The organism is Micrococcus sp. GbtcB5, from assembly GCF_019091605.1.
GTDB classification, from domain to species: Bacteria; Actinomycetota; Actinomycetes; order Actinomycetales; family Micrococcaceae; genus Micrococcus; species Micrococcus luteus.
On record NZ_JAGXJK010000012.1, the window covers coordinates 1 to 55,498 of the forward strand.

General features: G+C 74.5%; 52 protein-coding genes (1 of these 52 cut by a window edge). 28 read left to right on the top strand and 24 right to left on the bottom strand.

Translation table 11 applies throughout. The annotated features are described in order from the left end of the window. Positions 1-336 precede the first annotated feature (336 nt). The 5 genes from dnaK (at position 337) to KVS67_RS05900 (ending at position 5,675) form a co-directional block, all read left to right on the top strand. The gene (gene dnaK / locus KVS67_RS05880) at positions 337-2,196 is read left to right on the top strand and encodes a molecular chaperone DnaK (protein ID WP_036383683.1); all 1,860 of its coding nucleotides are present in this window, start codon (positions 337-339) and stop codon (positions 2,194-2,196) included. Positions 2,197-2,357: 161 nt separating this feature from the next. After that, positions 2,358-3,020, top strand: a complete 663-nt coding sequence (locus tag KVS67_RS05885) for a nucleotide exchange factor GrpE (protein ID WP_036383663.1) — start codon at positions 2,358-2,360, stop codon at positions 3,018-3,020. A 68-nt stretch (positions 3,021-3,088) separates the two neighbouring features. Then, complete coding sequence (locus KVS67_RS05890) at positions 3,089-4,081, top strand: DnaJ C-terminal domain-containing protein (protein WP_036383665.1); 993 nt, start codon at positions 3,089-3,091, stop codon at positions 4,079-4,081. Further along, positions 4,078-4,629, top strand: coding sequence for a heat shock protein transcriptional repressor HspR (locus KVS67_RS05895; RefSeq protein WP_036383669.1), 552 nt, complete (start codon positions 4,078-4,080; stop codon positions 4,627-4,629). Before KVS67_RS05890 ends, KVS67_RS05895 begins: the two co-directional genes overlap by 4 nt. Further along, positions 4,608-5,675, top strand: a complete 1,068-nt coding sequence (locus tag KVS67_RS05900) for an alpha/beta hydrolase (protein WP_235186512.1) — start codon at positions 4,608-4,610, stop codon at positions 5,673-5,675. Before KVS67_RS05895 ends, KVS67_RS05900 begins: the two co-directional genes overlap by 22 nt. Positions 5,676-5,697: 22 nt before the next feature. Here the strand turns inward: KVS67_RS05900 and trmB are convergent, their stop codons facing one another. The 6 genes from trmB to KVS67_RS05935 form a co-directional block, all read right to left on the bottom strand. Next, positions 5,698-6,693 carry a tRNA (guanosine(46)-N7)-methyltransferase TrmB gene (gene trmB, locus KVS67_RS05905; protein WP_135039862.1) on the bottom strand — a complete coding sequence of 332 codons (996 nt, stop codon included), beginning with the start codon at positions 6,691-6,693 and terminating at the stop codon, positions 5,698-5,700. 70 nt (positions 6,694-6,763) lie between these two features. Then, on the bottom strand, positions 6,764-8,107 hold the full coding sequence (locus KVS67_RS05910; protein ID WP_043280891.1) for a hypothetical protein: 1,344 nt from the start codon (positions 8,105-8,107) through the stop codon (positions 6,764-6,766). A 5-nt stretch (positions 8,108-8,112) separates the two neighbouring features. Next, entirely contained in the window at positions 8,113-8,859 is a 747-nt protein-coding gene (locus KVS67_RS05915; protein WP_036382290.1) for a DedA family protein, read from the bottom strand. An 883-nt stretch (positions 8,860-9,742) separates the two neighbouring features. Continuing rightward, positions 9,743-10,546 (bottom strand): amino acid ABC transporter ATP-binding protein, encoded by an 804-nt coding sequence (locus KVS67_RS05925; RefSeq protein WP_002853962.1) that lies wholly within the window; start codon positions 10,544-10,546, stop codon positions 9,743-9,745. Position 10,547: 1 nt separating this feature from the next. Continuing rightward, positions 10,548-11,378 (bottom strand): amino acid ABC transporter permease, encoded by an 831-nt coding sequence (locus tag KVS67_RS05930; RefSeq protein ID WP_020626482.1) that lies wholly within the window; start codon positions 11,376-11,378, stop codon positions 10,548-10,550. Continuing rightward, positions 11,375-12,196 carry an ABC transporter substrate-binding protein gene (locus KVS67_RS05935; protein WP_036314235.1) on the bottom strand — a complete coding sequence of 274 codons (822 nt, stop codon included), beginning with the start codon at positions 12,194-12,196 and terminating at the stop codon, positions 11,375-11,377. Before KVS67_RS05935 ends, KVS67_RS05930 begins: the two co-directional genes overlap by 4 nt. A 253-nt stretch (positions 12,197-12,449) precedes the next feature. Here KVS67_RS05935 and KVS67_RS05940 point away from each other — a divergent pair, with 253 nt between their 5' ends. Then, positions 12,450-13,199: a hypothetical protein gene (locus KVS67_RS05940; RefSeq protein WP_243733625.1), complete on the top strand. Its 750-nt coding sequence runs from the start codon at positions 12,450-12,452 to the stop codon at positions 13,197-13,199. Between the two features lie 4 nt (positions 13,200-13,203). On the opposite strand, the gene KVS67_RS05945 is transcribed toward KVS67_RS05940, so the two are convergent. Then, complete coding sequence (locus tag KVS67_RS05945) at positions 13,204-14,385, bottom strand: YihY/virulence factor BrkB family protein (RefSeq protein WP_036314237.1); 1,182 nt, start codon at positions 14,383-14,385, stop codon at positions 13,204-13,206. Between the two features lie 146 nt (positions 14,386-14,531). Between KVS67_RS05945 and clpB the strand changes: the two genes are divergently transcribed. Beyond that, positions 14,532-17,126: an ATP-dependent chaperone ClpB gene (gene clpB / locus KVS67_RS05950; protein WP_070709419.1), complete on the top strand. Its 2,595-nt coding sequence runs from the start codon at positions 14,532-14,534 to the stop codon at positions 17,124-17,126. Between the two features lie 128 nt (positions 17,127-17,254). On the opposite strand, the gene KVS67_RS05955 is transcribed toward clpB, so the two are convergent. Further along, positions 17,255-18,673: a M20/M25/M40 family metallo-hydrolase gene (locus tag KVS67_RS05955; protein ID WP_051995232.1), complete on the bottom strand. Its 1,419-nt coding sequence runs from the start codon at positions 18,671-18,673 to the stop codon at positions 17,255-17,257. A gap of 294 nt (positions 18,674-18,967) precedes the next feature. On the opposite strand from KVS67_RS05955, the gene KVS67_RS05960 reads away from it, so the two are divergent. The 3 genes from KVS67_RS05960 to KVS67_RS05970 all read left to right on the top strand — a co-directional run bounded on the left by KVS67_RS05960 (position 18,968) and on the right by KVS67_RS05970 (position 21,303). After that, entirely contained in the window at positions 18,968-19,174 is a 207-nt protein-coding gene (locus tag KVS67_RS05960; RefSeq protein WP_036314242.1) for a DUF3073 domain-containing protein, read from the top strand. Then, entirely contained in the window at positions 19,171-20,115 is a 945-nt protein-coding gene (locus tag KVS67_RS05965; protein ID WP_036314243.1) for a Sir2 family NAD-dependent protein deacetylase, read from the top strand. The genes KVS67_RS05960 and KVS67_RS05965 overlap by 4 nt, the downstream gene beginning before the upstream one ends. A 198-nt stretch (positions 20,116-20,313) precedes the next feature. Then, positions 20,314-21,303 (top strand): hypothetical protein, encoded by a 990-nt coding sequence (locus KVS67_RS05970; protein ID WP_073116715.1) that lies wholly within the window; start codon positions 20,314-20,316, stop codon positions 21,301-21,303. 67 nt (positions 21,304-21,370) lie between these two features. Here KVS67_RS05970 and purM read toward each other — a convergent pair whose 3' ends face one another. The 7 genes from purM to KVS67_RS06005 all read right to left on the bottom strand — a co-directional run bounded on the left by purM (position 21,371) and on the right by KVS67_RS06005 (position 28,408). After that, a complete protein-coding gene (purM, locus tag KVS67_RS05975) occupies positions 21,371-22,528 on the bottom strand; it encodes a phosphoribosylformylglycinamidine cyclo-ligase (RefSeq protein ID WP_036314247.1) in 1,158 nt (385 codons plus the stop codon). Beyond that, complete coding sequence (gene purF / locus KVS67_RS05980) at positions 22,525-24,138, bottom strand: amidophosphoribosyltransferase (protein ID WP_036339306.1); 1,614 nt, start codon at positions 24,136-24,138, stop codon at positions 22,525-22,527. Before purF ends, purM begins: the two co-directional genes overlap by 4 nt. Beyond that, entirely contained in the window at positions 24,135-24,542 is a 408-nt protein-coding gene (locus KVS67_RS05985) for a hypothetical protein (RefSeq protein WP_036314251.1), read from the bottom strand. Before KVS67_RS05985 ends, purF begins: the two co-directional genes overlap by 4 nt. A gap of 283 nt (positions 24,543-24,825) precedes the next feature. After that, positions 24,826-25,227, bottom strand: a complete 402-nt coding sequence (locus tag KVS67_RS05990) for a sterol carrier family protein (protein WP_036314253.1) — start codon at positions 25,225-25,227, stop codon at positions 24,826-24,828. Then, entirely contained in the window at positions 25,224-26,297 is a 1,074-nt protein-coding gene (locus KVS67_RS05995; RefSeq protein ID WP_036314255.1) for an asparaginase, read from the bottom strand. The genes KVS67_RS05990 and KVS67_RS05995 overlap by 4 nt, the downstream gene beginning before the upstream one ends. An 81-nt stretch (positions 26,298-26,378) precedes the next feature. Continuing rightward, a complete protein-coding gene (locus KVS67_RS06000) occupies positions 26,379-27,176 on the bottom strand; it encodes an ABC transporter ATP-binding protein (protein ID WP_041103971.1) in 798 nt (265 codons plus the stop codon). An 80-nt stretch (positions 27,177-27,256) separates the two neighbouring features. Beyond that, positions 27,257-28,408 carry an ABC transporter permease gene (locus KVS67_RS06005; protein ID WP_041103973.1) on the bottom strand — a complete coding sequence of 384 codons (1,152 nt, stop codon included), beginning with the start codon at positions 28,406-28,408 and terminating at the stop codon, positions 27,257-27,259. 187 nt (positions 28,409-28,595) lie between these two features. Here KVS67_RS06005 and KVS67_RS06010 point away from each other — a divergent pair, with 187 nt between their 5' ends. Together KVS67_RS06010 and KVS67_RS06015 are read left to right on the top strand one after the other, a co-directional pair. Then, positions 28,596-29,975, top strand: a complete 1,380-nt coding sequence (locus KVS67_RS06010; RefSeq protein WP_052520068.1) for a sensor histidine kinase — start codon at positions 28,596-28,598, stop codon at positions 29,973-29,975. Beyond that, on the top strand, positions 29,972-30,601 hold the full coding sequence (locus KVS67_RS06015; RefSeq protein ID WP_020624423.1) for a response regulator transcription factor: 630 nt from the start codon (positions 29,972-29,974) through the stop codon (positions 30,599-30,601). Before KVS67_RS06010 ends, KVS67_RS06015 begins: the two co-directional genes overlap by 4 nt. A gap of 42 nt (positions 30,602-30,643) precedes the next feature. On the opposite strand, the gene KVS67_RS06020 is transcribed toward KVS67_RS06015, so the two are convergent. Continuing rightward, positions 30,644-30,913 carry a hypothetical protein gene (locus tag KVS67_RS06020; RefSeq protein WP_036314260.1) on the bottom strand — a complete coding sequence of 90 codons (270 nt, stop codon included), beginning with the start codon at positions 30,911-30,913 and terminating at the stop codon, positions 30,644-30,646. Between the two features lie 62 nt (positions 30,914-30,975). On the opposite strand from KVS67_RS06020, the gene purD reads away from it, so the two are divergent. Both purD and KVS67_RS06030 read left to right on the top strand, forming a co-directional pair. Continuing rightward, positions 30,976-32,265 (top strand): phosphoribosylamine--glycine ligase, encoded by a 1,290-nt coding sequence (purD, locus tag KVS67_RS06025; protein WP_217565095.1) that lies wholly within the window; start codon positions 30,976-30,978, stop codon positions 32,263-32,265. After that, positions 32,262-33,209, top strand: a complete 948-nt coding sequence (locus KVS67_RS06030; protein WP_217565097.1) for a phosphoribosylaminoimidazolesuccinocarboxamide synthase — start codon at positions 32,262-32,264, stop codon at positions 33,207-33,209. Before purD ends, KVS67_RS06030 begins: the two co-directional genes overlap by 4 nt. A 65-nt stretch (positions 33,210-33,274) precedes the next feature. On the opposite strand, the gene KVS67_RS06035 is transcribed toward KVS67_RS06030, so the two are convergent. The 4 genes from KVS67_RS06035 to KVS67_RS06050 are packed head-to-tail and all read right to left on the bottom strand — an operon-like array spanning position 33,275 to position 40,174. Continuing rightward, positions 33,275-35,140, bottom strand: a complete 1,866-nt coding sequence (locus KVS67_RS06035) for an ABC transporter ATP-binding protein (RefSeq protein WP_158183955.1) — start codon at positions 35,138-35,140, stop codon at positions 33,275-33,277. After that, a complete protein-coding gene (locus tag KVS67_RS06040) occupies positions 35,137-36,975 on the bottom strand; it encodes an ABC transporter ATP-binding protein (protein WP_217565100.1) in 1,839 nt (612 codons plus the stop codon). The genes KVS67_RS06035 and KVS67_RS06040 overlap by 4 nt, the downstream gene beginning before the upstream one ends. A 41-nt stretch (positions 36,976-37,016) precedes the next feature. Next, positions 37,017-37,985 carry a metallophosphoesterase gene (locus KVS67_RS06045; protein ID WP_217565102.1) on the bottom strand — a complete coding sequence of 323 codons (969 nt, stop codon included), beginning with the start codon at positions 37,983-37,985 and terminating at the stop codon, positions 37,017-37,019. A gap of 5 nt (positions 37,986-37,990) precedes the next feature. Next, positions 37,991-40,174: a transglycosylase domain-containing protein gene (locus tag KVS67_RS06050; protein ID WP_217565104.1), complete on the bottom strand. Its 2,184-nt coding sequence runs from the start codon at positions 40,172-40,174 to the stop codon at positions 37,991-37,993. 68 nt (positions 40,175-40,242) lie between these two features. Between KVS67_RS06050 and KVS67_RS06055 the strand changes: the two genes are divergently transcribed. The 3 genes from KVS67_RS06055 to KVS67_RS06065 are packed head-to-tail and all read left to right on the top strand — an operon-like array spanning position 40,243 to position 41,799. Continuing rightward, positions 40,243-40,410, top strand: a complete 168-nt coding sequence (locus KVS67_RS06055; protein WP_010080276.1) for a DUF4177 domain-containing protein — start codon at positions 40,243-40,245, stop codon at positions 40,408-40,410. Continuing rightward, positions 40,407-40,907, top strand: coding sequence for a RidA family protein (locus tag KVS67_RS06060; protein ID WP_095694911.1), 501 nt, complete (start codon positions 40,407-40,409; stop codon positions 40,905-40,907). The genes KVS67_RS06055 and KVS67_RS06060 overlap by 4 nt, the downstream gene beginning before the upstream one ends. Continuing rightward, positions 40,897-41,799 (top strand): NUDIX hydrolase, encoded by a 903-nt coding sequence (locus tag KVS67_RS06065; protein WP_217565107.1) that lies wholly within the window; start codon positions 40,897-40,899, stop codon positions 41,797-41,799. Before KVS67_RS06060 ends, KVS67_RS06065 begins: the two co-directional genes overlap by 11 nt. 35 nt (positions 41,800-41,834) lie before the next feature. Here the strand turns inward: KVS67_RS06065 and KVS67_RS06070 are convergent, their stop codons facing one another. Beyond that, positions 41,835-42,512 (bottom strand): Crp/Fnr family transcriptional regulator, encoded by a 678-nt coding sequence (locus KVS67_RS06070; protein ID WP_002854021.1) that lies wholly within the window; start codon positions 42,510-42,512, stop codon positions 41,835-41,837. 174 nt (positions 42,513-42,686) lie between these two features. Here KVS67_RS06070 and KVS67_RS06075 point away from each other — a divergent pair, with 174 nt between their 5' ends. The 4 genes from KVS67_RS06075 (at position 42,687) to KVS67_RS06090 (ending at position 46,448) form a co-directional block, all read left to right on the top strand. Beyond that, on the top strand, positions 42,687-44,042 hold the full coding sequence (locus tag KVS67_RS06075; protein ID WP_206481392.1) for a MarP family serine protease: 1,356 nt from the start codon (positions 42,687-42,689) through the stop codon (positions 44,040-44,042). A gap of 119 nt (positions 44,043-44,161) precedes the next feature. Continuing rightward, positions 44,162-45,805: a sodium-dependent transporter gene (locus KVS67_RS06080; RefSeq protein ID WP_041103987.1), complete on the top strand. Its 1,644-nt coding sequence runs from the start codon at positions 44,162-44,164 to the stop codon at positions 45,803-45,805. Positions 45,806-45,808: 3 nt separating this feature from the next. After that, the gene (locus tag KVS67_RS06085) at positions 45,809-45,994 is read left to right on the top strand and encodes a methionine/alanine import family NSS transporter small subunit (protein ID WP_049144840.1); all 186 of its coding nucleotides are present in this window, start codon (positions 45,809-45,811) and stop codon (positions 45,992-45,994) included. Continuing rightward, the gene (locus KVS67_RS06090) at positions 45,966-46,448 is read left to right on the top strand and encodes a GntR family transcriptional regulator (RefSeq protein WP_049144842.1); all 483 of its coding nucleotides are present in this window, start codon (positions 45,966-45,968) and stop codon (positions 46,446-46,448) included. The genes KVS67_RS06085 and KVS67_RS06090 overlap by 29 nt, the downstream gene beginning before the upstream one ends. 75 nt (positions 46,449-46,523) lie before the next feature. Here KVS67_RS06090 and acs read toward each other — a convergent pair whose 3' ends face one another. Further along, positions 46,524-48,464, bottom strand: a complete 1,941-nt coding sequence (gene acs / locus KVS67_RS06095; RefSeq protein WP_061867654.1) for an acetate--CoA ligase — start codon at positions 48,462-48,464, stop codon at positions 46,524-46,526. Positions 48,465-48,698: 234 nt separating this feature from the next. Between acs and nth the strand changes: the two genes are divergently transcribed. Beyond that, a complete protein-coding gene (nth, locus tag KVS67_RS06100) occupies positions 48,699-49,505 on the top strand; it encodes an endonuclease III (protein WP_061867655.1) in 807 nt (268 codons plus the stop codon). Between the two features lie 21 nt (positions 49,506-49,526). Here the strand turns inward: nth and KVS67_RS06105 are convergent, their stop codons facing one another. Further along, positions 49,527-50,732 carry an NAD(P)-binding domain-containing protein gene (locus KVS67_RS06105; protein WP_061867656.1) on the bottom strand — a complete coding sequence of 402 codons (1,206 nt, stop codon included), beginning with the start codon at positions 50,730-50,732 and terminating at the stop codon, positions 49,527-49,529. Between the two features lie 36 nt (positions 50,733-50,768). Between KVS67_RS06105 and KVS67_RS06110 the strand changes: the two genes are divergently transcribed. The 6 genes from KVS67_RS06110 to KVS67_RS06135 all read left to right on the top strand — a co-directional run bounded on the left by KVS67_RS06110 (position 50,769) and on the right by KVS67_RS06135 (position 55,484). Continuing rightward, on the top strand, positions 50,769-51,578 hold the full coding sequence (locus tag KVS67_RS06110; RefSeq protein WP_217565109.1) for a CoA pyrophosphatase: 810 nt from the start codon (positions 50,769-50,771) through the stop codon (positions 51,576-51,578). A 161-nt stretch (positions 51,579-51,739) separates the two neighbouring features. Further along, positions 51,740-53,065: a CpaF family protein gene (locus tag KVS67_RS06115; protein ID WP_217565115.1), complete on the top strand. Its 1,326-nt coding sequence runs from the start codon at positions 51,740-51,742 to the stop codon at positions 53,063-53,065. 104 nt (positions 53,066-53,169) lie between these two features. Further along, positions 53,170-54,189, top strand: a complete 1,020-nt coding sequence (locus tag KVS67_RS06120; RefSeq protein WP_087114429.1) for a type II secretion system F family protein — start codon at positions 53,170-53,172, stop codon at positions 54,187-54,189. A gap of 176 nt (positions 54,190-54,365) precedes the next feature. After that, positions 54,366-54,599 carry a DUF4244 domain-containing protein gene (locus KVS67_RS06125; RefSeq protein ID WP_010080291.1) on the top strand — a complete coding sequence of 78 codons (234 nt, stop codon included), beginning with the start codon at positions 54,366-54,368 and terminating at the stop codon, positions 54,597-54,599. Then, a complete protein-coding gene (locus tag KVS67_RS06130; protein WP_217565116.1) occupies positions 54,592-55,044 on the top strand; it encodes a TadE family type IV pilus minor pilin in 453 nt (150 codons plus the stop codon). The genes KVS67_RS06125 and KVS67_RS06130 overlap by 8 nt, the downstream gene beginning before the upstream one ends. Continuing rightward, positions 55,041-55,484, top strand: a complete 444-nt coding sequence (locus KVS67_RS06135) for an Rv3654c family TadE-like protein (RefSeq protein ID WP_095694900.1) — start codon at positions 55,041-55,043, stop codon at positions 55,482-55,484. The genes KVS67_RS06130 and KVS67_RS06135 overlap by 4 nt, the downstream gene beginning before the upstream one ends. Here the strand turns inward: KVS67_RS06135 and KVS67_RS06140 are convergent. Continuing rightward, a protein-coding gene (locus KVS67_RS06140; protein WP_217565117.1) for a Zn-binding domain-containing protein crosses the window boundary here: on the bottom strand, positions 55,400-55,498 show its final stretch. It continues 2,502 nt past the right edge of the window; 99 of the gene's 2,601 nt are visible here — the last part of the coding sequence; its start codon lies off the right edge, out of view — the gene reads right to left on this strand; its stop codon occupies positions 55,400-55,402. The genes KVS67_RS06135 and KVS67_RS06140 overlap by 85 nt on opposite strands.

The following is a 55,498-nucleotide window of genomic DNA, read 5'->3' on the forward strand; positions in this document are numbered from 1 at the left end:
CTCGAGAGGATGAGCACATGTCACTCCTGGGTTGCGGGTCCGATTTCCAGAAGTCTAGTCAGCACCTGTGCGCCGGCACCGAGAGGGGCTCGGCAGGGCGCCCGCGAGATGCCTGAGAGGGGGATTCACGGAGGGTGTGACGAGGATCACCGACGGGCGGGAATGAAGCGCACGGGGGTGTGGTTGCACTGCACGACACCAGAACATGAGTCGAGGTGACTCAGGTTTCTTGACAGACCTTCCGCCCCGGTGGCAGGTTGAGTCCAGAACGCTCAAGGGCGGCCGGCACCGGTCGGCCGCGGTCACCTCGAGCAGCAGTCGACGAAAGGACACATGATGTCGCGAGCAGTGGGTATCGATCTTGGCACCACCAACTCCGTGGTTGCCGTCCTCGAGGGTGGCGACCCGGTCGTCATCGCGAACGCCGAGGGCGCCCGCACCACCCCGTCCGTCGTCGCGTTCTCCAAGGGCGGGGACGTCCTGGTCGGCGAGGTCGCTAAGCGCCAGGCCGTCAACAACCCCGAGCGCACCTTCGCGTCCGTCAAGCGCCACATGGGCACCGACTGGACCACCGAGGTGGACGGCAAGAAGTACACCCCGCAGGAGATCTCGGCCCGCACGCTGATGAAGCTCAAGCACGACGCCGAGGAGTACCTGGGTGAGAAGGTCACCGACGCGGTGATCACCGTGCCCGCCTACTTCAACGACGCCGAGCGCCAGGCCACCAAGGAGGCCGGCGAGATCGCGGGCCTGAACGTCACCCGTATCATCAACGAGCCCACCGCGGCCGCCCTGGCCTACGGCCTGGAGAAGGGCAAGGAGGACGAGCTCATCCTGGTCTTCGACCTGGGCGGCGGCACCTTCGACGTGTCCCTGCTCGAGGTCGCCAAGGACGAGGACGACTTCGCCACCATCCAGGTGCGCGCCACCGCCGGCGACAACCGCCTCGGCGGCGACGACTGGGACCAGCGGATCGTGGACTGGCTGCTCCAGCAGGCCAAGTCCAAGGGCGCGGACCTGTCCAAGGACAAGATCGCCCTGCAGCGCCTGAAGGAGGCAGCGGAGCAGGCCAAGAAGGAGCTCTCCTCGGCCACCTCCACCAGCATCTCGCTGCAGTACCTGTCCGTGACCCCCGAGGGCCCGGTGCATCTGGACGAGCACCTGTCCCGCGCCAAGTTCCAGGACCTCACCAAGGACCTGCTCGAGCGCACCCGCAAGCCGTTCGAGGACGTCATCAAGGAGGCCGGCGTCAAGGTCTCCGACATCGACCACGTGATCCTCGTCGGCGGCTCCACCCGCATGCCCGCCGTCTCCGAGCTCGTGAAGGAGCTGACCGGCGGCAAGGAGCCCAACAAGAGCGTGAACCCGGACGAGGTCGTCGCCATCGGCGCGGCGGTGCAGGCCGGCGTGCTCGCCGGTGAGCGCAAGGACGTGCTCCTGATCGACGTGACCCCGCTGTCGCTGGGCATCGAGACCAAGGGCGGCGTGATGGCCAAGCTCATCGAGCGCAACACGGCCATCCCGACCAAGCGCTCCGAGACGTTCACCACGGCCGAGGACAACCAGCCCTCCGTGTCCATCCAGGTCTTCCAGGGCGAGCGCGAGTTCACCCGGGACAACAAGGCGCTGGGGACCTTCGAGCTGACCGGCATCGCCCCGGCCCCGCGCGGCATGCCCCAGATCGAGGTCACGTTCGACATCGACGCGAACGGCATCGTGCACGTCTCCGCGAAGGACAAGGGCACCGGCACCGAGCAGTCGATGACCATCACGGGCGGCTCCTCGCTGTCCCAGGAGGACATCGACCGCATGGTCAAGGACGCCGAGGCCCACGCGGACGAGGACAAGAAGCGCCGCGAGGCCGCCGACCGCCGCAACCAGGCGGAGCAGTCCGCCTACTCCGTTGAGAGGCTCCTGCAGGACAACGGCGACAAGCTGCCCGAGGACGTCAAGACCGAGGTGCAGGCCGACGTCGACGCCCTGAAGGCCGCCCTGGAGAAGCAGGACAACGACGACGAGGTCGCCGCCGCGTTCGAGAAGCTCCAGGCCTCCCAGGTCAAGATCGGCGAGGCCCTCTACGCCCAGCAGGGCGCGGAGTCGGCCGACGCCGGCGCCGAGTCCGCCGCCCCGCAGGGCGACGATGAGGACATCGTCGACGCCGAGGTGGTCGACGAGGACGACGAGAAGAAGGCCTGACACCCCGGGGCCGGGGCGGGCGTCCACGCCCGCCCCGCCCGGAGGCCCACGACGCCGGCGGGCCGGCCCGGCAGCGCCCCTGCCGGGCCAGCCCGCCGGCCTTCCCGCACCACCCCCGCGCGGCGGACCCGCCGCGCCCACCCGCTTCGAAAGGACACACCATGAGCGCCGACCAGCAGCGTCCGCACGGCTCCTCCGACGCCGAGCGCGGCTCCGAGGAGGAGCCCATCGTGTTCAACGACCGTCGCCGCATCGACCCCGAGACCGGTGAGCCCCGCGTCTCCGCCGAGAGCGCGGCCGAGCAGGCCGAGGACGGCGACGCCCTCGCCCAGGCCGAGCGCATCCTCGACGAGGCCGGCGCGGAGGCCGGGACCGAGGCGCCGCAGCCCGCGGCCTCGGACCGCGAGGCCGAGCTCGAGACCGACCTGCGACGTCTGCAGGCCGAGTTCGTGAACTACAAGCGTCGCGTGGACCGCGACCGCGACCTGGCCAGGGACGCCGGCGTGCTCAAGGCCGTCACCGCGCTGCTGCCGGTGCTCGACGACATCGACGCCGCCCGCGCCGCCGGCGACCTGACGGACGGCCCGTTCGCCGCCATCGCGACCAAGCTCGACACCGTCCTGGCCGGCCTCGGCCTCGAGCGCCACGACCAGGCGGCGCTGGCCGGCGTCGAGTTCGACCCGGCCCTGCACGAGGCCGTGATGCGCCAGCCGCACGCGGAGGTGCCCGCGGACCACGTGGTCCAGGTCTTCCGCAACGGCTACGTCCGGGACGGCCGCGTGCTGCGCGCCGCCCAGGTGATGGTCTCCGCCGGAGACGAGTGACCCCGTCGGCCGGCGGCCCACCCCGCCGCCGGCCGACCCCCTGACCGATGCACACGAGAGGAGGCACCATGGCCTCGCAGGATTGGATGGACAAGGACTTCTACGCGACCCTGGGGGTGTCCAAGGACGCCTCCGATGCGGATGTGAAGAAGGCCTACCGCAAGCTCGCCCGCACCCACCACCCGGACCAGAACCCCGGGGACGAGGCGGCCGAGAAGAAGTTCAAGGAGATCTCGGAGGCGTACGCCGTCCTGAGCGACCCCCAGGAGCGCCAGGAGTACGACGCGATCCGCGCGATGGGCGGCGGCGCCCGGTTCTCCGCCCCGGGCGGTGCCGGCGGCGGCGGCTTCGAGGACGTCTTCGGCGGCATGTTCGGCGGCGGGGGCGGCCCCCGCACCACGCAGTCCGGGCCCGACCTGTCGGACCTGTTCAGCGGGATGTTCGGCGGCGCCGCCGGCCAGACCGGCGGCTTCGGCCCCGGCGGCTTCGGTGACGCCGGCTACGCGCGGCCGCGCCCCACGAAGGGCGCGGACCGCACCGCCACCACCACGATCTCCTTCCGCGGCTCGATCCAGGGCACCACGGTGTCCCTGCGCGGCCCGGACGGCGAGACGATCGAGGTGAAGATCCCGAAGGGCATCCGCGACGGCCAGAAGGTCCGTGCCCGCGGCAAGGGCTCGCCCGGCCCGGCCGGCCGCGGCGACCTGCTGGTCACCGTGCACGTGCGCGAGCACGAGTTCTTCCGCCGGGACGGGGACGACCTGCGGATCACCGTGCCGATCACCTTCCCCGAGGCCGCCCTCGGCGCCACGATCGAGGTGCCGACGCTGGAGCGCCCCGTGAAGGTGAAGGTGCCGGCGGGCTCCCAGTGTGGCCGCGTGCTGCGCCTGAAGGGCCGCGGTGTCGAGCGCGGGAAGACGACGGGTGACCTGCTCGTGGAGCTGCGCGTCACCGTGCCCACCACGCTCAACGACGACGCCCGCGCCGCCGTCGAGGCCCTGCAGTCCGCCACGGCCGGCGACGATCCGCGGCGGGAGCTGGCCCGGAGGGCAGCCTGGTGAGCGCCCGCGACGGCGCCGCCCGTGCGGACCGGGGCCGCGAGGGGGGTCCCGACCGGCACGCCCCGGTCTTCGTGATCTCCGTGGCCGCCGAGATGGCGGACATGCATCCGCAGACCCTGCGCCAGTACGACCGGCTCGGCCTCGTGGTCCCCGCCCGCCAGGACGGACGGCACCGCCGCTACTCCCTCGCCGACGTCGAGCGGCTGCAGACCGTGCAGGCCCTGAGCCGCGAAGGCATCTCGCTGGAGGGCATCCGCCGCGTGATCGCGCTGCAGCGCGAGGTCGAGCAGCTGCAGGACACCGTGGTCGAGCTGGCTGCCCAGGTGGACCGCCTCCACCACGCCTCCCGCCTGGCCCGCGTCTTCACCGTGGGCTCCGGCGGCGACGTCTCGGCCCGCTACGCCGACCGGATGGCCGCCCGCCGTCACGCCGCGGCACGGGCCGGGGCGGACACCGCGGGCGAGGCCCGCCCGAGCGGCCTGCGGAGGCTGCCCTCCGGCGGCGCCCGCCTCCGACGGGTGCCCACGTGGCAGTCCGAGCAGGACTGAGCCGGGCGTCGTTCGGGGCGGCCGCGCGGTCCCGCGTGCAGGAGCGGCTGCGCGCCGACATGGCCCGGCGCGACGGCCTCGGCCGGCAGGCCCGCAGCGCCCTGGACGGGATCGTCCACGCCCTCAAGCCGGAGGGCATGGACCCGCACCTGCCCGCCCGGCATCTGCTGGACTACGTCCTCGACGGCCCGGACGGTCCGCGCGCGGTGGTCGCCGCGGGGGACCCCGCGACCGCCACGCATCTGACCTGGCTCGTCTCCGGCATGGGCATCCGCCCCCAGACGGCCATGTGGGGGACGGCCCGGGAGGCCGCCCACCTCGCCGCCGCCCAGCGCGCCGCCGGCGCACCCCGCCCCGTCGTCATCGCGTGGCTCGGCTACCCCGCGCCCACACCCTGGCGGGTGGTGCTCGACGGCCCCGGCCGGCGCGGCGGCGCGATGCTCGCCGCGGATGTCCGGGCCTGGTGGGAGTTCCTGCGCCACGGGCCGGGGGAGGACGACGACGCCGCCCCGGCCCTGCGCGCCCGCGGGACCGCCGTGCACGGGGCCGTGGAGGCCCACTCGTACGGCTCGCTCGTGGCCGCGCACGCCCTGCGCCTGCTCGCGGACCGGGGCCTGCAGCCCGACGACGCCGACGCCCCGTGGCCGGCCGAGCGTCCCGTCGAGGCCCTCGTGGTCTCGGGCGCGGTCGGCCTGCCCGCCGCCCTGGCAGCCCGGGCCGCGCACCTCGGCCTGCGGTCCGGGCGGACGTTCCGCGCCCTGGCCCCGGGCGATCTCCTCGCCCGGGTCGGCCGCGCGGTCGGCCGTCGTCGGGACTGGACGGACGCCGCCGTGCTGCCGGTGGCCCCGCGGCCCGGCCTGGCGGGGGCCGCCGTCCGCGGCCACCGCACGGCCCGCTGGTCGCCGACGGCCCCCGGGGACGCCCCGAGGGGCTACCGGGACGCCGGGTCCGTGACGCTCGCGGCGACCGCGCGGGTGACCGCCGGCCTGCCGGTGCCGCCCGTCCCGGACGGCGCCGACCCGGCCGGGCCGGTCGCCCCGGCCTGAGCGGCCCCGTCGGGCCCCGTGCTCAGCGGCGGCGGTACGCCAGGTCGAACACGAGGCGTCCGGCCCGCTGGGACTTCGCCTCGAAGCTCGTGATCGGTCGGCCCTCGAACCGGGGCGCCCAGCCGCCCGCGTGGTCCACGGGGTCCGCGGCCGCCGCGCCGGCCCGCGCCTCACCCAGGCCGGCCCGCAGCGGGCGCTCCTCCTCGGCCGCGCTCTCCCATCCCGAGGGCAGCGGCTGGGCCCCCACCTCGGTCTCCCTGCCCTCGCGGCGCACCCGCGTGAGCGGGGAGCCCTCGCCCGCGGCGCGCCCGGGGAAGAGGTTCTCGAACTCCGGGTGCGCCTCGAGCACCTCGCGCATCTGCACGGCGTAGCCCGACCAGTCCGTCGCCAGCCGCAGCACCCCGCCCGGGGCGAGCACGCGCGCCACGCGGTCCGCGAAGGCGGGGGAGACCAGGCGGCGCTTGTGGTGCCGCTTCTTGTGCCACGGATCCGGGAAGAACACCCACACCTCGGAGACGGAGCCGGGCGTGAGCAGGGCGTCCAGCAGCTCGGGGGCATTGGCCTCCACGGCGCGGACGTTCTCCAGGCCCTGCTGCTCCACGCGCGTCATGAGCGCGGCCAGGCCGGGCACGTAGACCTCGACGGCGAGCACGTTCCAGTCCGGCCGGTCGGCGGCGGCCTGCGCCGTGGACTCGCCCAGCCCGGAGCCGATGTCCACGAGCAGGGGGGCCTCGCGCCCGAACACCCCGGCCCAGTCCAGTCGGGCCTGGGTGTCCACCGAGGTGGCGCCGCGGCCGCGGGGCACGTCCACGAGGACCCGCTGCGCCTGTCGGTCCCACACGGCCTGCCGCCCCGCGTTCAGGCGCGCGCCGCGTCGGACGAAGGAGACCGGCTCCCGTCGGACGAGGGCGGGGTCCTTGTCCCGATTGTGGTCGTGCGCGTGGACGCGCTCGGCGGGCGGCGGCACGGCGTCGGGGCCGGGTGCGTCCGGGCAGGGGCGGGGCAGGTGCTCAGTCATCGCCCCGATCCTGCCACGGCCGCGCGTCGACGGTGCAGACCGCGGCCGACGACGGCGCCCGGCGCCGGGGTCAGGGGGTGCTGCTGGAGCGGTCCCCCGACGTGGGCGACGCGGACGCGGAGGCCGTGGTGGCGGTCGGCTCGGGTGCGGACTCGGTCGGGTCCGGCGCAGGGTCCGTGGCCGGCGCGCTCGTGGACGGACCGGACGCGCTCGTGGACGGACCGGACGGGCTCGGGGACGTCGGGGTCGGGGACGTCGGGGTCGGCGTCGCGGAGGTCGGCGTCGGGTCGGGGGTGCTCGGCGTCGGACTGCCGGATCCCGTGCCCGACGGCGAGGACGAGGTGGGGGGAGACGACGGGGAGGACGGCGTGGCCGAGCGGGTGGGCGCGGGGGCCGAGGAGGACGGGGCCGTGCTGCTCGGCACCGGGGTGGTCACGCTGGGCGTCGGGGCCGCCGTGTCGGCGGGCGCGGACGGGGGCGGCACGGGTGCGCCGGTGGCCTCCTCCGTCCACGAGGACGTCTCGGGCTCCGGCTCGGGGGCGGGCTCCGGCTGCTGCTCCTCGGGGGTCGGGGTGGAGCGGTCCGGCAGACGCAGGTCGGCGGGGGCGGAGGCGGCGTCCGCGGCGACGTGGCCCAGGTCGGACAGCCAGGCGGTCGCCGTGTCCCGAGGGATCCGCACCGTCAGCACGCCCGCGGCGGCCGGCGCCATGGACGCCTGGTCCGCCTCGAGCATCAGGCTGCCGTCCGGCAGGAAGACCACCGCGTCCCAGACGCGACGGTTCTCCACCTGCTCCGGGGCGTCGACCGCCGAGTCCAGGCGCGAGCCGATCACGTCCGGGTCGTTGGCCATGCGCTGGCGCACCTCGGCGCGGAACGCGTCCCAGCCGTCGGGGGTGAAGAGATCGGCGGTCTCGAGCACGCGGTCCTCGCGGGCCGAGTACCAGATCACGTGCGAGGTGGACACGGAGTCCGTGCCGCGCCGCTCCGTGGCGAGCAGGCGGGCCGCGGCGATGTCCTCGGCCACGACGGCGAGCTGCGGCTGGATCTCCAGGCGCGGGTCCGCGCTCGGGTCGGTGTCCCGGCGGTACTGGTCGATCTGGTCGCGCACGGCCCCGGCCATGGCGTCCGTCCAGGCCGGCGCCCCGGACACCTGCAGCCACGCCCCGTGGTGGTCCGGGTCCTCGCCCTCGAGCACGGCGACGCTCGCCTCCGGCACCCGCTCGAGGTCGTGTGAGGGGACCTCGACCGTGAACGGGGCCATGTCCATGGACGGCAGGGCGGAGGCCGCCGTCGTGGCGGGCGCAGGCTCGGGCTGCGGCTCGGTGCGAGCACAGGCGCTCAGCGCCACCAGGGCGACGGCGGCCAGGCCGAGGGCCGCGCGGCCACGGCGGGGGGAGGGCAGGACGGGGTGCATGCGATTCACTTCCGGTGGTCGGAGGACTCCAGGATGGCCTCGACGCGGGCGGCCATCTCATCCGCGGTCGGCGGGCGCCAGTCCGGGTCGTTCCGGCGGCGGGCGTCACGGCGCAGGCGCAGGACCACCCAGATCGCGAGGAAGGCCAGGATCAGGACCAGGACGATGTTGGAGAAGACGTCCGCGTACTCGGAGACGACGTGGAACCGCTCCCCGAGCGCGTAGCCGCCGTAGACGAAGATCGCGTTCCAGATCAGGGAGCCCAGCGCCGTGAACAGGGTGAACTTCGCGAGGTTCATCCGCTCGATGCCCGCGGGGATGGAGATCAGGGAGCGGAACACGGGGACCATGCGGCCCAGGAACACGGTCCAGTAGCCGTATCGGATGAACCAGCGCTCGGTCTTGGCCACGTCCTCCATGTCCACCAGCGGCATGCGGTCCGCGAGGCGGTACATGCGGTGGCGGCCGAGCCACGCGCCGAGGCCGTAGAGGGCCAGCGCTCCGACGATCGAGCCGACCGTCGCCCAGACCAGCGCGGCATGCGGGCTGAAGGCGCCGCCGGCCGCGGTGAAGCCTGCCAGGGGCAGGATCACCTCGGACGGGATGGGCGGGAAGATGTTCTCCGCGAAGACGGCCAGGCCGACGCCGATCGGGCCGACCGCCTCCATGATGTCCACGACGATGTTGCCGAGCCAGCCGTAGTCGGTGGGCGCGGCGGCGGCCACGGTCAGGGGTGCGACGAGGGGGAGCATGCGCCCCATTGTCCATCATCGACCGCCTCCGCGACGTGGTGGAGGCGCCGACGTCGTCCGCTCTGCGCGCACAGCCGCGCCTCCGGGCGGGCGGGAGCGGGCTGCCGTTGGTACTGTCGGAGGTGCAGACCGCTCACCGACCGTTCGCGCCACACCCCACTCCACGTGCGTGCCGCGGGCCCTACTGGAAGGAAGACTCCATGAGCATCGTCCAGATTCCGCTGCGCCTGGCCTCCGGCGCGTTCATCCTGAACTCCGGCCTGAACAAGCGCGGCATCTCCGCGGAGCAGGCCCAGGGCCTGCGCGACATGGGCGCCCGCGGCCTGCCCGCGCTGGCCAACCTGTCGCCGGAGCAGTTCAAGAAGTTCCTCGTGACCACGGAGATCGGCGTGGGCTCGGCCCTGCTGGCCCCGTTCGTCCCGGGCTGGCTCGCCGGCTCCGCCCTGACCGCGTTCTCCGGCGGCCTGTTCTCGATGTACCTGAACACCCCGGAGATGACCGAGGCCGACGGTGTGCGTCCGTCCCAGGAGGGCACCGGCGTCGCCAAGGACATCTTCCTGGTCGGCTCCGGCCTGGCCATCACCGCCGACTCCGTGGCCAACCGCCCCGGCAAACGCCGCAAGGCCGCCAAGAAGCGCGCCGCCCGCATCGAGGGCGCCCGCGACGCCAAGGTGCAGGCCATCCGCGACGCCCAGGACGAGAAGGTCGCCGCGATCCACGCCGCCCGTGAGGAGCAGGTCGCCGGGGTGGGCGAGGCCCGTGACGAGCTGAGGAAGCAGGGCAAGAGGGCCAGACGCCGCCGCCGCACAGGTGAGGGGCCCCGCCCGGACCATGGTCCGGGCGGGGCCCCTCACGCATGTGCCCGCCCACCGGGCGGGCAGGCTCAGAGGTCGATCTCGGTGGGGTGCAGCACGCGGCGCAGGAAGTCCTGGGTGCGCGGCTGCTGGGGGTCGGAGATCACCGCGGCGGCCGGGCCGGCCTCCACCACGACGCCGCCGTCCATGAACACGACCCGGTCGGCCACCTCACGGGCGAAGCCCATCTCGTGGGTGACCACGAGCATGGTCATGCCGTCGCGGGCCAGCTGACGCATGATCGCCAGGACGTCGCCGACGGTCTCGGGGTCGAGGGCCGAGGTGGGCTCGTCGAAGAGCATCAGCTGCGGGTCCATGGCCAGCGCACGGGCGATCGCCACGCGCTGCTGCTGGCCGCCGGAGAGCTGGTCCGGGTAGCGGTCCTCGAGCTCGGCCAGGCCCACGCGGGCCAGCTGCCGACGGGCGATGTCCGCCGCCTCGGCCTTGCCCCGCTTGAGCACCTTGAGCTGGGCCACGGTGCAGTTCTCCAGCACGGACAGGTGCGGGAACAGGTTGAACTGCTGGAACACCATGCCCACGTGGCGGCGCAGCACGTCCAGGTCCACGTCCTCGTCCGTGACCGTGAACTCACCGACCGTGACGACGCCCGAGTCGGGCTTCTCCAGCAGGTTCACGCAGCGCAGGAGGGTGGACTTGCCCGAGCCGGACGGGCCGATCAGGCACACGACCTCGCCGGGGGCGACGTCGAGGTCGATGCCGCGCAGCACGTGGTTGGCGCCGAAGGACTTGTTGAGGCCGGCCACGTGCACGCCGGCGGCGTCCGCGGCGGCCACCGCGCCGAAGGATCCGGTGATGGGGTTCTGCTGGGCCATCTCAGTGCCCCTTCTTGGTCGAACGGGCCTCGAACCGGCGGGCCAACAGGGACAGCGGCACGGTGATCACGAGGTAGAACAGGCCGGCCACAAGGATCGGCGTCATGCCGGCGTCGAGGGCGGAGATGCCGTCGCGACCGAACTTGGTGAGCTCGTACTCGTGCGCGGCCAGGCCGAGCACGTAGACCAGCGAGGAGTCCTTGGTCAGGAGGATGACCTCATTGGTGAGCGGCGGCAGCACGATGCGGAACGCCTGGGGGATCACGATGGTGACCATGGCCCGCCACGTCGGCATGCCGAGGGACCGGGCCGCCTCCATCTGGCCGCGGGGCACCGCCTGCAGGCCGGCACGCAGGGTCTCGGCGATGTACGCGGCCGAGACCATGCCCAGGGCCACCATCACGACGACGGGGATCGGCCAGGACACCCCGAACGCGAAGGGCACCCCGTAGCCGAAGGCGAGGAACACCAGCAGCGCGGGGACGCCGCGGAAGAACTCCACGTAGGCGGTGGCCAGCCACCGGTACGGGCCGAACGAGCTCAGGCGCATGAGCGCGAGCACGATGCCGCCCAGCAGGCCGACGACGAACGAGGTGACCGTGTAGAACAGCGTGTTGCCCAGCCCCACGAGGATCACGTTGGGGAACATCGGGGCCACGGCGGGGAAGTTCAGGACGTTCTCGGCGAGCGCGCCCCAGTCGATGAGGACGGCCAGGACGACGAGGGCGAGGACGAAGACGGCCGCCTGGATGATCAGGGACAGCCGACGACGGCGGCGCGCGCGGCCGGGCTTCATGGCCGGTGCCGGCGAGACGGGGGCCTGCGTGCTCATCGGTAGTCCTCCTGTGCCTGACCGAACCAGCGCTCCTGGAGCTCGGCCACGGTGCCGTCGTTGCGCAGCTCCTGCAGCGCGCGGTTCACGGCGGAGCCGAGCTGCGCCTTCTGCGGGCCGACCGCCATGCCGAGCTGCTCGCCCGTGGGCAGCGACTCGACCACCTCGAAGCGATCGTCGTCCTTGAGGGAGTAGAGCAACACGGACTGGTTGCCCAGGGCGGCGTCCACGGTGCCGGCCTGCAGGGCCTGGACCTGCATGCCGCCGTCCTCGAACTGCACGGGGCTCAGGCCGTTCTGCTGGGCGTATTCGTCGCCGGTGGTCGCGGCCTGCACGCCGATCCGGCGGCCCTTCGCGGAGTCGACGTCGGTGATGCCGGAGCCCTTCTTCGCGACCAGGACGAGGTCGTCGTCGAGGTAGGGGAGGGTGAAGGCCATGACGCGCTGACGGGCCTCGGTGATGGAGATCGACGAGGCGTTCACGTCGCAGCCGGTGAGCGAGGCACCCGACTCGATGGCCTCGAAGGAGGAGTCGATCACGTTCACCCCGAGGCCCAGCTTCTCCGCCACCGCCTCGACCAGCTGGATGTCGTAGCCGGTCAGCTCACCGTTCTCCTCGAACTCGAAGGGCGGGTAGGGGACGTCGGAACAGACCGTCAGGACGCCGGGCTGGACGAGGCCGTACGAGGTGCTCAGGTCGTCGTCGGACACGATGCCGGCGGATCCGGCGTCGCCGCCGAGGACGGCGCAGCCGGTGAGCAGCGCCGCCGACGCGGTGAGCCCCACGGTGCCGAGGAGGCGGGAGTGGATGCGGGTCATGGAGGGCCTTCTGTGTCGCCGTCGGGAGGGGGCGGGTCGGAGGGAGCCGGCAGAGTGACGTGTTCCGCCGTGATTGGTGGTCATCGTAGTGCGTCGGGCCCGTCGCGGGCGCCGGGAGACGGCTCGTCGCCGCGGAGCGAGCCGATCGACCGGTGGCCCTGCCGCGACCCGCCTCCGCAGGCGAAAGCTGGCCCTGCGCTGTGGGGATTGTCAGGCTGGTCACATCGTCGTCACCCGGTCTGAGAGGTCTCTCATGCTCCGCCCCGCCGCCCCCGCTCGCCCCGCCGTCGCCCTGTCCCTGCTCGCCGTGGGCGCCCTCGCGCTCGTCGGCTGCGGCGGGGGAGGCGGCGAGGCCTCGTCCTCCTCGGCCGACGCGTCCGAGTCCGCCCCGACGGGGGCCGGCTCGGACCTCACGGACGAGCAGGAGGAGCGCGTGGAGGCGCTCGAGGACGTCCTGCTCACCCCGGAGACCGCGCCCGGCGGCGTGTTCACGGGCATGGAGACCCAGGCCGGCGGCGGCGAGCCGATCAGCACCAGCCTGAGCCTGACGGGCGTCACCCCCACGGGCGCCTGCGCGGACCTCATCGAGCAGATCAACACGCAGCAGGTGCCCGGGCTCGGCGGTGCGCTGGCCCAGTACGAGGTGGACCCGGCCGCCGTCACCGGCCTGGCCGGTTCCCAGGCCGGGGCGTTCGGCATGGTCGCGGTCACCGACGACGGCACCGATCTGCTGGCGCCCTTCGGCAAGCTGGCCGACACGTGCGGCACGTTCGGCGACCCGGACGGCGTCCAGGCGGCCTTCACGAAGGTGCCCGGCGTGCCGGACGCGGTCCACATCGCTCTGGGGAACTCGGGCATGGACACGGCCCTGTTCACCATGACCGTCGGCGGCGTCACGGACGGGGACGAGCTCGTGTACCTCGGCATGGTGGGCCTCGACGAGGAGATCGCGGCCGAGACGCTGCGTGCCCAGGTCGAGGCGTTCGAGGCCCGGGAGCGCTGACCTGTCAGTCGTCGGGCCGGGACGTCGGCTCGAGGCGGGCGCCATCGTCGGACACCGGGTCCGCGTGGAACGGGCTGCCCGAGCTGACGTCCTCCGGGTCCCGCCGCCCCGACTCGACCGCGAGGAGGCGCCCCTCCTCGGAGAGCAGGGGTGTGGCCTCGATCGTGAGGTCCTCGCCGGCGCGCACGGCGTCGGCCACGAGCCGGGCCAGGCGGCGGTTGCGGGCCTCGTACCGTTCGGAGGCCTCGAGCACCGCGGTGTGCCGCGTCGCCAGCTGGATCTCGACGGAGGCGTCGATGCCGACGGCCAGCTGGCGGGCACGCAGCACCTCCGCGTCGAAGGCGGCCCCGGCCAGCAGCACGATGCACGCCACCCACGCGAGGGCGAGCACGCCGATCGCGGAGTTGATCCGCCCGACCACGGCGAACTGGCCGAACCGGTCCGTGATCCAGCCCAGGGCCACGGTGGCGCCGAAGAGCAGGACCACCACGGCCACGGCGCCGAGCGAGAGCGGGCGGTAGCGGGGCTGCCGGACGTTGGGCCCCAGGCGGTAGGCGAGGGTCACGATCAGGGCGATCACCACGAGGATGACCGGCCACTTCACCACGTTCCACGTCTGGACCGTCTCCTCCGGCAGGCCGACGGCCTGGCCGAGGCGCAGGGAGAGGTCGCCGCCGACGACCACCAGGATCGTGATCAGCACGGCGCCGAGCATGAGGGCGAGCGTCTCGACGAAGACCACGAGGCGGAAGTGGAGGAAGGGCCGGCCCTCGCGGGTGTCGTGGATGCGGTGCATGGCCCGGTGGAACGCGCCGACGGCGCCCGAAGCGGACACCACGGTGCCGACGGCCCCGAGGACGACGGCGCCGGTGCCGGGCCCGGCCGAGCCGAGGGTCAGGATCCATTCGCGGACGACGTCGGGCGTCAGCGACGGCCAGATCTCGGCGGCCAGGTGGGCCGCGGCGTCCACGGTCTCCTCCTCGACGCCCAGCAGCGAGACCACGGAGAGCAGGGCGATGACGGTGGGCAGCAGGGACAGCGCCCCGAAGAAGGTCATGGCGGCGGCCACATCCCAGACCTGCAGCTCGAAGAGCCGGTGCAGGGTGCGGCGCAGGACGTACAGCAGGGACACCCGCGGTCGGGTGTACGTGCGGAGGCGCCGGGGCGCCGCTGTGGAGCCGGCCATGGCACCAACGTACCGGCGCGAGGGGGAATAGCCCTGGTGCGTGGAGGGTTGAGCTATATAGACTCAACTTCGTCTGCGGCGGGAACGGCCCGCGGTCGACGGTTGTCCGACACCCCGGGACACGGGAGAGAAGGAGCCAATAGTCCATGGATGCCAAGTTCACCACCAAGAGCCAGGAGGCGCTCTCGGCTGCGGCCATGAACGCCTCCACCGCCGGCAACCCCCAGGTCGAGCCGGCCCACCTGCTGAAGGCCCTGATGGACCAGCGGGAGTCCGTCGCCGTGGCCGTCCTGAAGGCCGCCGGGGCCGACCCCGACGCCGTCTCCACGGCGGCCTCCTCGGCCATCCGACGCCTGCCCTCCACCCAGGGCAGCACGGTGGCCCAGCCCCAGTTCTCGCGCGCCGCCCTGCAGGTCGTGCAGAACGCGCGCACCCAGGCCGAGCAGCGCTCGGACGAGTTCGTCTCCACCGAGCACCTGCTGCTCGGCGTGGCAGCGGACTCCGGCGAGGCCGGTGAGGCACTGCGCTCGAACGGGGCGAGCCTCGAGGCGCTCGCCGCCGCCCTGACCCTGGTGCGCGGCGACTCCCGCGTCACCACCCAGGACCCGGAGACCACCTTCCAGTCCCTGGAGAAGTACGGCACGGACCTCACCGAGATCGCCCGCTCCGGCAAGCTCGACCCGGTGATCGGCCGCGACGCCGAGATCCGCCGTGTGGTGCAGGTGCTCTCGCGCCGCACCAAGAACAACCCCGTGCTCATCGGCGAGCCCGGCGTCGGCAAGACCGCCGTCGTCGAGGGCCTGGCCCAGCGGATGGTGGCCGGGGACGTCCCCGAGTCCCTGCGCGGCAAGACGCTGATCAGCCTGGACCTGGGCGCCATGGTCGCCGGCGCCAAGTACCGCGGCGAGTTCGAGGAGCGCCTGAAGGCCGTCCTCGAGGAGATCAAGGCCGCCGAGGGGCAGGTCGTCACGTTCATCGACGAGATCCACACCGTCGTGGGCGCGGGCGCGTCCGAGGGCGCCATGGACGCCGGCAACATGCTCAAGCCCATGCTGGCCCGCGGCGAGCTGCGCCTGATCGGCGCGACCACCTTGGACGAGTACCGCGAGAACATCGAGAAGGACCCCGCCCTGGAGCGCCGCTTCCAGCAGGTCTTCGTGGGCGAGCCCAGCGTGGACGACACGATCGCCATCCTGCGCGGGCTCAAGGAGCGCTACGAGGCCCACCACAAGGTGGCCATCGCCGACTCCGCGCTCGTGGCCGCGGCCACGCTGTCCCACCGGTACATCACCGGCCGCCAGCTGCCGGACAAGGCCATCGACCTCGTGGACGAGGCCGCCTCACGCCTGCGCATGGAGATCGACTCCGCCCCGGAGGAGATCGACGTCCTGCGCCGCCAGGTGGACCGCCTGACCATGGAGGAGCTCGCCCTCGAAGGCGAGACGGACCCCGCGTCCATCGAGCGGCTCGACGCCCTGCGCGCGGAGAAGGCGGACCGCGAGGAGGAGCTCACCGCCCTCACCGCCCGCTGGGACGCGGAGAAGGCCACCCTCAACCAGGCCGGCGACCTGCGCGCCAAGGTGGACGAGCTGCGTTCGCTCGCCGAGAAGGCCCAACGCGACGGCGACCTCGCCGAGGCCTCCCGCCTGCTGTACGGCGAGATCCCCGCGCTGGAGAAGCAGCTCGAGGAGGCGGACCGCGCCGCCCGCGAGGCCGACCGCTCGGCCACCGAGCCGATGGTCTCCGAGGAGGTCACGGCGGACGACATCGCCGAGGTGGTCTCCGCCTGGACCGGCATCCCCGCCGGGCGCATGCTCACCGCCGAGTCCGAGAAGCTGCTCACCATGGAGGAGCACCTCGGCGAGCGGCTGATCGGGCAGCGGGACGCCGTCGTCGCCGTCGCGGACGCGGTGCGCCGCTCGCGGGCCGGCATCGCGGACCCGAACCGGCCCACGGGCTCGTTCCTGTTCCTGGGCCCCACGGGCGTGGGCAAGACCGAGCTGGCCAAGGCGCTCGCGGAGTTCCTCTTCGACGACGAGCGCGCCATGGTGCGGATCGACATGTCCGAGTACGCGGAGAAGCACTCCGTCTCCCGCCTGGTCGGCGCCCCTCCGGGCTACGTCGGCTACGACGAGGGCGGCCAGCTCACGGAGGCCGTGCGGCGTCGCCCGTACTCGGTGGTGCTGCTGGACGAGGTGGAGAAGGCCCACCCCGAGGTCTTCGACATCCTGCTCCAGGTGCTCGACGACGGCCGCCTCACCGACGGCCAGGGCCGCACCGTGGACTTCCGCAACGTGATCCTGATCCTCACCTCGAACCTGGGCTCGCAGTTCCTCGTGGACCCGACCCTGGACGAGGCCGCCAAGCGCGAGTCCGTGATGTCCGTGGTGCGCGGGGCGTTCAAGCCCGAGTTCCTCAACCGCCTGGACGAGATCGTGCAGTTCGACGCGCTCACCGTGGCCGAGCTGACGCGGATCGTGGACCTGCAGGTCGAGTCCCTGCAGGCGCGCCTGACGGACCGCCGCCTCACCCTCGAGGTGTCCGACGCCGCCAAGGCGTGGCTCGCCGCGACCGGGTTCGACCCGGCCTACGGCGCCCGGCCCCTGCGCCGCCTGGTGCAGCGCGAGATCGGCGACCGCCTGGCCCGCGGCATCCTCGCCGGGGAGATCGCGGACGGGGACACCGTGGTCGTGGACCGTGTCGAGGGCGAGAACGGCCTCACCGTGACCCGGAAGGGCTGACGCCGGGACCGACGGACCGTGTTCCTCCTCCCTCTGGCGCGTCGGGGGCGGTTTCGGGTGGTATCCGGCCTGGATACCACCCGAAACCGCCCCCGACGGCATCTGTGAGACGGACGGAGCCGCTCGGGTCAGCGGGTGCCGAGGGCGTCGGCGTCCTGCTGGAGGGTGCCGATCAGGTTCGCCACCGCGCGGGCCGTGTGGGTCAGCGTGGTGATGGAGACGTTGTCGATGTCGTCCTGGGGCGTGTGGTAGTTGTCGTCGCGGATCGAGAGCAGGCCCGTCGAGGCGATGCCCGCGTCCACGAACGGCGCGTAGTCCGAGCGGCCGTTGCTGCCCTCGGGCTGGTGCGTGTGGCCGTCGCGGTCGAGCTGCGCGCCGAGCAGGGACTCAGCACCGATCGACCAGTCGGCCGTGAGCACGCCGAGCGTGTTCTGGTGGTCCAGCGGGGCCACCATGTCCAGGTTGGTGTAGAGGATGATGTCCTCACGCTCCGCGGCGGTCAGGGTGTCCACGTAGTGGTGCGAGCCCAGCAGGCCGATCTCCTCGGCACCCCACAGGGCGAAGCGGACCTTGCTCTCGGCCTTGTTGGCCTTGGCGGCCTGGCGCGCGACCTCGAGGGTCGCCGCGACGCCCGAGGCGTTGTCGTGGATGCCCGGGCCCTCCGGCACGCCATCCAGGTGGGCGCCGAGCATCACGACGTCGTCGTCGCTGCCCGTGCGCGTCTCCGCCAGCACGTTCCAGGTGGGCCGCTGCTCCACAAGCTGCTCGAGGTCCAGGGTGACGGTGGCGCCGCCGGCGCGGGTCTGGGCCAGCAGATCGGCGCCCAGCTCGCGGGTCACGCCCACGGTCCCGACGACGTCGCCCGGCGCGGCGCCCAGGGTGCCGTTCAGCGCGCCCTCGGCGTTGTTGTAGATGATGACGGCCTCGGCGCCGGAGGCGGCCGCGACCTGGGACTTCTGGGCGAAGGTGCAGTCGCCCCGGGAGACCAGGGCGACGCTGCCGGTCAGGTCCGCGTCGGCCCAGTCCGCGTCGGCGCAGCCGGTGGCGGCGCCGGCGGGGGCCGCGAGCGGGGCGTCGGTGACCTGCGCCGAGGGCGAGGACGTGAAGACGGTGTGCTCGAGGTCGCGCTGGACGGGTCCGGTCTGCGCGAGCCGGTCCCGCAGGGTCTCGGTGTAGGTGATCTCGAACTCCTGGAGCTCGACGTCGTAGCCGGCCTCCTCGAGCTCGCCCACGGCGTAGTCGAGCGAGGCCTGGAAACCCGGCGTGCCCGCGGCGCGGTTGCCGTGCTCGTCCGCGATGGCCGCGAACGCCTCGATGTCCTGGCGGAGGTGGTCCGAGGAGATGGATCGGACCAGCTTCTCCGGGGAGTTCGGGTTGCCGCCGGCACGGTTCTGGCCGGGGCCCAGGCCCCGGTCGGCGGTCTGCGTGGTGGCGGCGCTGGCCTTCGCCGGGGCGGCCGGGGCGGCCGGGGCGGCGAGTGAGACGGGGGCGGCGGTCAGCGTGGCGGCCAGGGTAGCGGCGGCCAGCAGGGTGGGGGTGCGGCGCATGGGCATCCTCATCGTAGGAGTGGGTGTGACGTACGCAACCTAGCCGGTCGTCCAGCGTCCGTACAGGGTGTGTGTCACGCCCGTCCAGCCGGATGCCGCCCGTGCCGCGGCCGCCCGCGCCGCACCCGGCGCCACTGCACGCCCCGCCGGACCGGGCCGGTCGTCGTCGTCCACAGGCCGTCCGGCGGGTCATGTATCCTTGTCCGCACGAACCATATTGACCAGTGAAGACCTCGGCGGGCCCCTGTGCGCCACAGATCCGAGGCGGCGAGAGATGCGAAGGGGGTCACGCTCATGGGGCGCGGCCGTCAGAAGGCGAAGGCCACGAAGCAGGCACGGGAGATGAAGTACTTCTCTCCCGGAACAGACCTCTCGGCACTGGAGCGAGAGCTCACGGGCGGACGCACGCGCGGCCCGGAGCAGGACCAGGAGCCCGAGTACGAGGATCCGTACGCGGACCTCTACGCGGAGGACGAGGACGACGACGCGCGGGCGCGATGACGCCCGCACGGCATCCGGCCCTGGACGGGCATCAGGCCGCCCTGCGGTCGATCGCCAGGGTGGTGGATGAGACAGCACCGCTGCAGGACCCCGAGACGGCGTCTCGAGGTCTGCTGCGTCTGATGGAGGAGTCCCGCCCGCTCGTGATCACCGGGGCCGGCGTGTCCACGGACTCCGGCATCCCGGACTACCGGGGGCCGAACGGGTCCCTGCACCGCCACCGGCCGATGACGTACCAGGAGTTCCGGGACGACCCGGCCGCCCGCCACCGCTACTGGGCGCGCTCGTTCGTGGGCTGGCGCCGCATGGACCAGGCCCGCCCGAACGAGGCGCACCGCATCCTCGCGCGCTGGGCGGCCGAGGGGCGGATCGCCGGCGTCCTGACCCAGAACGTGGACGGGCTGCACGCCGAGGCCGGACGCGCGGCGGGGATGCCGGAGGACCGGCTGATCGAGCTCCACGGGGACCTGGCGCGCGTGGCCTGCCTGAACTGCGGGGCCACCGAGTCCCGCCGTGACCTGGACCTGCGGCTCGAGGCCGCCAACCCGGGCTACCTCGAGCGCGTGGCGATCGACCCGGACGCCGTGAACCCCGACGGGGACGTCTCCCTCGACCAGCACTGGGTGGAGGAGTTCACGATGGTCGGCTGCCGGGTGTGCGGCTCCGTGAAGCTCAAGCCGGACGTCGTGTACTTCGGCGAGTCCGTGCCCCCGGCGCGGCGCGCGGCCGCGGAGGCGATGGCCGACGACGGCGGCACGGTGCTCGCCGTCGGCACCTCGCTGGCCGTGATGAGCGGCTACCGGTTCGTGCTGCGGGCCGAGCGGGCCGGGCATGAGACGGGGCTGATCAACCTCGGCCCCACCCGCGCCGACGCCAAGGCCCGCTGGCGCTGGCGCGCCCCGGTCGCCGACGCGCTGGCCTGGCTCGACGCCCGCCTCTGACCCCCACCCACGTTTTCGTGCGGGAAACGGCGGACGCCGGGGCGTTTTCGTGCGGGAAATGGCGGGCGCCGGGGGTGTGGACACCGGGTGGCCCGGGGCCACGCACGACTCCTGCACAGGCGGCGCCGCCGACGTCCTCGTCCACGGTGGGTGCTCCCGCGCGGCCGGGGTCGGCCGGGTTGAGCCATCGTCACGGGCATGGTCACGTCTTCCCTGCCCCTATCGGACATCGCCGAGGCCGGCCGGCCGTTCACCCGTGGCGACCTGCGCGCGGCCGGGGTTTCGGAGCGACTGGTCCGCGGCGGTGACGTGCGGCGCGTGACGCATGGGGTCCATCGGCTCCGGTCTGACCACCTCGGCTCGTGGGCGGATCTCGGCTACGTCGAGGCCCCCGCTCCCTTCGCGCCGGAGGAGACGGCCGCGATCGTGGAGGCGAGCGGGGGAGTGGCCTCCCACCTCACGGCGCTGCTCCTGCACCGCGTGCCGCTGCCGCCGTTCCTGGCGGAGGACGGCACGGTGCACGTGTCCCGGCCGCACCCGCGCGGGGCGAGCGTCCGACCGGAGATCACCTCGCATGCCCGCCTCGTCCCGGCCGCGGACGTCACAGCCCTCCACGGGATCCGCCTGACGAGCCTGGAGCGATCCTGGGCGGATCTGGCCGCGCTGCTTCGTCCAGGCATGCTCGAGCCCGTCGTGGCGGCCGGGGACGCCCTCATCCATCGGCCGTGGTCGCCGGAGGGGCGTCGCTCACCACGGACCACGACGGCGGCCCTGCGGTCCGCGCTCCTGCGTGCCGGACGGTTCAAGGGAGTGCGCACCGCCCGTGCCGCACTCGAGCTGGTGCGGGTGGGCGCGGATTCCCCGCAGGAGACAGCCCTGCGACTGGCCCTGCTCCACGCCGGCCTGCCCGAGCCGGAGCTCCAGCTGGTGCTGCACCCGGGCCGGGCCCGGTCACCGGACGCGGATCTGGGGTGGCGGCAGTGGCGCTTGGTGGTCCACTACGACGGCGGTCACCACCTCGACCCGGCACAGCTCGCGGTGGACTCGTGGCGAGACGAGGGATGGGCGCGCGCGGGCTGGACGCAGATCTGGGCCACGGTGGACGACGCACGGGACGACTTCCGGCGCGTCGTCGCCGAGGTGCAGACGCACCGGGCCCGGCTCGGCGGGCGGGTGTTCGCGTCGTGAACCGCCGTTTCCCGAACGAAAACACCCCGGAGGCCGCCGTTTCCCGAACGAAAACGCCCCCGGGGGGTCAGGCGGCGTACTGGCCGCGCATCAGCACGGCGCCGCCGTCGACGCCCTTGGCGCCCTGCACGAAGTCCAGGCCTGCGGCCGCCGCGTCGTCGGTGAGGGCGCCGATGGTGCCCATCTCCCACGCGTCGATGCCGGCGTCCACGAGCACGGAGATCGACTTCGCGGCCACCTCCGGGTCCACCACGGCCACCATGCCCACGCCGAGGTTGAGGGTGCGCTCGAGGTCGGACTGCGGAACGCGGCCGAGCTCGCCCACCAGGCGGAACACGGGCGGCAGGGACCAGGTGTCGCGCTCGACGGTCGCCATGAGGCCCTGCGGGAGCACGCGCGCCAGGTTCGCGGCCAGGCCGCCGCCGGTCACGTGGCTGAACGCGCGCACCGGCAGGTCCGAGCCGCCCTCGTGGCCGTTGAGGCGCTGCACCAGGTCGAGGCAGGCGCGGGAGTAGATGCGGGTCGGCACGAGCAGCTCCTCGCCGAGGGTGCAGCCGAGCTCGGTGACCTCGCGGTCCAGGGACCAGCCCGCGGCGTTCACCACGCGGCGCACGAGCGAGTAGCCGTTCGAGTGGATGCCGGAGGAGGCCATGCCGATCACGACGTCGCCGGACTGCACCCGCTCCGCGCCCAGGACCATGTCCGCCTCGACCACGCCGGTGGCCGCGCCCGCCACGTCGTACTCGTCTGCGGCCAGCAGGCCCGGGTGCTCGGCGGTCTCGCCGCCCACGAGCGCGGTGTCGGCCAGGCGGCAGCCCTCGGCCACGCCGCGCACGATGTCCGCGATGCGCTCGGGCACGACCTTGCCGCACGCGATGTAGTCGGTCATGAACAGGGGCTGGGCACCGACCACCACGATGTCGTCCACGACCATGCCCACGAGGTCCTGGCCGATGGTGTCGTGCTTGTCCATCGCCTGCGCGATCGCCACCTTGGTGCCGACGCCGTCCGTGGACGTGGTCAGCAGCGGCTTGCGGTACTGCAGCAGCGCGGAGGCGTCCCACATGCCGGCGAAGCCGCCGATGCCGCCCATGACCTCGGGGGTGTGGGTGGCCTTCACGGCGTCCTTCATCAGCTCGACGGCGCGGTCGCCGGCCTCCACGTCGACGCCGGCCGAGGCGTAGGTGATCGGGGCGGCGGAGGAGGGGGTCTGGTTCGGGGTCACAGCGGGGTCCTGTCCGTCTCGGTGAGCAGCTTCTCGTCGTCGGCGTCCGGGCCGGGCTCGCAGCCCGTGGCGGTCACGGTGGTGGTCTCGCCGCCCTCGTCCAGCACCACGGTGGACGCGGGCGACACGGCGACCGGCTCCAGCAGGCCCTTGCCGCGCTCGCCCTCGTCGGCCAGCGGGATCGGGTAGTCGCCGGTGAAGCAGGCGGTGCACAGGCGCTCGCGCGGCTGCCCGGTGGCCTCGATCATGCCGTCCTCGCTGATGTAGGCCAGCGAGTCGGCGCCGATGGACGCGGCGATCTGGTCCACCGCGGCGCCGTTGGCGATGAGCTCGGCGCGGGTGGCGAAGTCGATGCCGTAGAAGCAGGGCCACTTCACGGGCGGGGAGGAGATCTTCACGTGCACCTCGGCGGCGCCGGCCTCCTTGAGCATCCGCACGACGGCGCGCTGGGTGTTGCCCCGCACGATCGAGTCGTCCACCACCACGACGCGCTTGCCGGCCACCACGGTGGACTCGACGTTGAGCTTGAGGCGGATGCCGAGCTGGCGCAGCGTCTGGGACGGCTGGATGAAGGTGCGGCCCACGTACGCGTTCTTCACGAACCCCTGGCGGAACGGCAGGCCCGAGGCGTCCGCGTAGCCCACGGCGGCGGGCGTGCCGGACTCGGGCACGGGGATCACGACGTCGGCCTCGACCGGCTGCTCGAGCGCGAGGCGGCGGCCCATCTCCACGCGGGACTCGTACACGGAGCGCCCGGCGATCGTGGCGTCCGGCCGGGCGAGGTAGACGTACTCGAACACGCAGCCGGCCGGCTTGGACTCGGCGAAGCGGGTGGAGCGGATGCCCTCCTCGTCGATCGCGATCATCTCGCCGGGCTCGACCTCCCGAATGAAGGAGGCGCCGACGGTGGCGAGGGCCGACTGCTCGGAGGCCACCACCCAGCCCCGCTCGAGGCGGCCGAGCACGAGCGGGCGCACACCCTGCGGGTCGCGGGCGGCGTAGAGGGTGTGCTCGTCCATGAACACGAAGCAGTAGGCGCCGCGGATCTTCGGCAGCAGCTCGAGGGCGGTCTCCTCGAGGCGGTCCCCGGGGGCCCCGTGCAGCAGGGCCGTGACCAGAGCGGTGTCCGTGGTGTTGCCCTGCTTCATCTCACCGTGGGTGTGGCGGCCGTCCGCGGCGTGCACCATGCGCAGCAGCTCCGCGGAGTTCACGAGGTTGCCGTTGTGCGCCAGGGCGACCGTGCCGTCGTCGGCGGTGGCGCCCAGGGTGGGCTGGGCGTTGGCCCACTTGTTCACGCCGGTGGTGGAGTAGCGGCAGTGGCCGACGGCGATGTGGCCGCTCAGCGCGGTCAGGGTGGCCTCGTCGAACACCTGGGAGACCAGGCCGATGTCCTTGTAGACGGCGATGCGCCCGCCGTCCGAGACGGCGATGCCCGCGGACTCCTGGCCGCGGTGCTGGAGGGCGTACAGGCCGTAGTAGGCCAGCTTCGCGACCTCCTCTCCCGGCGCCCACACGCCGAACACGCCGCATTCGTCCTGCGGCCCCTGGTCCTGGGGGTCGAGGGCGGCGGTCAGGCGGCCGTCGCCTCGTCGGGTGCGCGGTGCGATCACTGCTCGGGGGTCCTTTCGGTGGGGGTGGCGCGGGCGGGCGGGGCACCCGCGTCCACGCGGTCCAGGCGGACGTCCGCCATGGCCGGGTCGTCGGTGCGCTCGAGGACCACGGTGCGCGCGGTCGACCGGGAGCGGCGGTCCAGCAGCAGCCACACGAGCAGTCCGAGCACGCTCGTGCCGAGCATGCTCAGCAGCGATGCGAAGCCGAACGTCTCCGAGAAGGAGAGCGGGATGCCGGAGTACGGGTCCGCGGGCGGGGTGGGGGAGGCATGGACCGCGGTGGTGATCACGAGGGCGATCAGCAGGCCGAGCGCGAGCGCCACCGCGAGCACCGCGGTCAGCCGCGGGGCGCGACGGACGGTGTAGGCGCGCTGATCGGGGGTCGGCTCGGGGGCGGAGGTCATGCGCGCCAGTCTATCGAGTCGGCCGCTGGGGCCAGTCCCGGGTGCCCGCGGCGGTGGAGGCAGTCCCGGAGCACGCTCTGGCCGGCGCGCTGCGTGACGGTGAGCTCGTCGACCGTGGCCTGGCATTCCTCCAGCGGGAGCACGACCTGCCCGCGGGTACGGTCGAGCTGTGCCGTCGCCGCGGTGTCCGGGGTGGGGCCGGCAGAGCTGCATCCTGCGACGAGGAACGGTGCCGACGTTCGAACGGTCGGTGTCGCCGAGAGGACTGCCGGACACCCCTCGCTCACGGCCGCACGAGCGGCAGGTGCGCGCCGAGGTCGGCCCGCACGCCCGAGGCGCGCACGCCGCCGGCCGCCGTCGCGTCCTCCCAGGTCGTCAGCCCCGTGGCCAGGGACAGCCATGTCACGGCGTCCATCTCCACGACGTTGGGCGGGGTGCCGCGTGTGTGCCGGGGCCCGGGGAGGCACTGGGCGACGCCGAAGGGCGGCACGCGCACCTCCACCGAGTTCCCGGGCACGCGGGTCGCCAGCTCCTCGAGCGCGAAGCGCACCGCCGTCGCCCGCGTGGGGCGCGGCAGCGCGGCGGCCGCCGCGGGGTCCTCCTCGTGGGCGCGTGCCCACGCCAGCAGCGCCGCGTGGCCCTCGACGACAGGCACCCGGCGGCGCGGGACGGAGCCGGTGGTCACGCCCGCGCCTCGAAGGCCGGCAGGACGTCCCCCACGAGGTCCCGCACCGGCGCGGCCAGGCGGATCTCGCCGACCGGCTCGCCCCGGCCGAGCACCGGGGGCACGACGGCGGCCAGCACGCCCGGCAGCGTCGCCCGGTCCACGTGGTCCGGGGCGAACCGGGCCAGCAGCGCGAGCGCGACCAGGTCGCCGGCCCGCGTGCCGCCGTCGAGCGCCTTGACGGCCACGGCCGTGCCGTCCGGCGCGGCCATGACGAGGACGCCGTCCGCGCCCACCTTGGCGAGCAGGCCGAGCTCGCGCATCACCACGGTGTTGGAGCTCGTCTCCCCGTGGACGGCCCACGGGTGCTCGAGCATCGCCGTGGCGACGGCGGCCGCGTGCGGATCCGCGTCGGCGCGGCCGGGCGCCGCGGCGACCCGCCCGATGCCGCGGGCCAGGCCCGCCAGCGAGATGACGGCGGCCGGGGCGCCACAGCCGTCCACACCGGTGTGGGCCACCGGCTCGCCGCAGTACTCGGCGATCACCGCGTCCACCTCGCGCTGCAGCGGGTGCGCCGGGTCGAGGTACGTGGCGACGTCGTGCCCGGACGCCGCGCAGGCCGCGAGGAAGCCGGCGTGCTTGCCGGAGCAGTTGAAGGCCAGCGGGGTGGCGGCGGCGGCCTCGCCGTCGCGGCGGACCTGGGCGACCACCTCGGAGGTGTCCGCGGGCCAGGCCGGCGGGCACTGCAGGGCGGACGCGTCGAGGCCGGCGTCCGCGAGCATGCGCTCGGCCAGCGCCTGGTGCCGGAGCGTGCCCCGGTGCGAGCCGCACGCGATGGACAGGGCCTCGCCCTCCAGCGCCGCCCCGTGGCGCAGCGACGCGATGGCCTGGAACGGCTTCAGCGTGGAGCGCGGGTAGATCAGCGCGTCTGCGGGGCCGAGGGCGGCCAGCACCCGCCCGTCGGGGCCGGTCACGACGGCGGCGCCCGCCGTGCGGGACTCGACGAAGCCGTTGCGGACGGTCTCCACGAGCTCGACGGCATCGGACAGGGCGAAGGTCTCGCCCGTGGGGGCGACGGTGGCGTGGGTCATGCGGTCCAGGGTAGCGAGGGCCCCGGACGCGCCGGGCGTCCGGGGCCGGTGGGCCGGGTCAGGTCCGGCGGCATCACCGGCTCACTCCGCGGAGAGCCGCCCGTCCACCATGGTCAGGGTGCGGTCCGTGGCGGAGAGGAACTCGTGGTCGTGCGTGACCATGAGCGTCGCCACCTGCTCCTCGCGGGTCAGCGTGCCCAGCAGGTCCACGACGGCGGCCGAGCGCTCGCGGTCCAGCGCGGAGGTGGGCTCGTCCACGAGCAGCAGCGTCGGCGAGGCCATCAGCGCGCGCACGATGTTCACGCGCTGCCGCTGACCGCCCGAGAGCTGGTGCGGGCGCTTGCCGGCCTGGTCGGCCAGGTCCACACGCTCGAGCAGCTCCAGGGCCCGCGCCTTGGCGGCCCTGCGGTCGGCGCGGGTGGCGTCACGGTCCAGGTGCACGGTCAGCTCCAGCTGCTCGGCCGCCGTGAGGGACGGGATGAGGTTGGGCTGCTGGAAGATCATGCCGATCTCCTGGCCGCGCAGCGCGGTGCGCTCCTTCCGGGACAGCCCGGCCATCTCGCGGCCGGCCACGGACACGCAGCCGGAGGTGGGCGTCACCAGGCCCGCGGCCACCGCCAGCAGGGAGGACTTGCCCGAGCCGGACGGGCCGACCATCGCGGTGAACGTGCCGGGGAGCAGGTCCAGGCTCACCTCGTCCAGGGCGCGCAGCACGCCGCGCTCGCCGTCCGGGTACTCCAGCACGAGGTCGCGCACGGACAGCGCGGGGGTGGCGTCGGCCGCGGCGGCGGGGCGCTCGCCGGCGACGCGGTGGGCGGCCGCGGCGGCCGGGGTGCGGAGGGCGTCGAGGTCGGCCTGCGGGGCGGTGAGGGTGGTCATGGGGAGGTCCTTTCTCCAGGCGGGGGCGAGGCGGAGCCGAGGGGGACGACGGCGCCGGGCGGCGCCGTCGTCGGAGGCGGTCAGTTGCCGCCGAGGGCGACCAGCGGGTCGATCCGGGTGACGCGGTAGACCGCGACGACGGCGGCGAGCATGCCGAGCACGAGGACCCCGGCGGCGGGCACCGCGGTGGTGGCCCACGAGAGCTCGAACGGGACGGCCCGCCCCGCGAACGCGCCGACCACGGCGGCCAGCCCGGTGCCCACGGCCACGCCCCCGACGAGCACGAACGCGGCCTGCGCGAGCGAGTCCTTCAGCACCCAGCCGTTCGAGCCGCCGAGGGCCTTGAGCACCGCGATGTCGCGGGTGCGCTGCACCGTCCAGATGGACAGGAACGCGATCACCACGAGCGCCGAGATGCCGTACAGGAAGCCCTGCATGGTCATCAGGGAGCCGTTCTCGGACCGGTAGCTGGGCAGGGCGGCGTAGGAGCCCTTCACGGTCTCGGCGACGGTGCCCGCGGCGTCGTCACCGGCGGCGGCCACGGCGTCGACGTCGGCGCCGGCGTCGAAGCGCACCAGGCCGGCGGTGCCGAGCACCGCGTCGTCGGCGGTGTGCGAGATGGCGTTCCAGTCCTCGAGCGCCAGCCACGTCACGGGGGAGTGGGAGTAGTACTCGGTCGGCACGACGTCGGCCACGGTGTAGACGAAGCCGGAGACCGCGACGGCGTCACCCTCCTGCGCGTGGAGGGAGTCGGCCACGTCCTGGCTGAGCACGATCTGCCCGGGCTCGACGCCGGCCGGCGCGTCGGAGCCGCCCGGGGTGAGACCGATGAACGCGGTGGTGGCCACGCCGGTGGTGGGCTCGCCGGACACGTCCGCGCGGCCCTGCGGGTCCGTGTCCACGGGGTGCTCGAGGCCGATGGCCCGGCCCTGGCTCACACCGAGCGGCTCGACGGAGGCCACGCCGTGAGTGGCCGCCCACGCGTCGCGCTGGGCCACGGTGAACTCGGACTGGGTGAACGACGCGGTGGGCTCCTGGCCCGCCGCGCCGCCGAAGACCAGACGCTGCACGCCCTGCTCGCCGAGGCGGTCGATCGCGGCGGTGTTCTGCCCGCCCAGGCCGGCCGTGAGGCCGGAGAGCATGACGAGCAGCAGGCTGATGAGGGCCACCACGGAGCCCATGAGGGCGAACCGTCCGGTGGCGAAGCGGAGGTCGCGGAGTGCGAGGAACACGGGGCGCGTCCTTTCCTGGGAGAGGTCTGTCCTGAGATTGCCTCCACGGTCTCGCGCGGGGAGGGGTCGGCACATCGCCCGCGGCGGCTGGACCCGGTCAACCGAATGGTTGATCCCGGCGGCTCAGCGGCGCAGCCCCGGGGCCGCGGGCCGCTGTCGCGTCCGGGGCGCGCCCTAGGGTGGAGCCATGTCCGTCGCACCCCGCGCCGCCGTGCCCCCCGCGGCCGCCGAGACCGGCACCACCGCCGTGCTCGCCGGCCTGCGCGTGGCCCTGCACGTCACGTTCGCCGCGCTGCTCACCGTGGGGCTGGCGCGCGCGCTCGCGGACCGGTCCCCGGAGGCGTCCTCCGGTCCGTTCCCGGCCACCACCCTGGTGCTGCTGACCGCCGCGCTGGCGGGCGTCTACCTGGCCGGGACCGTGCTGGAGCGGCGCCGGTGGGCCCGGGGCGACGACGTCGGCCGCGGTCCGGCGGTCGCCTGGCTGGCCCTGGTGCTGCTGCTGTGGGGCCTGCTCGTGGCCCACCACGGCGACTTCGCGTGGGTCGCCTTCCCCCTCTTCTTCGTCGTCCTGCACGTGGTCGACCGGGTGGCCCGGCAGGCCTGGGTGCGCCACGTGGTCGGGCCCGCGCTGGTGGTGGCGATGGCCGTCGTCGTGGTGGCCGGGATGGCGGCGGGCGCCGGCGGCGTGCGGGTGCCGGCCGTGATCGGTCCGCTGGTGGGCGCCGCCGTGGCCGTGGTGCTCTCCGGGGCGTACCGCGCCCTGCACGCCGAGTCCGAGCGCCAGCGTGCCGTGGCCGAGCAGCTGCGCGCCGCGCAGGCCGAGCTCGCGCGCACCGAGCACCGGGCGGGGGTGAGCGCCGAGAGGGAGCGGCTCGCCCGCGAGATCCACGACACCCTCACCCAGGGGCTGGCCTCGATCGTGCTGGTCTCGCGCGCGGCCCAGGACGCGCTCGACGCCGCCGACCCCGCCCTCGCCCGGCAGCGCATGGAGACCGTGCGCGCCACGGCCGCCGAGAACCTCGCCGAGTCCCGCCGCTTCGTCCGCGACCTGCGCGGCACCGGGGCACCGTCCCTCATCGAGGCGCTCGAACGAGCGGTCGCCGGGTTCGCCGACCGGCAGGCCGCCGCCGGGACGCCCGTGGCTGCGGACGTCGAGGTCGTGGGGGAGCCGGTCGCGGTCGCCGAGGCCGTGGAGACCGCGGTGCTGCGAGCCGTGCAGGCCTCCCTGGCGAACGTGGGCGCGCACGCGGGCGCTCGGCGCGCCCGGGTCACGCTGGGCTACCTCGGTGATGAGCTGACGGTGGACGTGGCCGACGACGGCGCGGGGTTCGACCCGGCCGTCGTCGCGGCCCGCCCCCGGGCCGGAGCCGCCGGTGCCGACCCGGGGGCGGGGACCGGCGTGGGGCTGGCGAGCGTGCGCGAGCGTCTCGCTGCGGTGGGCGGCGAGGCCACCGTCGAGTCGGCCCCCGGCGAGGGCACCGTGGTGGCGCTGCGGGTGCCGCTGGCCGCCGCCGGGGCCGGCCGGAGCGCTGATCCCGAGCAGACCGAGAGCGAGGAGACCGCATGAGCGTGCGGGTGATGCTGGTGGACGACCACCCCGTGGTCCGGGCGGGGGTGCGGGCCGTCGTCGAGGCGCACCCGGACCTGAGCGTGGTGGCCGAGGCCGCCGACGGGGCGGAGGCGATCGGCGTCCTGGAGGCGGGCGAGCCCGCGGTGGACGTCGTGCTGATGGACCTGCAGATGGGCGCGGGGATGGACGGCGTGACCGCCACCCGCGCGGTGCGGGAGCGGTGGCCGGGGGTGCAGGTGCTGATCCTGACGACCTTCGACACGGAGGCGGACATCCTCGCGGCCGTGAACGCGGGCGCTGCCGGCTACCTGCTCAAGGACGCCCCGAGCGAGGAGATCGCCTCGGCGGTGCGGCAGGCGGCGGCGGGGCGCAAGGCGCTGGCCCCGCAGGTCGCGGCCACGCTGATGGGGCGCATGTCCGGCGGCTCCGAGGTGCTGTCCGAGCGGGAGATCCAGCTGCTCGAGCTGATCGCGCGGGGCGCCACGAACAAGGTGGCCGCGAAGGAGCTGTTCATCTCCGAGGCCACCGTGAAGACGCACCTGGTGCACATCTTCCAGAAGCTCGGGGTGGACAACCGCACGCGCGCCGTCGACGAGGCCCGGCGACGGCGCATCATCCGCTGACGGGCAGGCCGAGGCGGCCGGCCCTGGAGGGCCCGGCCCTGCTCAGCGGCGCCGCACGTACCGGGTGATCACCGCCGCGGCGACGGCGGCCAGCGCCAGCACGCCGAGCGCGGCGGGCAGGCTGAGGTCGCCGCGCTGGACGCCGAACCCCCGCAGCGTCCAGAAGACGATCAGGGCGCACGTGAACATCACGCCGACGAACATCCAGACCGACCGGAGCCCGGGTCCCAGCCCCGCACCGGGCCGGTGGCGGGGGTCACGGGGGTCACCGTCGTCGCCGGGCTGACCGTGGTGGAGGGGAGGCATCGTCATGCGCTCCACCGTAGGGGCCACGGGCCGGGCCGGGCCAGGGCCACCGCGTAGGCTTCAGGCTCGTGAAGACCCTTGTGCTCGGCAACGGCGGCCGCGAACACGCGCTGCTCACCGCCCTCTCCCGTGATCCGCAGGTCAGCGCCCTCCACGCGGCGCCCGGCAACGCCGGCATGGCCGACCTCGCCACCCTCCACGCCGTCGAGGCCACCGACCCGGCCGCCGTCGTGGCGCTCGCGCGCGAGCTGGGGGCCGACCTCGTCGTCGTCGGACCCGAGGCCCCGCTGGCCGCCGGCGTCTCCGACGCCCTGCGCGAGGCCGGGTTCGCCGTGTTCGGCCCCTCGCAGGCCGCCGCGCAGCTCGAGGCGTCCAAGGCCTTCGCCAAGGAGGTCATGGCCGCCGCGGGCGTGCCCACCGCCGGCTCCCGCGTGTGCACCACCGCCGCGGAGGCCGCCGCCGCCCTCGACGAGTTCGGCGCCCCGCACGTCGTCAAGGACGACGGTCTGGCCGCGGGCAAGGGCGTCGTGGTCACCTCCGACCGCGCCGAGGCCCTCGCCCACGCCGAGGCCTGCTTCGCCGCCGGCGGCACCGTGGTGATCGAGGACTTCCTGGACGGCCCCGAGGTCTCCCTCTTCGTGATCTGCGACGGCGAGGCCGCCGTCGCCCTCACCCCCGCCCAGGACTTCAAGCGCATCCACGACGGCGACGCCGGCCCCAACACCGGCGGCATGGGCGCGTACACGCCGCTGCCGTGGCTGCCCGAGGGCTTCACGGACGAGGTCATGGACCGCGTGGCCCGCCCCGTGCTCGCCGAGATGGCCCGCCGCGGCACCCCGTTCACGGGCGTGCTGTTCTGCGGCCTGGCCGTGACCGCCGAGGGCGTGGAGGTCATCGAGTTCAACGTGCGCTTCGGCGACCCCGAGACCCAGGCCGTGCTCGCCCGCCTCGAGACGCCCCTGGGCGGGCTGCTCGCCGACGCCGCGGCCGGCCGGCTCGGCGCGGACCGTCGACTCGAGTGGAGCGACGACGTCGCCGTGGACGTGGTCATGGCCTCGGCCGGCTACCCGGCCTCCTCCTCGACGGGCGACGTGATCACCGGGCTGGCCGACGCGGCTGGCCTCGAGGGCGTGCACGTGATCCACGCGGGCACCGCGGTGTCCGGTGAGGACGTGGTGACGGCGGGCGGCCGGGTGCTGGCCGTCGTCGGGCGCGGGGCGGACCTGGCCCAAGCGCGCGAGCGCGCCTACGCGGGCGTCGAGCGTATCCGGTTCGACGGCGCCCAGTGGCGCACGGACATCGGACTCAAGGCCGAGCGCGGCGAGATCACCGTGCCGGGGACGGAGGGAGCGAAGTGAGCGGGGAGCGCGTGGGGTTCACGGGGGCCGAGGCCCTCGAGCTGCCGGGCTGGCGGCACGTCTACTCGGGCAAGGTGCGGGACCTGTACGAGCCCGCTGACGCCGAGCCGGGGCGGTCCGCGACGCTGCTCGTGGTGGCCTCCGACCGGATCAGCGCCTACGACCACGTGCTGGAGCCGCCGATCCCGGACAAGGGCGCCATCCTCACCCGGTTGACCCTGTGGTGGTTCGAGAAGCTGGCCGAGGGCTACAACGGGGCCCACGCCGAGCCGGTCGAGCACCACGTGGTGAGCGCGGACGTGCCCGCGGCCGTGGCCGGGCGGGCGATGATCGTCAAGCGCCTGGACATGTTCCCCGTGGAGTGCATCGCCCGCGGCTACCTGACCGGCTCCGGCCTGGCCGAGTACCGCGCGTCGGGCACGGTGGCCGGCCTGCCGCTGCCCGCCGGGCTCGTGGACGGCTCGCGGGTCGACCCGCCGATCTTCACGCCGTCCGCGAAGGCCGAGGTCGGCGAGCACGACGAGAACATCACGTTCGAGCAGATGGTCGAGCGCGTGGGCACCGAGGCCGCCGAGCGCCTGCGGTTCCTCACCCTGGACCTGTACGCCCGCGCCGAGGCGATCGCCCGCGAGGCCGGCATCATCCTGGCGGACACGAAGGTCGAGTTCGGTGTGGACCCTGCCACCGGCCAGGTGGTGCTGGGCGACGAGGTCCTCACCCCGGACTCCTCCCGGTTCTGGGACGCCGAGGACTACGAGCCCGGCCGCCCCCAGGCGAGCTTCGACAAGCAGTTCGTCCGCGACTGGCTCACGGGCCCCGGCTCCGGCTGGGACAAGGCGAGCGGGGAGGCCCCGCCGGAGCTGCCCGCCGACGTCGTGGCCAAGACCCGCGACCGCTACGTGGAGGCGTACGAGCGCCTGACGGGCCGCCCCTTCGACGCCTGACCCGGACTTTCGAACGTGGGGTAGGCCCTCTGCCACGTTCGAAAGCGCGTCGGGCGCGCCACCCGTCAGGCGAGCGAGTCCTCCCAGGCCCGGTGCAGCGCCGCGAACCGCCCGTCGGCCGCCACCAGCTCGGCGGGGCTGCCGTCCTCGACGATCCGGCCGTCGTGCATCACGAGCACCCGGTCGGCGGTCTCGACGGTGCTGAGCCGGTGGGCGATGATCAGCGCCGTCCGGTTCCCCAGCAGCCGCTCCAGCCCGGCCTGCACGAGCCGCTCGCTCGGCAGGTCCAGCGACGACGTCGCCTCGTCCAGGATCAGCACGGCGGGGTCCGCGAGGAACGCCCGCGCGAACGACACGAGCTGCCGCTGCCCCGCGCTCAGCCGCCCGCCGCGCTTGGCGACGTCGGTCGCGTAGCCCTCGGGCAGCCCCAGGATGAAGTCGTGCGCCCCCACCGCCCGGGCGGCCGCCTGGATCTCGGCCTCGGTGGCGTCGGGCCGGCCGAGGGCGATGTTCTCCGCGATCGACCCGGAGAACAGGAACGCCTCCTGGGTCACCATCACCACGTTGCGCCGCAGATCCGCCTGGCTGAGCTCGCGCAGCTCCACCCCGTCCAGCGTCAGCGAGCCGGTGGACACGTCGTAGAACCGGGCGATGAGCTTGGCCAGCGTCGACTTGCCCGCGCCCGTCTGGCCCACCACGGCCACGGTCTGACCCGCCGGGATCACGAGGTCGAACTCCGGCAGCACCACCCGGTCCGGCCCGTAGCTGAACACCGCGTCCCGGAACTCCACCCGCCCGGACGCCACGCCCGCCCCCGGCGCGTCGGCCCCGGGCAGCGGCGTGGGCTCGGCGGCCTCCACCACGGTGGGCTCCTCCTCGAGCAGGCCGGAGACCTTCTCGAGCGCCGCCGTCGCGGACTGCAGCGACGAGTAGAACATCGCCACCATCTCCATGGGCTGGAACACGCGCCGCCCGGCCAGCAGGAGCGCCACGAGCACCCCCACCTCGAGGTCGCCGTCGAGCACGCGCAGGCCCCCGGTCACGAGCAGCGCCGCCACCGTCAGGTTGCCCGTCGCCACGAGCACCGGCTGCAGGATGCCGAACAGGTTGAGCGTGGCCACCATGTCGTCCCGGTAGGCCGTGGCCAAGTCGCGGTACCGCGCGTCGTTGTCCCGTTCCCGTCGGAAGGCCTGGACCGCGCGGATGCCGGTCATGGTCTCCACGAAGTGCACGATCGACCGCGCCGAGGACACCCGCGACCGCCGGTACGCCTCCTCGGACCGCACCTGGTACCAGCGCGTCACGATCGCCACCGGCACGGCCGCGCCCAGCAGCACGAGGAACGACGGCGGGTCCAGCAGCAGGATGGACGCCGCGGTGAACGACATGAACATCAGCCCGGACACGAGCGAGGACACGCCCTGGTCCAGCAGCTCCCGCAGCGCCTCCAGGTCCGAGGTCTGCCGCGAGATCACCCGCCCGGACGTGTACCGCTCGTGGAAGCCGAGGCTCAGCCGCTGCGTGTGCCGGAACACGCGCAGCCGCAGGCTCAGCAGCATGGCCTGGCTCGCCCGCGCGGTGAGCCACGTGTACGCCCCCAGGAGGCCGCCGGAGACGACGGCCGCCGCCACGTACGCCCCGCCCACGGGGACGAGGATGGGCCAGACGGACTCGCCGGCCCGCACGGCTTCGACGACGCGCGGCAGCTCCGCGTCGATCGCCCAGGCGATGATCAGCGGCCCGGCCGCCCGCGCCGCGTTGGACACGAGCACGAAGACCGCGGTGAGCAGCAGCGTCCCCCGGACCGGCCGCGCGAGCTCGCCGAGCAGCCGGAAGGACCGGCGCCGGATGTGGCGGCGCTCCGCGCGGGTGTAGTCGAGGTCCTCTTCGGCCCCCACGCCGCGCACGCGGCTCACGTCGGCGGCGCTCATGCCTGCTCCTCCGGTCGGCTCGAGATGATGTGCCGGTACACGGCGCTGCGGGCCAGCAGTTCGGGGTGCGTCCCCACGTCCTCGATCCGCCCGTCCGCCAGCACCGCGACCCGGTCCGCGAGGGCCACGGTGGAGGGACGGTGCGCCACGATCAGGGTGGTCGTCCCGTCGAGGACCTCGCGCAGGCGCGCGGTCACGGCCTCCTCGGTGCGCACGTCGAGGGCGGAGAGGGGGTCGTCCAGCACGAGCACGTCAGGGCGCGCCGCGATCGCGCGGGCGAGGGCGATCCGCTGGCGCTGTCCGCCGGAGAGGCTGAGGCCCTCCTCGCCGATCTCGGTCTCGACGCCGTCCGCCAGGTCCGCCACGAAGCCCGCCTGCGCGGTCTCGAGCGCGAGGTCGAGCAGGGCGTCCGCCGCGGGGGAGTGGAGGCCGTCCGCGAGCACGTCCGCCGGGGCGCCGAGCAGCACGTTCTGCCGGATGGTCGCGGAGAACAGCGTGGCGTCCTCGAACGCCACGGACACCCGCCGGCGCAGCTCCTCGAGCGGCATCCGGCGCACGTCCACCCCGTCCACGCAGACGGAACCCGCCGTGACGTCGAGCAGCCGGGGGACCAGCTGCAGCAGCGTCGACTTGCCGGCGCCGGTCGCGCCGACCAGGGCCATCGTCTCGCCGGGCACCAGCTCGAGGTCGACGCCGTCGAGCAGGTCGCGCTCCCCGCGCCCCGGGTCCGCGTCCGGCCAGCGGAAGCGCACCCCGTGGAACGCGAGCGCGCCGGTGGCCGGGGGCACGACGGCGGCCTCCCCGGTGGGCGAGGCGATGTCCACGGGCGTGGCGAGGACGTCCACGTGGCGGTCGATCGCCGTGCGAGCCGAGAGCGTCATGCCCATCAGCTGGCCCACCGACTCGACCGGCCCGGCCAGCACGGCCGCGGTGGCGAAGTAGGCGGCGAGCGCGCCCACCGTCAGCTCCCCGGTCGCCACGAGCCACAGGCCCAGGGCGAGGCCCAGGCCCAGCACCGTCTCCGGCAGGGCCACGATCAGCGCGATGAACCGAGCCAGCACGGACGCCTTGTGCACCTCGGTGCCCTGCAGCGTGCGGGCGCGCCCGCGGAAGCCGTCGAGGGCGTGCGCGCCGCGGCCGAACGCCTTGAGGACGCGGATGCCGTGCACCGACTCCTCGACGGACGTGGCGAGGTCCCCGGCCTGGTCCTGGGAGAGCCGGGACGCGGCGCGGAAGTCGTTGCGGAACCCGAACGACGCCCACATGATCGGCACGGCCGCGGCGAGGTAGAGCAGGGCCAGCTGCCAAGACAGCAGGAACAGCAGGACGAGGCCGACGGTGATGGTCACCACGTCCACCACGAGCATGACCGAGCCGAACGCGATCCACCGCCGCAAGAGCGAGAGGTCGCCCTGGGCCCGGGAGAGCAGCTGCCCCGAGGGCCACGCGTCGTGGAACGCCACCGGCAGGCGCTGGAGCCGTTCGAACAGGGCGATGCGCGCCCGGTTCTCCACCCCGGCGGCCGGCGGGAGGATGAAGTACCGGCGCAGGCCGATGAACGCGGCCTCGGCGAGGCCGAGCACGGTGAGCAGGCCGGCGGCCCGCCACACGTCCGCGCGGGAGTCGGGGGAGGAAGGCCGGGCGAGCACGGTCTCCGTGAACACGGTGTCCACGAGCAGGTGGATGACCTGCGGGATGGCCAGGGCCACGAGGCCCGCCGCCATGGCCGAGGCGAGCCCGAGCACCCAGCGCGCCCGCACGCCCTCGAGGTACGGTGCGATCCCGCCCAGGGCGTCACGCAGGGACGAGGCGCCGGGAGAGGTGGTGCGGGTCACGGGGCTCCACTGTACCCGCGGCCCCGGACGGGACAGGCGGCTCAGCCCCGCGGGACCAGGTCCAGCACCACGGCCTCGGGCCGGCACGCGAACCGCACGGGCGCGGACGGCGCGGTCCCCAGGCCGGCCGACACCTCGAGCGGGACGGTCCGCCCCGCGGCCGTCCACGTCGAGACCCCGGAGGCCTGCCGGCGCGGCAGGTCGCAGTTGGTGACGAGCGCGCCGAGGAACGGCACGCAGACCTGCCCGCCGTGGGTGTGGCCGGCGAGCAGCAGATCGGCGCCGTCGACGGTCATGGCGTCCAGCACGCGGCGGTACGGGGCGTGGGTGACGCCCAGCCGGAACCGCCCGTCGCCGCCGGGCCGCCCGGCGCCGTCGTCGTGTGCGGGGCCGGGGAAGCCGGCCCAGGCGTCCAGACCGAGGTGCGGGTCGTCGGTGCCGGCGGCGAGGACCTGGAGCGTGGTCCCGGCGCGGGTCGGCACGGCCAGGGCGACGCCCCGGTTCGTCAGGTCGGCCCAGCCGGCGGCGCGGAACGCGCCGAACAGGACGTCGGAGGGAAGCCGGGGCCGGTCCGCGTCCATGCGCGAGGGGCCCGCGAAGTACCGCAGGGGGTTGGCCGCCTTGGGCGCGTAGTAGTCGTTGGAGCCGGGCACGAACACGCCCGGCCGCGCCAGCAGCGGCCCGAGCGCGTCGAGCACGAGCGGCACCGACGCCGCGGCGGACACGTTGTCCCCCGTGTTGACCACGAGGTCAGGCTCGAGTACATCCAATCCGCGCAGCCACGCCCGCTTGGCCCGGTGCCGGGGCAGCAGGTGGATGTCCGAGAGGTGCAGCACCCGCAGCGGCGCCGACCCGGCCGGCAGTACGGCCAGTCGGTGCGTGCGCACCGTCCGGGCCTCGGCCTCGACGAGGCCCCAGGCCAGGCCGAGGCCCGCCGTCGTGGCCATCCCGACGGCGGCAGGCGCTGCGGAACGGAGCATGCGGCGGGTGCGGGAGGCGGCGGGGCGCATCGCGGTCAGTAGCCCGGGACCGCCTCGGGCAACGGCCCGCCCCGGTCCAGGTCGTCGATGTGGAACTGGCGTCCGTCCGGGTGCTCGCCGGCCTCGCCCGGGTCCTCCGACTGCGGGCCGTCCCACTCGGGCAGTTCACCCGGCGGGAACTTCTCCTTGGCCAACTGGTTGTACTCGAGCCAGGACGGGCCGTTGATGGAGGTCGAGTAGAACGGGTTGCGGACCTCGCCGTTGACGGTCTCGCCCGTCATGGTCTTCAGGTTGTTGTAGCGGCCGGTCCACACGGCGGTGGCCAGCTTGTTGGTGAACCCGACGAACCACGTGGAGGACACGTTGTCGTTCGTGCCCGTCTTGCCGCCGAACTCGTAGCCGGCGCCCTCCTCGGCGATGTTGAAGCCGCCGATGTGGCGCAGGACCGGCATCAGCTCCCGGACGTGGTCCGGGTCGATGACCTGGTCGCACTGCGGGTCGGCGACGTCGTACTGGTTGCCGGCGGTGTCCGTGACCTCCAGGATGGCGCGCGGCTCGCAGTACAGGCCGTTCGCGGCGATGGCGGCGTACGCGCCGGCCAGGGAGAGCGGGGCCACCGAGTCCTTGCCGAGCAGGAAGGACGGGTCGTCCGGCTGCAACGGGGAGCTGTCCAGGGCGCGGGTGACGCCCAGCTGGGTGGTGAGGCTCGTGATGTCGCACAGATCCAGCTGGTACGCGGTGGCGACGGTCGGCGTGTTCACCGACCAGAAGAGGCCCTCGTCCACGCGCACCTGCCGCAGCATGCCCGGGACCACGTTCTTGAACTGCCAGGTGCCGCCGACCGTGGTGTAGCCGCCCGGGCGGCACGAGGCAGCGAACCGCGTGCCCGTGGGGTAGACGTTCCGGGAGGCGTCCACGGAGTCGACCAGGCGGTTGCCGTTGCGCAGCCACGTCAGTGCCACGAAGGGCTTGAGCGTGGAGCCGGCCTGGAAGCCCTGGCCGCCACCCCACTGCTTGTCCACGTTGAAGTTCAGCGAGGTGTGGCCGAGCTCGTCCTGGATGGCGTACTCGGTGTTCTGGGCCATGGTGCGGATGTTGCCGGTGCCGGCCTCCACCGAGGTGAGCGCGTGGCCGGCGCCCAGCGACTCGTTGTTGGGCACCGAGGCGCGCAGGTTCTTCTCGGTCTCCTTCTGGAGCGTCGAGTCGATCGTCGTGCGGATGGTGAGCCCGCCGCGGTCCAGCAGGGCCTGGCGGGACTGGACGTCCGGGCCGAACGTGGGGTCGGCGAGGATCTGCCGCTCCACGTAGTCGCAGAAGTAGGTGCCGAACTTGGCGTAGAGGCAGCCCGAGGGGCGGGACTCCATGACCACCTCCATCGGCTGGGCGACGGCGTGGTCGTACTCCTCCTGGGAGAGGTAGCCGTTGTCCTTCATCGCGTTCAGCACGAGGTTGCGCCGCTCCGTGGCCTCCTCCGGATTGCGGGCCGGGTCGAACCGGGTGGGGGACTGGACCATGCCGGCCAGCGTGGCGGCCTCCCAGCTCTCCAGGTCGGCGGCGGACTTGCCGAACACGTACTGCGAGGCGGCCTCGACCCCGTAGGAACGGCCGGAGAACAGCACGATGTTGAGGTAGCCCTCGAGGATCTCGTCCTTCGACATCTGCTTCTCGACGGCGACCGCGAGCTTGATCTCCTTGACCTTGTCCGCGATGTTCTTGGAGCCGGAGAGCGTGAGGCGGGAGTCGCCGCGGATCTGCTGCACGTTCACCAGCATGTTGTTCACGAACTGCTGGGTGAGGGTGGAGGCGCCCTGCGTGGAGTCGGAGGTGGCGTTGTTCACGGTCGCGCGGATGAGGCCTCGTGCGTCCACGCCCTCGTGCTCGTAGAAGCGCTCGTCCTCGATGGCCACGATCGCGTGCTGCATGTGCTCCGAGATCTCGTCCAGCGGGACCGGGGTGCGGTTCTCCTCGTAGAAGACGGCGATCTCCTCACCGTCCTCCGACAGGATGCGCGACGGGACGGAGACCGGCTCCGCGGGCAGCTCGTCCGGCAGCTCCTCCAGCATCTCCCGGCCCGACGCGGCGGCGACACCGGCCAGGCCCGCGACGGGCAGCAGGAGGGCCGCCACGAGCAGGCCGGCCACCGCCGAGAGGCCCACGAAGGCGAGGAGGCGGCCGAGAGCGCTCGAGGGGGCGGGGAAGCGGGTCGTGCGGGAGGCCATGGGCGCGAGTGTAGCGCGGGCACCTGGGACCTCTTCCGGGGTCCGCGCCGGTGGCTAGGGTGGGTCCCATGACTCAGCAGACGCAGTGGGAGTACGCCACGATCCCCCTCCTCATCCACGCGACCAAGCAGATCCTCGACCAGTGGGGCGAGGACGGCTGGGAGCTCGTCACGGTGATCCCGGGCCCCGAGGGGAACAACCCCGTGGCCTACCTCAAGCGTCCGAAGGCGGCGTGAACGTGACGGCGCAGTCCTCGGCCCCCACCTGGGGCGACGGCGCCGTCGCGGCCCGCCTCGCGGCGCTCGGCATCGACCGACCCGCCGTCGCGGCGCCGGTCGGCTCCTACGTCCCGGCCCTGCTTGACGGCGACCTCGTGCTGACCTCAGGCCAGCTCCCCTTCGTGGCCGGCGCCCTGCACGCCACCGGCAAGGTGGGCGCGGAGGTCACCCCCGAACGCGCCCAGGAGCTCGCGCGGGCGTGCGCCGTGAACGCGATGGCCGCGGTGCACGAGCTGCTGGGGGACCTGGACCGAGTCGCCCAGGTCGTCAAGGTCGTCGGTTTCGTGGCCTCCGACCCCGCGTTCACCGGTCAGCCCGGCGTGGTGAACGGCGCCTCGGACGTGCTGGCCGAGATCTTCGGCGAGGTCGGCCGCCACGCGCGCTCCGCCGTCGGCGTGGCCGTGCTGCCCATGGACGCTCCCGTCGAGGTGGAGATCACCGTCCGTGTCCGCTGACCCGGCCGGCATGCTGCTGCCGGTCCCGGAGCAGGAGGAGGACCTCACCCGCCAGTGGCTGGACCGGCGCTTCCGCCAGGTCCGCCCGGCCCGGCCCGCGTCGTCCGTCGTCCTGGTGCGCGACGGCGACGACGGCCCGGAGGTCTTCCTCCGCCACCGCGCGGGACGCACCCCGCTCGGCCGCGTGGGCCTGCCCGGCGGCGCGCTCATCGAGTCCGACGCCGACTCCTGCCCGTGGTACGGGCCCGAGCCCTCCCAGTGGGCCCGCACGTTCGGGACCACGGACCGGCGGCGTGCGCGGCAGCACGTGGTGGCCGCCGTCCGCGAGCTCCACGACGAGGCCGGAGTGCTCCTCGCCGGCCGCTCCGACACGGACGTCGTGGCCACGGCGCGCATCGAGACCTGGGGCGGGGGCCGCAGCTCGCTCGAGGAGGGCTCGGAGAGCCTGCCCCGCCTGCTGGCCGCGCGCGGCCTCGGACTGCGCACCGACCTGCTGCGCCCCGTCATGCGCTGGCAATCCGCGCCCCACGTCCACCGACGCTTCGACACGGCCGTGTTCGCTACGACGACCCCACCGCTGCAGTCCGCGCCGACAGCAGAGGAACCCGGTCCCGAACTCCAGGCGTGGGTGCCCGCGCGTCGCGCGCTCGCCGGCCCGCTGCGGCTGCCCGGACCCGCCGGGGCGGAGGGCACGGCGCCCTTCGACCAGGTGGCGACCCCACTGACGCAGGTGATGGTGCGTCGGGTCGCGGCGCACCGGACGGCCGCCGCCTTCCTGCTCTCCGTCACGCCCTGTGCCCGGCGCGACCCCGTGCCGGAATACCACCTGGTCACCGAGGCCGGCGACGACGGCACCCCCCGGATGCGCGTGGAGCGGGCCACCCGGGACTGACCGGGGTGGCCCGCTCCACGGCAGGGCGGGGGGCGTCAGCGCGAACGCTGACGCAGACGCTGCAGGTCCAGGATGACCACGGCGCGGTTCTCCAGGCGGATCCAGCCGCGCTGGACGAACTCGGCCAGGGCCTTGTTCACGGTCTCGCGGGACGCGCCCACCAGCTGGGCGAGCTCCTCCTGCGTGAGGTCGTGCGCCACCAGCAGGCCGTCCGCGGCCGGCCGGCCGAAGCGGTCCGCGAGGTCCAGGAGCGCCTTGGCCACGCGGCCCGGCACGTCCGAGAACACCAGGTCCGCCAGGGACTCGTTGGTCTTGGACAGGCGCTGGGCCAGGGCCTGGAGCAGCTGGACCGACACATCCGGCGACGAGGCGATGGCGCGGCGCAGGTTCTCATGGCGCAGACCGGCCAGGCGCGTGGCGGACACCGCGGTGGCGGTGGCGTTGCGCGGGGCGGGGTTGAACAGGGCCATCTCGCCGAAGATCTCGCCGGGGCCGAGCACGGCCACGAGGTTCTCGCGGCCGTCCGAAGCGGTGCGGCCGAGCTTGATCTTGCCGGACATGATCACGTACAGCTGATCGCCCTGGTCGCCCTCGTGGAACGCGGACGCGCCGCGGGAGAGCTCCACCTCGGTCAGCTCCGAGGTGAGGATGGCGAACACCTCGTCGTCCAGGTTGGTGAACAGCGGAGCCTTCCGCAGAACCTCGAGATCCATGTGTGCGTGTCCTCTCTGTGGGCAGTTCCTCACACCGCGGCGGAGGAGCCGCCCGGTTCACTGGCGTCCATTGTGCCCCATACCCCCGTGCGGGCCGATACCCTGGATCCTCCACCGGGCGCGCGGGCGGTCCCCGCGCGTGGCCGGTGCCGTCGCATCCGAAGGAGGTCGCCCATGCCGCTGGGTCTGACGTGGCTGGACGTCCTGCTCATCGTCGCGCTCGCGATGCTCCTGGTCCAGGGCCACCGTCGCGGCCTGTGGGTGGTGCTGGGCAACCTCGTCGGCCTGGTCGGCGGTGCCGCGATCGCGTTCTACGCCCTGCCGGAGGTGGCGGAGTTCGTCACCGCGCCGCAGTGGCGGTGGGCCGCGCTGATCGCCACCCTCGTCCTGCTCGTGGCGGCGGGCCAGTACGTGGGCGCCGCCATCGGCGAGGCGATCCGGCTGCGCGTGAACCTGCCGGCCCTGCGACTCGTCGACCGCCTGCTCGGCGCGCTCGCCGCCGGTCTCGCGGGCGCCCTCGTCCTCTGGCTCGTGGCGTTCTCCATCGCGGCCTCCGGCTCCACCGCGGTCACCCGTGAGGTGAACCGCTCGCAGGTGATCACGGCGCTGGACACCGTGATGCCCGACTCGCTCCTGGCCTGGGCCGCCCGCTCGCGCTCCGCCGTCGCCGACCTGGACGTGCTGCCGGAGCTCGAGCTGCCCGCCCCCGTCCCGGAGTCCGACGACGGCGTCCGCGCCGCCCCGGCCCCGGCCGCGACGCCGGGTCTGCCCTCGGCCGCCTCCTCCCCGTCCGACACCGCGACGTCCGCCCCGTCCGCCTCGGCGACCCCCGAGGAGCCCGACGACGCCGCCGCGCCGTCGGCCACGACGACCGCCCCCGCCTCGTCGACGTCGACGGCCGCCCCCTCGACTCCCGCCGCCTCCTCGGCGTCGGCCGCCGTCGTCCGGCTGACCGGGACGGCCGCGCAGTGCAACCAGGTGCAGAGCGGCTCGGGCGTGGCCGTGGCCCCGGACCGCGTGCTCACGAACGCGCACGTGGTCCTCGGCGTGGACGCCCCCACCGTGACGGACCGCGCCCGCGGCGTGCACGCGGCGCGGATCGTCCACCTGGACACGGCGCACGACCTCGCCGTCCTGGCGGTCGACGACGCGAACCTGCCCGTCATGCCGGTCGGCGCCGAGCTGACGGGCGGCGCGTCGGCCTCCGTCCTGGGCTATCCCGACGGCGGCCCGTTCGCCTCCACCCCCGCGACCGTGCAGGCCGTCGGCGAGGTGCCGCTCGGCGACGTCCTGACCGGTGCCGCGAGCATGGTGGACGTCTACACCCTCGCGGCGGACATCCGCCACGGCTACTCGGGCGGCCCGGTGGTGGACACGGCCGGGAACCTGGCCGGTCTGGTGTTCGCCCGGGCCCCGGGCTCGGACGCCGTCGGCTACGCCCTGACGGCGGACACCATCGCCCCCGTCGTCGCCGCGGCCCCGGAAATGACGGCCACGGTCCCTTCGGGGGACTGCGTCCCGGGCGGCTGAGCCGGCGCCGCGCCACGCGCCTGATGCCCGCATTCCGGACCGGACTGTCCGGCAACGGCCCGTGTCGACTATTGTGTCCTCCGTCACACTCGAGTTTTCCCGACCCCCGGAGGTCCTGCATGTCCAGCACCGTCTCCGCGCCCGCGTCGGCGCCGAAGCGCACCCGGGAGGAGTTCACCGGCCGGTGGGCCTTCATCCTGGCGGCCATCGGCTCCGCCGTGGGCCTCGGCAACATCTGGCGCTTCCCCTACGTCGCCTATGAGAACGGCGGCGGCGCGTTCGTCATCCCCTACCTGATCGCGCTGCTCACCGCGGGCATCCCGCTGCTGTTCTTCGACTACGCGATCGGCCACCGCTTCCGCGGCTCCGCGCCGCTGGCGTTCCGGCGCCTGTCCCGGTGGACCGAGACCGTCGGCTGGTGGCAGGTGCTCATCTGCGTCGTCATCGGGATCTACTACGCCGCGATCATCGGCTGGGCGATCATGTACACCTGGTTCTCCGTGGACCAGCGGTGGGGCGACGACCCGGAGACCTTCCTCATGGGCGACTACCTGCAGGTCGCCGACGACCCGTCCCCGTCCTTCGACGTCGTCTCGGGCGTCTTCTGGCCCATGCTCGCCGTCTGGGTGATCACGCTGCTCATCATGGGCTTCGGCGTGCGCCGGGGCGTGGCCCTGGCCTCGATGGTCGGCATCCCGCTGCTCGTCGTGATGTTCCTGATCCTCGTCGGCATCGCCCTCACCCTGCCGGGCGCCGCCCAGGGCCTGGACGCGCTGTTCACGCCGAACTGGGCCGCGCTGGCGGACCCGGGCGTCTGGATCGCCGCCTACGGTCAGATCTTCTTCTCGCTGTCCGTCGGCTTCGGCATCATGATCACCTACGCTTCCTACCTCAACCGCCGCACGAACCTCACCGGCTCCGGCCTGGTGGTCGGCTTCTCCAACTCGGGCTTCGAGATCCTGGCCGGCATCGGCGTGTTCTCCGCCCTGGGCTTCATGGCGCAGGCCTCCGGCGTGTCCGTGGCCGAGGTGGCCGGCAGCGGCATCGGCCTGGCGTTCATCGCCTTCCCCACCCTGATCTCGCAGGCCCCGCTCGGCGCCCTGATCGGCGTGCTGTTCTTCGGCTCGCTCGTGGTCGCCGGCTTCACCTCGCTGATCTCGATCCTCGAGGTCGTCATCTCCGCCGTGAAGGACAAGCTCGGCTGGGGCCGCTGGACGGCCACGATCGTGGTGATCGGCCTGTCCGGGGTGGTCTCCCTCGCCCTGTTCTCCACCACCACGGGCCTGCAGATGCTGGACACCATGGACGCGTTCGCCAACAACTTCGGCATCGTGGGCGCGGCGCTCCTGTCGGTGCTCCTGGTCACCGGTGCGCTGGGCTCGGCCCGTCGCATCACGGCGCACCTCAACGCCGTCTCCTCCTTCAAGGTCGGCCGCGGGTACGTGCTGCTGATCGGCGTGCTCATGCCGATCGTGCTCGCCTACATCTGGCTCTCCTGGATCATGAAGGTGATCGCGGAGGGCTATGAGGGCTACCCGGGCGACTTCCTCGGCGTCTTCGGCTGGGGCATCGCGCTCGGCTCCGTCGCCCTGGCGATCCTGCTCTCCCTGATCCCGTGGTCCCGCAAGTCCAACCTCTACGCCGAGGACCTGGACAGCGAGATCCACGGCGACCTCATCCCGCACAACGCCGTGCCCGAGGGCACCGTCCCCACCGGCGCCCTGCCGGTGGTGCCCGCGGCCGCCACCCGGAAGGAGCTCTGACCGATGAGCACCGCAGCGATCGTCATGATGTCCCTGGCCATCCTCCTGGTGTGGGGCGGCCTCGCGGTCTCCGCCGTCCACCTGCTCCGCCACCCGGACGACTCCTCGGGCGACCTCGCCATCGAGGACGAACTGGCCCCCGCCGTGTGGGAGCGCGAGGATGGCCGTCTCGACGCGCAGCACCGGTGAGTCGATGAGGGCCCCCGGTCCGTCCGCAGCGGCCCCGTCCGCGGCCTCGGTCGCCGACGGGGCCGCGGGCGTGGTCTCCGCCTCCCTGCCGGTCGTGGCGGTGGACGGGAGCCTGCCGGCCCCGCCCTACCGGCAGATCGTGGACGCGGTCCTGGCCGGCGTCGCCTCCGGATCCCTCGCCCGCGGGGACCGACTGCCGCCCGTGCGTGCGCTCGCGGCCGAGCTCGGCGTGGCACCGGGCACCGTGGCCCGGGCCTACAAGGAGCTCGAGGCGCACGGCACCATCCGCACCCGGGGGCGCGCGGGCACGTTCGTGGCCGCCTCGGCGGACGCCCGCGCGGACGCCGCGCACCAGGCCGTGCGCCGCTGTCTCGACACCCTGCTCGAACGCCTCGGCTACACGCCCGACGAGGCCGTGGAGCTGGTCCGGCGGGACGCGGCCGCCCGCGCCTGAGCCGGGCCCGCCCACCGACGACGCCGCCCCGGACCGCACACAGCGTGCGGACCGGGGCGGCGTCGTCGTGCCGGCTCAGGCCTTCGGTGCGAGCGTCTCCACGATGCGCTGCATGACCGTGGGGTCGGCCAGCGTGGTGGAGTCGCCCGGGTCGCGGCCCTCGGCCACGTCCTTGAGCAGGCGGCGCATGATCTTGCCGGAGCGCGTCTTGGGCAGCTCGGGGACCACGAGCACGCGCTTGGGCTTGGCGATGGGGCCGATGTTCTTGCCCACGTGCTGCCGCAGCTCCTCCTCGACCTCGGCGACGTCGCGATCGGCCGCGGCGGCGTCCTCGGTGAGCAGGACGAACGCGACGACCGCCTCGCCCGTGGTCTCATCCTTCGCGCCGACCACCGCGGACTCGGCCACGGACGGGTGCGCCACGAGGGAGGACTCGATCTCGGTGGTGGACAGGCGGTGGCCGGAGACGTTCATGACGTCGTCCACGCGGCCCAGCAGCCAGATGTCGCCGTCCTCGTCGTAGCGGGCGCCGTCGCCGGCGAAGTACATGCCGGGGAAGCGGGACCAGTAGGTCTCCTTGAAGCGCTCCCGGTCGCCCCAGATGCCGCGCAGCATGGACGGCCACGGCTCGCGCACCACGAGGAAGCCCGCGCTCGTGTCCGTCATGGGCTCGCCGAGCTCGTCCACGACCTCCAGCACGACGCCGGGCACCGGCCTCTGGGCGGAACCGGGCTTGAGGGTGGTCACGCCGGGCAGCGGGGTGAGCATGTGGGCGCCTGTCTCGGTCTGCCACCAGGTGTCCACGATGGGGCAGCGGCCGGCGCCGATGACCTCGTGGTACCAGCGCCAGGCCTCCGGGTTGATGGCCTCGCCCACGGAGCCGAGCACGCGCAGGCTGGAGAGGTCGTACTCGTCCGGGATGTGCCGGCCCCACTTCATGAACGTGCGGATCGCCGTCGGCGCCGTGTAGAGGATGCTCACGCCGTACTTCTGCACGATCTCCCACCAGCGGCCCTGGTGCGGGGAGTCCGGGGTGCCCTCGTAGATCACCTGGGTGGCGCCGTTGACCAGCGGCGCATAGGCGACGTAGGAGTGCCCGGTGACCCAGCCGACGTCGGCGGTGCACCAGAAGACGTCCGACTCCGGGTGCAGGTCGAAGGTGTCGTGGTGGGTGGCCGCGGCCTGCACGAGGTAGCCGCCGGTGGTGTGCAGGATGCCCTTCGGCTTCCCGGTGGTACCGGAGGTGTAGAGGATGTAGAGCGGGTGCTCGGCGTCGTGCCACACGAGCTCGTGCTCGTCGGACTGGGCGTCCACGACGTCGTGCCACCACAGGTCGCGGCCCTCGGTCATCTCGACCTCGGCCTCGTTGCGGCGGACCACGAGCACGTGCTCGGCGGTGTGGCCGGGCGCGGAGAGGGCCTGGTCCACGGCGGGCTTGAGCATGGAGGGCTTGCCGCGGCGGAAGGAGCCGTCGGCCGTGACGACGAGCTTGGCCTCGGCGTCGTCCACGCGGGAGCGCAGGGCGTCGGAGGAGAAGCCGCCGAAGACCACGGAGTGGACCGCGCCGATGCGCGCGCACGCGAGCATCGTGATGACGGCCTCCGGGATCATCGGCAGGTAGACGGCCACGCGGTCTCCCTTGGTCACGCCGAGGGACTCGAACGCGTTGGCGGCGCGCCGGACCTCGGCGGCCAGGTCGGCGTAGGTGTAAGTCCGGGTGTCGCCGGGCTCGCCCTCGAAGTGGATGGCCACGCGGTCGCCGTGGCCGGCCTCGACGTGGCGGTCCAGGGCGTTGTACGCGGCGTTGGTGGTGCCGCCGACGAACCACTTCGCGAAGGGCGCGTCGGACCAGTCCAGGACGTCGGTGAAGTCCTGCTCCCAGTGCAGGATCTCGCGGGCGCGGCGGGCCCAGTAGGCCAGGCGGTCCTCGGCGGCCTCCTCGTAGAGGTCGGCTCCGGCCACCGCCTGGGCGGCGAACTCGGTCGGGGGCGGGAACGTGGGGATCTGCTCGTCCATCGACGGGGTCCTTTCGGGGTGGTGCGGTCGGTGCGCGGCACGGATGTGACGCGTCCCACACTAGTCTCCCGCCTCAGCATGCCGCGCGCGGCGTCGTCGCCACAAATCCTCAGGTCCTGTGTGTCGCATCGCACCCAGAAGCGGGGGCCGGACGCGGTGCGGACGTCGGCATGTGCCCCGCTCCCTAGGATGGTCGGACCTGAGCGGATCGCACGAGGGCGGGAGGACGCGCGGATGGAGACGGAGTCGACGGGCACGCCGACCGGGGAGACCCGGCTGGCCCTGGTGCGCCGGGCGCGGCGGATCGACCGGATCCTGGCCGAGACGTACCCGTACGCCGTCGCCGAGCTGGACTTCGAGACGCCGTTCGAGCTGCTCGTGGCCACGGTGCTGTCCGCCCAGACCACCGACGTGCGCGTCAACGCGGCCACGCCGGCGCTGTTCGCCCGCTTCCCGGATGCCCACGCGATGGCGGCGGCCACCGAGCCCGAGCTGCAGGAGCTCGTGCGCTCCACGGGGTTCTACCGGAACAAGGCCTCGGCGATCCTGCGGCTGTCCCAGGAGCTCGTGGCCCGGCACGACGGCGAGGTCCCCGCCCGTCTCGAGGACCTCGTGGCGCTGCCCGGGGTGGGGCGCAAGACCGCGTTCGTGGTGCTCGGCAACGCCTTCGGCCAGCCCGGGATCACGGTGGACACGCACGTCGGCCGGCTGGCCCGACGCCTGGGGTTCACGGACGAGACCGACCCGGTGAAGGTGGAGCACGCCGTGGGCGCCCTGTTCCCGCGCCGTGACTGGACGATGCTCTCCCACCGGCTGATCTTCCACGGCCGCCGCGTGTGCCACGCGCGCCGCCCGGCGTGCGGGGCGTGCCCGATCGCCCGCTGGTGCCCGTCCTACGGCGAGGGGGAGACCGACCCCGAGCGGGCGCGCGCCCTGCTCGCCTACGAGCTCAAGCCCGGCCGGGAGGAGCTGCTCGAGCTCCTGCGCGCGGGGCGGACGCGCCGCGAGCTGCGCGCGCTCGGCCACGGACTGGAGGCCTGACCGCCCGGCTGGTCCACCCGCTCAGCCCGCGGTGAGGCCCGCGAGGATCGCGTCGACGGCCCGGCGCGCGTGCACCCCCACGCCCGCGAGCGTGGCCGAGGCGGCCCCGCACCAGTCGTCGTAGCCGAGCAGGTGCAGCCCCGGCACGTCCACCGAGGCGGTCGGCAGCGCACGCTCCGTCGCCGGCGCCCCGGAGGGGCGGCGGGTCAGCTCGAGGCTCCGCAGGTGGCGCAGGTCCGCCCGGAAGCCCGTGCACCAGACGACGTCGTCCACCGGGTGCTCGGTGCCGCGCACCCGGGCCGCGGCGCGGCTGGCGGCGGGCCAGCCGTGGCTCGCGCCGGCGTCGTGGTCCCAGCGGACGCCGTCCGGCGTGAGCGCGGTGGGCGCGGGGACCGCGTGGAGCCCGGCCTCGTCGCGGGCGCGGATCACCGAGGGCACCATGACGATGTCCCCGAGGTCGCCCACGCGCGCCTCGGAGCGGCCCAGCACGCGCGCCGAGGCCCGGTCGAAGAGCACCCGCCCGTCCACGTCGTCCGGCATGAACCGGGGCGGACGCCGGGTGGCCCACGTGGTGGCGACACCCGCCAGCAGCAGGTCAGCCGCGATCTGGGCGCCCGAGTTGCCGCCGCCCACCACGAGGACGCGCCGCCCGGCGAACGCGTCGGGGGAGCGGTACGCGGCGGAGTGCCGCTGCGTGCCGCCGAAGCGGTCGGCGCCCGGGAGAGCCGGCACGAACGGGCGGGTGAACGAGCCGGTCGCGGAGACCACCGCGCGGGCGCTCAGGGCCGTGCCGTCCTCGAGCCGCAGGGTGAACGGCGGGGACGCGGCGGCGTCGTGCGTCACCGCCGCGACACGCACGCCCCGGCGCACCGGCAGCCCGTAGCGGTCCTCGTAGTCGGCCAGGTAGGCGACGACGTGCCCGGCGTCCGGGGTGCCGGGACCGGGCGACGGCGGCATGGGTCGGCCCGGCAGGGAGGAGTGCTCGGCGGGGGAGAACAGGCGCAGGGAGTCCCAGTGGTGCGGCCACGCGCCGCCGGGCTGGGCGGACGCGTCGAGCAGGACGAACGACGGCGGCGGGCCCGGCCGGCGCCCGCGGTCGACGTCCCGCGCGGCCCGGGCCAGGAAGTAGCCGACCGCCAGTCCGGCCTGTCCGGCGCCGATCACCGCGACGTCCACCGGATCCGGGGACGCGGCGTCCGCCGGGGGCGAGGTCAGGGGAGCCGTCATGCCCCGAGGCTACGACCGGCGGCTAGCGTGGGGGCTATGCCTGAGACCCCCGCGAGCCCCCGCCCGACCTCCCGCGACGCCGCCGGGACGTCCGAGGCGTCGCTGACGGGTGCGCGGGACCAGCTGGCGGACCTCGTGGCCCGGTGGGGCACGGCCCCTGCGGACGCGCCCGGTCACCACGACCCGGCCTCGCTCACCACCATCCCGCCCGAGGCCGTGCCGATGTGGGGCTTCGAGTGGCCCCGGTCCGGCGATCCGCGCCCCTCCGCCGTGCTGATCCTGTTCGGCGCCCTCGACGACGTCCCCGCCCGTCACGACGCCGAGCGCGTGCACCCGCACGTGGACGTGCTGCTGACCCAGCGCGCCGCCACCCTGCGCCAGCACGCCGGGCAGATCGCGTTCCCCGGCGGTCGCGTCGACCCCGAGGACGCCGACGTCGTGGCCACGGCCCTGCGCGAGGCGCAGGAGGAGACCGGCTTGGACCCGGCCGGCGTGGAGGTCCTGGGCGTGCTGCCGGCGGTGCCGGTGGTGGTCTCCGGGCACGTGGTGCACCCGGTGCTCGGGTGGTGGCGGGACCCCAGTCGCGTGGCGGTGGTCGACCAGGCCGAGGCCGCGGCCGTGTTCCGGATGCCGGTCGCGGACCTGGTGGACCCCGCGAACCGGTGCCGCGTGGCCCGGCCCGACGGCCGCCGCGGCGAGACGCCGGGCTTCCTCGTGGGCGAGCGCCTGGTGTGGGGGTTCACGGCGGCGCTGCTGGACCGTGTGCTGGCGCTGCTGGGCTGGGACGTGCCGTGGGACGACTCCCGCGTGCGCGACGCGCGGACCCACGAGATCCTGCGCGGTTGACGGCTGCGCGGCGCCGTCCGCTCCTGCACAGGCGCCGGGGGGTGGGCACGTGTCCCCAGCCGGACGACCGGGGCAGGCGGGCGCGCGGGCGAGGCGGTGGACTGGACGGGCCGGCGGCCGCGGACCGCGGCGGCCGCCCCCCATCCCGCAGGAGGTCCGCCATGCGCCCGTTCGTCCCCGCCGCCCCGGCCCGCCCGCCCCGGGGCCGACGACGCCGCCCCGCCCCGCCCGAGGGCAGCCGACGGTTCCCGTGGCCCCGCACTGACCCGGCCGAGCCGGAACGCACGCAGGTCGCCGCGCCGCCGCTGGCCGCACCCGCAGCGGGCCCCGGCGGGCTGGACGCCGCCGTCGTGCGCCGGCGCGTGGCCGAGGCCCGTGCGTCGGCCGCCGACGGGGCGGAGCCGCCGCTGGCCCCGCTGATCGCCGAGGCCCTCGACGCGCCGATCGACGACCCGCGCGTGGCGGCGCTGGTCGATGAGCTCGACGGCTTCGGCCCGCTCGCACCCTGGGTGCGGACCCCGGGCGTGACCGACGTGCTCGTGGACGGCGCGGGCGCGGTGTGGACCGACGGGGACGAAGGCCTCGTCCGCCGCCCGGGTCGGCTCGACCCCGAGACCGCCCGGGCGCTCGCGGTGCGGCTGCTGCACCGGGCCGGCCGCCGCCTCGACGCGGCGGTGCCGCTGGCCGACGCCCGCGTGGGCGGCGTGCGCGTCCACGCGGTCCTGCCCCCGGTCAGTGGCGGCGGCACCCTGCTGAGCCTGCGGATCCCGGCCGCGACGACGCCGTCGCTGGCCGCGCTGGCCGACGGCTGGCCGGACGGCGCCCTCTGGGCCGACGCCCTCGAGGCGCTCGTGCGCGACCGTGCCACCGTCCTGGTCAGTGGCGCGACCGGGGCGGGCAAGACCACGCTGCTCTCCGCAGCCCTCGGCCGGGTGCCGGGGGACGAACGGATCGTCGTCGTGGAGGACACGGCCGAGGCCGCGCCCGATCACCCGCACGTGATCGCCCTGCAGTGCCGCGCCGCCAACGCGGAGGGCGCCGGCGAGGTCGGACTGGCCGAGCTCGTCCGCCACGCGTTGCGGATGCGGCCGGACCGGCTCGTGGTCGGCGAGTGCCGCGGCGCCGAGGTCGCCGACGTCCTCACCGCCCTGAACACGGGACACCAGGGCGCGTGGGGCACCCTGCACGCCAACGCCGCCGCCGAGGTGCCCGCCCGGCTGACGGCCATGGCCTCCCTGGCCGGCTGGCGGCCCGAGACGGTGGCCGCGCAGGCCCGCGCCGGCGTGGACGCCGTGCTGCACGTCGCCCGCGACGGCCACGGGCGGCATCCAGTCGAACTCGCCGTCCCGGACCCGCGCGCCGACGGGTTCGCCCTGCTGCCCGCCCTCACGTGGCGGCCCGGAACGGAGGCGGCGGGTGGGCGGACCGTCGAGGGACCCGGCGTGCCCGCGCTCGCGGCCCGGCTGGCGGGGCGGTGCGGCCGGTGAGCACGACGACGGCGGCCGGGCAGGCACGACGGTCGCGCGCTGGGCGTGCCGTGGCGCTGCTGCCCTGGCGGGCGGGGCGGGCGAGGCCGGAGGAGGAGACGGAGGTGCTTGTCGGCGTCCTGCGCCGCTGGGCCGCCCTCGTCTCGGCCGGCCTGACCGAGGAGCAGGCCTGGCGGGAGACCGCGTGCACCCTGCCCGCCTGCGGGTCGGACCCGGGCGAGGTGGGGACCGCATGCTGTGCCCATCACCACGCCCGACGCCGGGCCGAGGCGCTGGCCTGGGATGTGCCGGCGTCGCATGCGCCGACCGGGGAGGCGGCGCGCCGCGGCGGGACCCTGCCCTGGCGGACCCCCGCACGGGACCCGGGCTGGGCGCTGGTCGACGCGGCGCTCGCGGCCGGGGCCCGGGCGGGTGCCGCTCCCGCAGCCGTGGCCCGGCGGCTGGCCCACAGTCTCGAGGCGGACGTGGACGCGGCCCGGGCCCGCCGCTCGGCCGCGGCGGGGCCGGGCGCGACGTCCCGACTGCTGCAGTGGCTGCCCCTGGGCGGCCTCGGCCTCGCGTGGCTGCTCGGCACCTCCCCGTGGGACCTGGTCCGCTCGCCCTTCGGCGCCGTGGTCGCCGCGGTGGGGCTGCTGTTCTGGCTGGCCGGGCGGTCCTGGACGCGCCTGCTGCTGCGTGCGGCCGCGCGCGAGCCGGCGGCGGTGGGCGCCGCCGTCGTGCTGGACGTGCTGGCGGCGCTGCTCAGCGCCGGCCGATCCCTGCCCGCCGCGCTGGACGACCTCGGCCGGACCCTGCCGGGCGCCCGCGGCCTGCGGGCCACGGCGGCGCTGCTGCTGTGGGGCCGGGACTGGGACGAGGCGTGGGCGGGCCTCGACACGGACCCGGTGTGGATCGAGACCGCCGCCCGACTGCGACCGCTGCATCGGTCCGGGATGGCCGGCGCCCGCACGCTGGCCGAGACCGCCGCCGCCGTCCGTCAGCAGACCCGACGGGCCGACGAACGGGCGGCCGAGGAGCTCGCCGTGCGCCTGGTGATGCCGCTGGGGCTGTGCCTGCTGCCCGCCTTCGTGTGCTGGGGCGTGGTGCCCGTCGTCATGGCCCTGCTCAGGGCGGGACCGGGCTGAGGCGGCGGCGACGCCGGGGCGTCCGGTCCTGCACAGGGCCCCGATCGCCCCGGCCCATCCCCGGATCCGCGCCGCCCTCGGCGCGCGGGCCCCGGAGCGGGCCAGCCTGGGACCAGCGGCCCGGCCGGGCCGTCATCACCGCCCCGCACCGCGGGGCCCACTCCAGGAGGACCACCATGACCCACCGCTCCCACACCGCCCAGCCCGCCGTCACCCGCCCGAGCGACCGCGACCGCCTCGCCCGCGTCGTCGACGCCGCGGGCGAGGAGACCGGCGCGATCACGGCCGAGTACGGCATCCTCACGCTCGCCGCCGTGGGCTTCGCGGGCGTGCTGGCCGTCGTGCTCACCAGCCCGGACGTGCAGTCGCTGCTCGTGGACCTCGTCTCCGGGGCGCTCCAGCGTGACTGAGCACCCGACCTCCGCCCCGCCGTCCGCGCGCCGCACGGGCGCCCGGACGGCGGGGTGGTCCCGGGCGCTCCGGGGCGGCGAGACCGGGGCCGTCACGGCCGAGTACGCGGTGCTGCTGCCCGTGATCGCGTTCGTGCTCGTGTCCGTCCTGCTGGCCGGGGCCGCCGCGGTGCAGCAGGTGCGGGGTCAGGACGCGGCGGCGTCGGCCGCCCGCATCCTCGCCCGGGGCGATGACGAGGCGGCGGCCCGGGACGCCGTGGCACGCATGGCCGGCGACGATGCCTCGCTCTCGCACACCATCGAGGGCGGCTGGGTGACCGTCGAGGTCGTCCAGCCCGGTCCCGGGCCGCTCGCCTGGGCCGAGGCCCTCACCCTCACCGCGCACGCCGCCGCCCCCGACCAGCGGCCCGGAACGCCCGCCGCTTCGCCGGAGGACCGGTCATGACCCGCGGGAGGGCGCCCGCGCGGGGCGAACGCGGCTCGGGCACCGTGTCCGTCCTGGGCACCGCCGCCCTGGGGGCGGGGCTGCTGCTGGCGGTCGCGGCGCTGGGGCAGGCCTCGGTCACCGGCGCCCGGGCGGCCGGGGCCGCCGATCTGGCGGCGCTCGCCGCCTCCGACGCCCGGCGCGGGCTCTCCGACCACGAGCCGTGCGCGCTGGCCGGGCGGACCGCCGAACGCAACGGGGCCGCCGTCGTGGCGTGCGAGGTGCGCGAGGACGGGACCGTGCGCGTCGCGGTCGAGCTCACCCGCGCCCCGCTGCCGGCGGCCACGGCCGACGCCGTCGCGGGCCCGCCGCGGTCTCAGGCCCCGGGCGCCGCGTCCGCGGACCCGCCGGAGGCACCGCCGCCCGAGCCGTCGGTCGAGGCGTCCGCCGGGACGAGGTGATCGGCGTGCTCCAT

What these genes read in the sequence shown, in the direction of transcription:
- dnaK (WP_036383683.1), top strand. Translation starts at nt 337, where the DNA reads ATGTCGCGAGCAGTGGGTATCGATCTTGGCACCACCAACTCCGTGGTT.
- KVS67_RS05885 (WP_036383663.1), top strand. Translation starts at nt 2,358, where the DNA reads ATGAGCGCCGACCAGCAGCGTCCGCACGGCTCCTCCGACGCCGAGCGC.
- KVS67_RS05890 (WP_036383665.1), top strand. Translation starts at nt 3,089, where the DNA reads ATGGCCTCGCAGGATTGGATGGACAAGGACTTCTACGCGACCCTGGGG.
- trmB (WP_135039862.1), bottom strand. Translation starts at nt 6,693, where the DNA reads ATGACTGAGCACCTGCCCCGCCCCTGCCCGGACGCACCCGGCCCCGAC.
- KVS67_RS05910 (WP_043280891.1), bottom strand. Translation starts at nt 8,107, where the DNA reads ATGCACCCCGTCCTGCCCTCCCCCCGCCGTGGCCGCGCGGCCCTCGGC.
- KVS67_RS05915 (WP_036382290.1), bottom strand. Translation starts at nt 8,859, where the DNA reads ATGCTCCCCCTCGTCGCACCCCTGACCGTGGCCGCCGCCGCGCCCACC.
- KVS67_RS05925 (WP_002853962.1), bottom strand. Translation starts at nt 10,546, where the DNA reads ATGGCCCAGCAGAACCCCATCACCGGATCCTTCGGCGCGGTGGCCGCC.
- KVS67_RS05930 (WP_020626482.1), bottom strand. Translation starts at nt 11,378, where the DNA reads ATGAGCACGCAGGCCCCCGTCTCGCCGGCACCGGCCATGAAGCCCGGC.
- KVS67_RS05935 (WP_036314235.1), bottom strand. Translation starts at nt 12,196, where the DNA reads ATGACCCGCATCCACTCCCGCCTCCTCGGCACCGTGGGGCTCACCGCG.
- KVS67_RS05940 (WP_243733625.1), top strand. Translation starts at nt 12,450, where the DNA reads ATGCTCCGCCCCGCCGCCCCCGCTCGCCCCGCCGTCGCCCTGTCCCTG.
- KVS67_RS05945 (WP_036314237.1), bottom strand. Translation starts at nt 14,385, where the DNA reads ATGGCCGGCTCCACAGCGGCGCCCCGGCGCCTCCGCACGTACACCCGA.
- clpB (WP_070709419.1), top strand. Translation starts at nt 14,532, where the DNA reads ATGGATGCCAAGTTCACCACCAAGAGCCAGGAGGCGCTCTCGGCTGCG.
- KVS67_RS05955 (WP_051995232.1), bottom strand. Translation starts at nt 18,673, where the DNA reads ATGCGCCGCACCCCCACCCTGCTGGCCGCCGCTACCCTGGCCGCCACG.
- KVS67_RS05960 (WP_036314242.1), top strand. Translation starts at nt 18,968, where the DNA reads ATGGGGCGCGGCCGTCAGAAGGCGAAGGCCACGAAGCAGGCACGGGAG.
- KVS67_RS05965 (WP_036314243.1), top strand. Translation starts at nt 19,171, where the DNA reads ATGACGCCCGCACGGCATCCGGCCCTGGACGGGCATCAGGCCGCCCTG.
- KVS67_RS05970 (WP_073116715.1), top strand. Translation starts at nt 20,314, where the DNA reads ATGGTCACGTCTTCCCTGCCCCTATCGGACATCGCCGAGGCCGGCCGG.
- KVS67_RS05985 (WP_036314251.1), bottom strand. Translation starts at nt 24,542, where the DNA reads ATGACCTCCGCCCCCGAGCCGACCCCCGATCAGCGCGCCTACACCGTC.
- KVS67_RS05995 (WP_036314255.1), bottom strand. Translation starts at nt 26,297, where the DNA reads ATGACCCACGCCACCGTCGCCCCCACGGGCGAGACCTTCGCCCTGTCC.
- KVS67_RS06000 (WP_041103971.1), bottom strand. Translation starts at nt 27,176, where the DNA reads ATGACCACCCTCACCGCCCCGCAGGCCGACCTCGACGCCCTCCGCACC.
- KVS67_RS06010 (WP_052520068.1), top strand. Translation starts at nt 28,596, where the DNA reads ATGTCCGTCGCACCCCGCGCCGCCGTGCCCCCCGCGGCCGCCGAGACC.
- KVS67_RS06015 (WP_020624423.1), top strand. Translation starts at nt 29,972, where the DNA reads ATGAGCGTGCGGGTGATGCTGGTGGACGACCACCCCGTGGTCCGGGCG.
- KVS67_RS06020 (WP_036314260.1), bottom strand. Translation starts at nt 30,913, where the DNA reads ATGACGATGCCTCCCCTCCACCACGGTCAGCCCGGCGACGACGGTGAC.
- KVS67_RS06035 (WP_158183955.1), bottom strand. Translation starts at nt 35,140, where the DNA reads ATGAGCGCCGCCGACGTGAGCCGCGTGCGCGGCGTGGGGGCCGAAGAG.
- KVS67_RS06045 (WP_217565102.1), bottom strand. Translation starts at nt 37,985, where the DNA reads ATGCGCCCCGCCGCCTCCCGCACCCGCCGCATGCTCCGTTCCGCAGCG.
- KVS67_RS06050 (WP_217565104.1), bottom strand. Translation starts at nt 40,174, where the DNA reads ATGGCCTCCCGCACGACCCGCTTCCCCGCCCCCTCGAGCGCTCTCGGC.
- KVS67_RS06055 (WP_010080276.1), top strand. Translation starts at nt 40,243, where the DNA reads ATGACTCAGCAGACGCAGTGGGAGTACGCCACGATCCCCCTCCTCATC.
- KVS67_RS06070 (WP_002854021.1), bottom strand. Translation starts at nt 42,512, where the DNA reads ATGGATCTCGAGGTTCTGCGGAAGGCTCCGCTGTTCACCAACCTGGAC.
- KVS67_RS06075 (WP_206481392.1), top strand. Translation starts at nt 42,687, where the DNA reads ATGCCGCTGGGTCTGACGTGGCTGGACGTCCTGCTCATCGTCGCGCTC.
- KVS67_RS06080 (WP_041103987.1), top strand. Translation starts at nt 44,162, where the DNA reads ATGTCCAGCACCGTCTCCGCGCCCGCGTCGGCGCCGAAGCGCACCCGG.
- KVS67_RS06085 (WP_049144840.1), top strand. Translation starts at nt 45,809, where the DNA reads ATGAGCACCGCAGCGATCGTCATGATGTCCCTGGCCATCCTCCTGGTG.
- KVS67_RS06090 (WP_049144842.1), top strand. Translation starts at nt 45,966, where the DNA reads ATGGCCGTCTCGACGCGCAGCACCGGTGAGTCGATGAGGGCCCCCGGT.
- acs (WP_061867654.1), bottom strand. Translation starts at nt 48,464, where the DNA reads ATGGACGAGCAGATCCCCACGTTCCCGCCCCCGACCGAGTTCGCCGCC.
- nth (WP_061867655.1), top strand. Translation starts at nt 48,699, where the DNA reads ATGGAGACGGAGTCGACGGGCACGCCGACCGGGGAGACCCGGCTGGCC.
- KVS67_RS06105 (WP_061867656.1), bottom strand. Translation starts at nt 50,732, where the DNA reads ATGACGGCTCCCCTGACCTCGCCCCCGGCGGACGCCGCGTCCCCGGAT.
- KVS67_RS06110 (WP_217565109.1), top strand. Translation starts at nt 50,769, where the DNA reads ATGCCTGAGACCCCCGCGAGCCCCCGCCCGACCTCCCGCGACGCCGCC.
- KVS67_RS06115 (WP_217565115.1), top strand. Translation starts at nt 51,740, where the DNA reads ATGCGCCCGTTCGTCCCCGCCGCCCCGGCCCGCCCGCCCCGGGGCCGA.
- KVS67_RS06125 (WP_010080291.1), top strand. Translation starts at nt 54,366, where the DNA reads ATGACCCACCGCTCCCACACCGCCCAGCCCGCCGTCACCCGCCCGAGC.
- KVS67_RS06135 (WP_095694900.1), top strand. Translation starts at nt 55,041, where the DNA reads ATGACCCGCGGGAGGGCGCCCGCGCGGGGCGAACGCGGCTCGGGCACC.